This window comes from Pseudomonas sp. LBUM1649 (assembly GCF_059716155.1).
In genome coordinates this window covers 2,048,411-2,106,081 of the sequence record NZ_CP166807.1, presented here as the reverse complement: position 1 = coordinate 2,106,081, position 57,671 = coordinate 2,048,411, and the positions used below count along the sequence as shown (strand labels likewise).

The window sequence follows — 57,671 nt, the reverse complement described above, 5'->3', positions numbered from 1 at the left end:
TGGCAGATACCACGGGCTGGCTGCTACGTTTTTGGGATTGGCTTTTGCTGGAAACGTCAATGCCGAATTGGTCGCTGCTGATGATTATCGCGATTTTAATCAGCACTCTGTCCGTAGCGATTTACTACGCCCGCATCACTGATGGAGCTTACGGCGAGTTACACGAGATAGAGCGAAAAATTTACAAAAAGAACAACCCTCAGTTTCCACAACTGACAGATAACCAAACGTTACTGATGGAAGCTTTGGCCTATCATGCGAACTTCAGAAAAATTGCAAATTTGAACTCAGTTTGCAAGCTTGTCTCACTCAGCACGTTAGAAGTTGAAACCGGTCTGAAGCAGCTCCAAGCCAAACGTCTTGTGAAGCAAAAAGTGACAAGGGGTACGTTCGGCGCCACCACGTTTGAACTGACCTTGGCAGGTAAGGATTATGCGTTAGAGCGACTGGAGCTAACGTAGCACCTCTCTGACCATGTCAAAGAAGGTCGTCAGGATACGTCGGGAACTCTGCGCCCGGAGACAAACCAGGGTCTCGGTGAAGCGTTGCTGGCAATCGACGATCGGCAATCCGCGAAGCCGCGAATCCGCGCCGAGCTCGGCCGCCGAGACAACACCGACCCCCATGCCGATGGCTACGGCCTCACGCGCCGCTTCACGCCCCTCCACCTCAATGGCCTTGCGAATGCGCAAGCCTGCCGCAGCCATCTCCTCTTCCAGGGATAGCCGCGTAACCGAGCCCTGCTCGCGCAACACCAGGGGTGTGTTGTCCAGATCGGCGAGGCTGATGGATTTTCGTTGTGCCCAGGGATGGTCATGGGCAACGAAGGCGAGCATCGGGTCGCTGCGAAGATGCAGCTTGAGCAGTCGGTCATCTTCGATATTGCGCCCCAGCAGGGCAATGTCTGCCTGGTGACCGAACAACCGCTGCAGGACCTCATCGGTATTGGCCGAGGAACGCGCGCGCATCATCAAGATGTTCGAAGGCTCCCGCCCGCACTACCTGATCGACACGATCGTTGATTTGCCGGCGGTCATCGAAGACATCAATGCCCGTCTGGCACGTGGCGAAACCCCTCAGGGCTCTTGACCCTGTTGGGCTTGTGCAACTGAAAGTGGCCGTCGCAAGGACGGTCACAACCAAAAACAACAAGAGAACGCCACCATGAACTACGCCCACCCTGGCACTCCCGGTGCCATCGTTTCCTTCAAGTCCCGCTACGGTAATTACATCGGCGGCGAGTTCGTCGCGCCGGTCAAAGGTCAGTACTTCACCACGACCTCGCCCGTGAATGGCCAACCGATTGCCGAATTCCCGCGCTCCAGCGCCGAAGACATCGAAAAGGCCCTGGACGCTGCCCATGCCGCCGCCGACGCCTGGGGCGCCACGTCCGCCCAGGCGCGCTCGCTGGTGCTGCTGAAAATCGCCGACCGCATCGAACAGAACCTGGAACTGCTGGCAATCACCGAGTCCTGGGACAACGGCAAAGCCGTGCGCGAAACCCTCAACGCCGACATCCCGCTGGCCGCCGACCATTTCCGCTACTTCGCCGGCTGCATCCGCGCCCAGGAAGGCAGCGCTGCCGAAATCGACGGCAACACCGTGGCCTATCACATCCATGAGCCCCTGGGTGTGGTCGGGCAGATCATCCCGTGGAACTTCCCGATCCTGATGGCCGCGTGGAAACTCGCCCCGGCCCTGGCCGCCGGCAACTGCGTGGTGCTCAAGCCGGCCGAGCAAACCCCGCTGGGCATCACCGTACTGCTCGAACTGATCGGCGACCTGCTGCCACCCGGTGTGCTGAACATCGTACAAGGCTACGGCAAAGAAGCCGGCGAAGCCCTGGCCACCAGCAAGCGCATCGCCAAGATCGCCTTCACCGGCTCGACCCCGGTCGGCTCGCACATCATGAAATGCGCGGCCGAGAACATCATTCCGTCCACCGTGGAGCTGGGTGGCAAGTCGCCGAACATCTTCTTCGAAGACATCATGCAGGCCGAACCGTCCTTCATCGAAAAAGCCGCTGAAGGCCTGGTGCTGGCGTTCTTCAACCAGGGCGAAGTCTGCACCTGCCCTTCCCGTGCCCTGGTGCAAGAGTCGATCTACGACGAATTCATGCAAGTGGTGATGAAGAAGGTCCTGCAAATCAAACGTGGCGACCCGCTGGACACCGACACCATGGTCGGCGCCCAGGCGTCCGAGCAGCAATTCGACAAAATCCTTTCGTACCTGGAAATCGCCAAGGGCGAAGGCGCCGAGCTGCTGACCGGCGGCAAGATAGAAAAACTCGAGGGCAGCCTGGCGACGGGTTATTACATCCAGCCGACCCTGCTCAAGGGCACCAACAAAATGCGCGTGTTCCAGGAAGAAATCTTCGGCCCGGTGGTGAGCATCACCACCTTCAAGGATGAAGCCGAAGCCCTGGCCATCGCCAACGACACCGAGTTCGGCCTGGGCGCCGGCCTCTGGACCCGCGACATCAACCGCGCCTACCGCATGGGCCGCGCGATCAAGGCCGGTCGTGTCTGGACCAACTGCTACCACCTGTACCCGGCGCACGCCGCGTTCGGTGGCTACAAGAAGTCCGGCGTCGGCCGTGAAACCCACAAGATGATGCTCGACCACTATCAGCAGACCAAAAACCTGCTGGTGAGCTACGACATCAATCCGCTGGGCTTCTTCTAAAAACCGGGGCGATGCAGACAGGTCTGTGTCGCCCTTTCGCCAGTCATCGCGAGCAAGCTCGCTCCCACAGGGTTTTGCGTCGGCTCACTCACCACGAACCCCTGTGGGAGCGAGCTTGCTCGCGATGGGGTCCTAAATGACACAGCACACACGCCCTGGCAAGCCGGGACGCGTCGTGCAAGCAATCAGGCCTGCGCCTCGTCCGGGAACGCCGGCAGCCCGTACGTCAACGCAAGTTCCAAGGCCGGTTACAAGGGGTATAACTATCAGAACAAATGGCGGTCACCCGGAATAGGCCAGCGCCTGAGCCAGCGCCTGGACCAGGCGCCCCAGGCCTGATCGGCGCCTGCGGCGCGGAGCAATGTGATGAGTTCCAGAGCATGGCGATGGTCTCGCAAGAGCCTTCTTGGCTGCATCGAGCTGGCCTTGCTGGTCGCTCCACTGTGCGCCAGCGCCATGTTCAAGTGCCAAGCCAGGGACGGAGCCATCAGCTACACCAGCCAAGCCATCGCCAGCGCCCGCTGCACTCGCCTCAATGGCATGGCGGGCGCCGGTGTCGGCGCCAAGGCAATGGCCCTGCCACGGCTTGTGCGGGACGACGACTCAGGCGCGGTGCGGGTTCGGGTGTTCACCTTCGTCCACAGGGGTGTTCGTCAGTATGTGAGCCGGCGCCCTGTCGGGATCTCCGCACGGGTCGATGTCCTTGAGCTCTATTACATCAAGGGCTGCTATCTGTGCATGGCGCCGAAGGATTTCAAGGTCGCCTCACTGCGCCTGGACACCCATTCCTATCGGCGGGAGATCGAAGCCGCTTCGGGTCATTATGGTGTCGACAGGGCGCTGGTCCGCGCAGTGATACATGCCGAATCGGCGTTTCGCCCCAACGCCATTTCCGAAGCCGGCGCCCAGGGGCTGATGCAGTTGATGCCCGCCACCGCCGAGCGCTTCGCCGTGGACGATCCGTTCGACGCACGACAGAACATTCGTGGCGGCGTGCGCTACCTGGCCTGGCTGCTCAAGCGCTTCAACGGCAACCAGGTGCTGGCGTTGGCAGGTTACAACGCCGGCGAAGCGGCCGTGGTCGAGTATAACGGGGTGCCTCCCTACGCCGAGACGCAATCCTACGTCACCCGCGTGCAGTCCTTGACCGAACGCTATCGCAACAATCGCTAGTACCGTAGGGAGGTGTCAACTAAATCAGGGACGACTCAATCACTAATGCCCGGCGGCGGCTCAGGAAAATCGCGAGTCACTTAGTCTGATTCGATGGATAAAGACCGGCAAGCCGCGCTATCACAACACCAACGTAAAAGACGCCTGAGAACTCTTCGACCATCACAAGTGAGCGGGCGTGGTTGGTCAACGGGATAACATCACCGTAACCAGTGGTCGTGAGCGTCGTGAGGCTAAAATAGATCAGTTTGAAGAAAGTGCCGGGCTGGCCGAAGTCGAGGTGATCAGGGCCGAATGAGCCAGCGCTGGATATCTCGACCAGGGCATAGACGAAGGACCAAACGAAGGCCAGCATAATGTAACCCGCAAGCGCACCATGCAGCTTGTCGGCTGTAATTGGCCCGCGCTTGAGAATATAGCGAAGCACTCCGCTAAACGAGACTGCAAGAGACGCCGCATAAGATATCCCGGCAAGGTTAAGTATTGCGATACTCCCAGCCCACAACGCCGTCCATTGAAGGCCAACCCCAAGCAACGCCAGACCCAGTTTTAGGATGAACCCCCGCCGAGTCTGCCTGGTAGCGAAAGCGCCCACGAGCAGCACGATTGAAAACAGAATGCCGAGCAACGTGCGAGCAAATATACCTTCCTCAAGAAAGGGAAACAGGAGGATCAATCCTAGTAAGAGCAGCAATAGATAGGTGCAAGGCCCTCGCCCTATTACCATCTGAGCTAAATCCTGGTCAGATTCGGCTTTATCTTGCGGATTTGCCATACCGGTTTCCCAGAAATTGAAATAACGCTCGAGACCTGACGTTGTACGGTTGAAATCTGATCTGGCTTCAGAAGAGTCGGCAGTGAAATTCTAGTCGCGAATGCATGTGAGAGGATTCAGCCTGACAGACCGCTATATTGGGTCGATTGCTGCCTATTATAGAAGGGCTGCAATCGGCCTGCCGAGAGACCTGACTCAGGCGATAAAACCGAATCTGAAGCCAGCATTACCGGCACAAGACAGACGTTTTTTTACATACTGACTTCAGATCTGCGAAGGGTTCAAAACTGGCTTATGCAACAATCAAACCCATCCAGCCGTGAACCCCCACGTAGAGTCCGACCCCGATGATCAACACGCTGGACAGATAGGGCGCTCGACGCGCAACTGCACCAAGCCAAGGCCAGCGATTGGAAGCTTGTTTAGCGCCAATGGCCGCTGCCGCACCGACGGATACCAATGTAAGCGCCAAACCAAGGCTGAAGCACAAAACCAGAATGCCTCCCAAGGCGACTTCTTTGACCTGAAGGCAAAGCAGCAGAACGGTAATAGCCGCTGGGCAAGGAATCAGCCCCCCGGTCAACCCGAACATAATGATCTGGCCAGTGGTGACCTCACGATTGGTAAAGCGCTTGCGGATATCATTGGCATGGGCGCGTTCATGTGCATCCTGATACCCATCTATCGACAGTTCCAGGCCTTCCAGCTCGGAGTGCTCGTGACTGTGTCCGTGCTCCTGATAATCCAGATCGTAATCATGGGAATGGTCCGCATGCCCAAGAGTCAAGCGAGCACTAAACTCATGAGGCTCAGGAATGTCGACGGTCGATTCCAGGAAACCTTCGCGCTCAACGAACGAGAACGCTTGAATACTGCCATCTGAGCGGGTAGTCGTCAGTTGAACCTCTGCCGCTGACCAGGCATGTCCACTCAACGCCTTCATGCGCCAGTGTGGGCGCATTCCCTGTTCGAAAATCGCCAGTTCGATCCGCCCGTGACCCGTATCAATGTGCTGAGTCTCATCGTGATGAGCATGGTGGTGATCATCACCTTGCTCGAACTTGAACATCTGTTCGCCCCGCCAGGTACGCCACAGCATGCAGATCGCAATCAGAATGATCAGCGCGCAGGACGCGAGCTGGAAGTACGGCTCAGTCGTTCGGGCGTCCAGACCTTTGCCCAGATACATGCCACCGATGGCAACTAGCCACACCACGGCGGTGTGCGAGAGCGTTGCGGCCAAGCCCAGCAAAACGGCCTGTTTCACTGATCCACGGATGGCGACGATGAACGCCGCCATCATGGTCTTTGAATGGCCAGGCTCAAGCCCGTGCAACGCACCTAGCAGTATCGCGCTCGGGAAGTAGAGCCACGCGTGGGTGCCACCCTGTTGAAGCAGTTCTGCAAAAGTTGGCATGACATTGTCTACTTCGAGTAACGACGGATGGCTTCAAGCAACTCTTCGACACCTTTGGCGCGCTCTTCATCGCTCAATTCAGGGTTCGCGACATGAGCGTGCGCGTGAGCTTCGATAATTTCATCCATCAGGCCGTTCATTGCCCCGCGTGTGGCCGCCACAAGATGCAGCGTTTTGGCACAGTCCGCGTCCGACTCCAGCGCTCGCTCTATAGCCTGAACCTGACCGGCGATACGCCGAACACGCTTCAACAGGTCGTCTTTTTGCCCATGAACATGCGACATACCATACCCCCCTACCCTATAATGATGCGCATATTCACTCAGAAACCAGGCATGCGCAAGCCAGCATTCGAGTGGGTCACGGCCGCGGGTGAAGCTGACAAAACCGTAATCTTTAGCTCAGCCTTCTGAAAGGCTGCACCCATTACCATCTTCATCGAACTTGGCAGCACCTCCTGCTTGCTCTGTCATCCGACTGACTGGGAACAAAGCGTCATGCGACCTTCAACATCAAGACGAACCTTTGTGAAGGGGCTCGCCGCCACCGGGATTCTCGGCGGCCTCGGGCTATGGCGCACACCAGTCTGGGCGATTACCAGCCCCGGCGAGGCGAATGTCCTGGCCGGTACCGATTTTGACCTCTTCATCGGCGAAACCCCGGTCAACATCACCGGCAACCCGCGCACCGCTATGACCATCAATGGCGGCATACCCGGCCCCCTGCTGCGCTGGCGCGAAGGCGACACGGTTACGCTGCGTGTGAGGAACAAGCTCAATGCCGATACCTCCATTCACTGGCACGGCATTTTGTTGCCGGCCAACATGGACGGCGTACCGGGCCTGAGTTTTCACGGCATCGAACCGGGTGGGATGTATGTCTATCAATTCAAGGTCCGGCAGAACGGCACTTACTGGTATCACAGTCATTCGGGGCTTCAGGAACAGTCCGGTGTTTACGGTCCATTGGTGATCGATGCCAAGGAGCCGGAGCCGTTCCAGTACGACCGCGATTACGTGGTCATGCTGACCGACTGGACCGACGAAGACGCGGGCGGCCTGATGAAGACGTTGAAAAAACAGTCGGATTACTACAACTACAACAAGCGCACCGTGGGCGACTTCATCCACGACGTCAGCGAGAAAGGTTGGGGTTCCACCGTCGCAGATCGAAAGATGTGGGCCGAAATGAAGATGAATCCCACGGACCTTGCCGACGTCAGCGGCGCGACTTACACCTACTTGTTGAACGGCCAGGCGCCTGACATGAACTGGACCGGTGTATTCCGTCCCGGAGAGAAATTGCGCCTGCGCTTTATCAACGGCTCCGCCATGACCTACTTCGACGTACGCATTCCCGGTCTGAAAATGACGGTGGTCGCGGCGGACGGTCTGCACGTCAAACCGGTGAGCGTTGACGAGTTTCGCATCGCGGTGGCGGAGACATTCGATGTGATCGTCGAGCCGACCCAGGATGCCTACACCCTGTTTGCCCAGTCTATGGATCGTACTGGCTATGCCCGCGGCACGCTGGCGGCGAAGGTGGGCTTGTCCGCGCCGATACCACCCCTGGACCCGAGACCGCAGGTGACCATGGATGACATGGGTATGGGCGGTATGGATCACGGCAGTATGGGCGGCGACATGGCGGGTATGGATCACAGCCAGATGACGGGTATGGACCACAGCTCAATGCAAGGCATGGACAGCATGTCCGGCATGGATCACAGCGGTATGGCTGGAATGGGCGAAATGCAGTCCCACCCCGCGACGGAAAACAACAATCCGCTGGTGGACATGCAAGCTATGACCACCTCACCCAAGCTTGATGACCCTGGCCTCGGCCTGCGTGACAATGGTCGTCGCGTCCTGTCCTATTCCGACTTGCGCAGCACCTTCGCAGACCCGGACGGCCGCGACCCCAGCCGCACCATAGAACTGCACCTCACTGGCCACATGGAGAAGTTCGCCTGGTCGTTCAACGGCGTGAAGTTCTCCGACGCCGAACCGCTGCGCCTCAAGTACGGCGAGCGAATCCGCATCGTGCTGGTCAACGACACGATGATGACCCACCCCATCCACCTGCACGGTATGTGGAGCGACCTTGAAGACGAGAACGGCCAGTTCATGGTGCGTAAACACACCATCGACATGCCGCCAGGCTCACGGCGCAGTTATCGGGTGACCGCCGACGCGCTCGGCCGCTGGGCCTATCACTGCCACCTCCTGTACCACATGGAAATGGGCATGTTCCGTGAAGTTCGCGTGGAAGAATAAGGCGCTACCCATGATCAGGATCACCCCGATTTCTTTGGCGCTCGTGACCGCGAGCCTGACACTGTCTTCGGCAATGGCCGCCACGGACGACATGCAGAACATGGATCATAGCCAGATGCAGGGCATGGACCACAGCCAGATGCAAAGCATGGACGACGGGCAAATGCAGCCTGCCGCGCCTACCGAAAGCCGCACGCCGATCCCGACGTTGACCGATGCCGACCGCGCCGCCGTGTTCGTCAGCCCAAACGGCCATAACGTCCATGACTCCGCGCTCAACCATTACTTCCTTGCCGACAAGCTCGAATGGCAGGACGCTGATGATGGCAGCACCCTGGCCTGGGATATCTCAGGCTGGATCGGCGGCGATATCGACCGCTTGTGGCTGCGCTCCGAAGGCGAACGTACCAACGGCAAGACCGAAGATGCGCAAGTCCAGGCACTGTGGGGCCACGCCATCTCCCCGTGGTGGGACGTGGTGAGCGGCGTTCGGCAGGATTTCAAACCCGGCGACCCGCAAACCTGGGCGGCGTTCGGCGTGCAAGGCATGGCGCTGTACAACTTCGAAGCCGAGGCCACGGCGTTTATCGGTGAAGGTGGCCAAACCGCCGCGCGACTGGAAGGCGACTACGACATCCTGCTGACCAACAGACTCATTTTGCAGCCTACCGCCGAACTTGATTTTTACAGCAAAAACGACCCGCAACGAGGCATCGGTTCTGGCCTGTCTAACACTGAAGCGGGCCTGCGCCTGCGTTATGAAATCCGCCGGGAGTTTGCCCCTTACATCGGCGTGACCTGGAACCGCACCTACGGCAAAACAGCCGATTATGCCAAGGACGACGGCGAGGATCGCAGTGAAGCACGTCTGGTCCTTGGTGTTCGGCTGTGGTTCTAGAACGCGTCTACTTAACAATCATAAAAATTACCGCTTGAAGCGGTGAGAGGCCTTGTATGCGATTGATCAAAACCACCGCTGTTGCCATCGCACTTTCTAGCGCACTGCTTATGAGCACATTCGCTCAGGCGCACCCGAAATTGCTCTCCTCTACCCCGGAGGAAGGCGCGGTCGGCGCGGCCCCCGGCAAGATCGAACTGCACTTTTCCGAAAACCTCATGACCCAATTCTCTGGCGCGAAACTGGTCATGACCGAAATGCCCGGTATGGCCCACCCCCCGATGCCCATGAAGGCCAAAGTCTCAGGCGGCAGCGATCCGAAAACCATGGTTATCACGCCGCTCTCTCCATTGCCCGCTGGTAGCTATAAAGTCGAATGGCGCGCGGTGTCATCGGACACTCATCCGATCACAGGCAACGTTTCGTTCAAAGTGAAGTAACTGATGAGCGATTGGGGCAGCATTGCCCTGCGCTTCGGCTTGTACATGGATTTGATGCTGCTCTTTGGCGTGGCGCTTTTCGGGTTGTACAGCCTTAAAGGACGAGAGCGAGTGTCGGGAGCCGTGTTGCCGTTTCGGTCTATGTTGGCGGGGACGACGGCGCTGGGTGTACTGGTGTCTGTCGCCAGCATGGTAATGATGGCGAGCGCCATGAGTGGGGAGTCGGACTTCGCTGAGCTGCTTCCGCATATTGAAATGATGGTATTTGAGACGGACGTAGGGCTGGCCTGGGTCGTGCGAATCATCGCGTTAGTTGTTGGCGGTTTAGCGGTGATGCTCAACCAGCGTGCGCCTGGCGTTAGCTTGTTGGTCGCAGCTATTGCCGGCGGTATCGCCCTGGCTAGTATTGCCTGGAGCGGTCATGGGGCGATGGATGAAGGCAGTCGTCGTTATTGGCATTTTGCGATGGACATACTGCACCTACTGGCGGCAGGCGCCTGGTTTGGTGCATTAGTCGCTTTTGCCAGGATGGCAATGCTCGACACGCTGCAAACCGAAGAGAGCATCAGATTGCTGGCCCGGGCCGTCACCCGATTCGAATCGGTGGGCGCTTTGATCGTAGTCGTCATCACGGTCACAGGCGTCGTGAACTATCTGTTCATCGTGGGCACAAAACTCGATGCCGTGCTTCTAAGCACCTACGGGACTTTGCTGATCATCAAAGTGGTGTTGTTTGCCGGGATGCTGGTGCTGGCCGCATTGAACCGATTTCACCTTGGCCCGCTTTTGGAACGGTCGTTGCGGGAGGGGGAATATCGAGTGGCGGTTAATGCGTTAAGGCGCAGCGTGTTGGTCGAGTTATCGACAGCGGTTTTGATTGTGGGGCTAGTGGCTTGGTTGGGAACGTTAAGTCCCGATCTGGAGATAGCCTCCAACTAGTGTTGCCAAGGCTTGTTCATCATAGCTATTGCGAGTGAGCAGGAGAATGGCAGGCATGACGTCGATCAAAAACCTGCCCATCAATCTGTTCGGTTCAGTCATGGGCCTGGCCGACCTGATATTCGTGCCGCTGAGTAAACAACAGAGGATAATCGTGTCTTGGAGTCGTGGCGCTTGCGTGAACGTCTAATGCCTGTTCACGAAGTCAGCCATCCGACTGTCGAGATTCGACCTGCCTGGTTTCCAGGACAAGGGGTACATATCCGATGCACAGCACCTCCCATTTTTTGATCTCCAAAGGAGCCCGCCATGCCCTTGGGCAAACGTGAACTTGCACGGATCGAGCGCCGTTTGATAGCGACACTTACCGACGCATGCGAAACAGCAAAATCTGAAATCAAAGGCTTTACCTGGCTCACCCATACGGCTGATTTGAACGCGCTTGCCCAAACGCTGAAGGTGACCTGGGTATTCGAAACGCTGGCCGACAAAAAGCTCGCCCAGGCTAACGCGAAAGTGCGGATTCTTGAGCTGACGGCCATCGCGCTGAACGAGGCAAACATCGATCTGGAGCCTTCGGATCATACTGTCCGATTCGACTCTGAGGAGGAGTGCCAACGCACCCATGGTGGCGATTGGCAGAAACGCCTGGCGCCATCAGGCGTGACCAGGGGCCATTGACCCGCTCACTCACCCGCCCTGCGACGCGGCGGGCGAGTGAATGTGCTACCTCCCATTGAGCTACAACGTGTAGGAAATACCGACCTGAACCGTCCTCGGCGCACCAGGGTAGGCATAGACATTGCCAAAGGCGCCTTCTTCATAATCTCGGTCGAACACGTTCTTCACATCGAGATTCAGCCTGACCTTGTCGTTGATTTTGTAGAAACTGAGCAGATCGACGACGGTGTAACTGCCCATCGAAAACGCTGTGTTCGCCGTCTGGCCTGCACGTTCATCGACGTACTTGCCACCCACACCCAAACCCAACCCCTTTAGATTGCCATCCTGGAATTCGTAAACGTTGAGCAGGCTGAAGCTGTTCTTCGGAATATTCATCAACCGGGTGCCCGACTCGATCACGTTGTCCTTGGTGACCTCGGCATCGACATAGGCATAACCGCCAATCACTCTCCATTCTGGGGTTACATTGCCAGCCACGTTCAGATCAAAACCACGGCTGCGTACTTCGCCAGCCGCCACGCTGAAGGTCGAGTCCACGGGGTCGGTGGTCAGGACATTGCGTTTTTCAATCTGGTAGATCGCCGCGTCCACACTCAGCTGGCGATCCAGCGCTTCCCATTTGATACCCATCTCATAAGACTTGCCCTTTTCCGGGTCAAAGCCGCCACCCTCTCGGCTGGCCCCGCTATTGGGTTTGAAAGAGCGTGCGGTATTGGCAAAAACAGCCACAGTATCGGTCAGGTCATACAGCACGCCGAGACGTGGCGTCACCGCATTGTCGCTCGCTTCCCAGCTCCTGCCACCCGGCACAAAGGTTTCGTAGTCATGCTCGAAGCGCTCGAAACGGGCGCCCGCCAAGACTTTCAAGCGCTCAGTCAACGCCACCTGATCCTGAACGAAGGCGGCGTAGGTCTTGAGATTTTCCTTGTCGTTGGTCGGCGTGCGGGTCAGTGCAGGACGCGGCTGGCCATACACCGGGTTGAAGATATCGATCGGGTAGGCACTCACCGCACCGCTGGAGCGCTGAATGATGGACTTGTAGTCGTAATCCTCGTACTCGACTCCGGTCAGCAAGGTGTGATCGAAACCACCGGTGGAGAAATGCCCGGTGAGGTTCAGTTGGGTGTCCTTGTCTGTCCACTCCAGCTTGCGGTAGTTGAAGTTGCGCCCCAGCGTGCGCCCATCAGCGGCGACGCCATTCGCTTCGATTGCGTTGCCCTGCAAGGTGCCATCGAGCCACTGAAAACCACCGCCCAATGTCCAGTTGTCATTCAGGAAGTGCTCGAAACGCAGCTGGGCCATGTTGTTGTCGTTGTGCAACTTGCCAACGTCTTTTTCACCGAAAAACGTGTCACGCGACGCGGTGCCAATCTGATTCGGATAGCGTGTCACACCGCGATCCAGCGGGTGATTGTTGCGCATGAAATCGCCTTCGAAGATCACCTTGGTGTCGTCGTTGGCCTGCCACGAAATAACTGGCGTCACGCCATAGCGTTCGGTTTCAACATGATCGCGGAAAGTATCACCGCCCTCTCCCACCACATTCAGGCGATAGGCCAGGCGGCCCTCTTCGTCAAGCGGACCAGAGGCATCCAGCGTGCCACGCTTCATTCCCTGATCATTGAGTTGGCTGCCCAGCGTGACGGTGCGCTCGGCCAGCGGCTGCTTGGAGACCACGTTGAACGTGCCGCCAGGATCGCCTCGGCCGTAAAGAGTGGTCGCAGGGCCGCGCAATACTTCAAGCCGCTCAATGGTGTTCGCATCCGGCATGTTCGGATAACCACGGTTGATCGGGAACCCGTTGCGATAGAACTCACCGGTGGTAAAGCCACGCACGGTGAAGGTGGTCAGCCCCTGGCCGCCGAAATTGTTGGCCCGTCCCACCCCGCCGGCGTAATCGAGCGCGTCCTGCAACCGGGTTGCACTAATGTCCTCGACGACATCTTTGGTCACCACGCTGATGGACTGCGGGGTTTCGTGGATCGACGTGTCGGTACGCGTTGCACTGGCCGAACGGGTTGCGCGATAGCCGTCCACTGGCCCCGTGGCGGTTTCAAGGTCAGCGGTGCCAACAATGTCGGTCGCTTGCAACTCCAGACCGGTTTTATCGGTTGTCGCTTGCTCCGCCCAGGAGGAAACGGAAAACGCCTGAAGCACACAGATAGACAGCAGAGTACGACGCATCTAGGAAGCCTTGAGAGAAAAGCCAAATGGGACGGCATACATGCCAATAAATTCGCGGCGCATGGTATACCGCATCATCAGCTTTTGATAGGTATTCTCATTTGTATTTTCTTAGGCAATGGGCTGAAAAAAACGTGGGTCCCAGGGAATCGAGCAGCAGTAACAGCGGTCGAACGCGAGGCAGGACAACGGCGCGAGGCGCTCGAATGATCGCCTGCCGACCACCTTTGCCTCTGGGAGAGCCCATTGTCAGCCGTCTTTCTACGTCAAGTTTTGCGCTTGGCGATACCGCTCTTCTGCGTTGGCACTTCGTCTTCTGCTTTCGCCTGCCCGGAAGGTCAGTACCAGGTTTGTGTGGTCGCCTGTTTTTGTGCTCCTGGCTCCAAGGAGGACACCGGGGAGATCTTCGAAAACATGAACCAGATAGCGGCCGCTGGATTACAGAACTGGATCGTTCAATCGCGCAACACCGCGGCAACCGGCGATGTTCGAACAATCCCGCTGAATATCCGTGCCCAGCTCGAACCCTACTATGACATCCAGGTGCTCGATTCGGCCCGCTACAAGGTCGGCGATGATGCAGAGTTGAACGCCGCGCACACCATGCTGCAGAACCCCGATATAAACGCAGTCACACTTGTAGACATCATCGTCTTTCGCAGTCAGGACGATGCACTGAACAACGTCGCGCTATGGGCGCATGAGTTGAAGCACGTGCAGCAGTACCAGCAATGGGGCGTCAGCGAGTTTGCCACTCGCTACACCCGTGACTACACAGCCGTCGAGGCGCCCGCCTACGAGATTCAAACCCAGGTCGCCAAAGCGCTGAGAGCCAGCGCGGCCCAGCCAGGTCTTCCTCCAGATCCGTGAGTTCAAAGGGTTGAACGCCAATCTGCTGCATCGACCGATTGAATCCACAATCAAAGGCTGCCAGTGGATGGAGCGATGGAAAATGACAGCTAAGCTTCCCTCTACTGTTGGGCGATCTATTTAGAGTCAGCCCTTCACAACAGCCTCGGAGAGGAGCCAATGAAACGCTTCGTCATGCTCATCGCGATCTCTTTGCTTACCACTGCTTGCCAGAGCGATAACGGCGTCACCCGACTCGACAATTGTGTCTGCTATAAAACGGTCGAGGGACAAAAAACGCAGACATCACCCATGGCCTGGCAAGACCCCGAAACGTTGCAGGAACAATTCTCACATTGCATTTGCCGAGCCTTGGTCGACCTGAAGAAGGCCGATGATCCCAATCAGTTTTTCGTGCCCGGGACTCAAATAAGAACGGAAATAAAACCGCAAACAAAATAAGTGTCGTGGTCTGACACACTGCATGACGTCGGTACTGACTACGTGGATGACACTTTTGAAGTGAACCGCTGCAGCGCCTGCCTCGATAATCGATAGCTTACTGACGAACTGTCGAGGTCAAGCATGACGAGCACAACTACAGAACAAGTCAGCCCAAAAACACTCAGAAGAGTGATTGTGGCTGCTGGCATCGGCAACTTCGTCGAGTGGTTCGACTTCGCCGTCTATGGCTTTCTGGCCACGACCATCGCCCAGCAATTTTTCCCCAGCGGCGATGCCAGTGCCGCGCTGCTCAAGACCTTTGCGGTATTCGCCGTGGCTTTTGCGTTTCGGCCCCTTGGAGGGATTTTCTTCGGCATGCTGGGCGACAGGATCGGCCGCAAGCGCACCCTGGCGATGACGATTCTGCTGATGGCCGGTGCGACGACCTTGATCGGTCTGCTACCCACTTATGCAGCGATCGGGGTCACGGCGCCCATTCTTCTTTCCCTGATCCGTTGTGCCCAGGGTTTTTCCGCCGGGGGAGAATACGCAGGTGCCTGTGCCTATCTGATGGAGCATGCACCGAGTGATAAACGCGCCTGGTACGGCAGCTTCATTCCGGTGTCGACCTTTTCCGCCTTCGCCGCGGCAGCCGTGGTGGCCTACGCACTCGAGGCGTCCTTATCGGCCGAAGCCATGGGTAGCTGGGGCTGGCGCCTGCCGTTCCTGATTGCCGCGCCGCTGGGCCTGGTGGGTCTTTACCTGCGCTGGAAGCTCGATGAGACACCGGCATTCCAGGCGGTGACCCAGGAACATGCAGTGGCCCATTCCCCACTCAAGGAAACCTTGCGCAACCATGGTGCGGCCATCTGTTGCCTGGGCGCCTTTGTGTCGCTCACGGCGCTGTCGTTTTATATGTTCACCACCTACTTCGCGACCTACCTGCAAGTCGCCGGTGGCCTGAGTCGCGCAACAGCGTTGCTGGTGTCACTGATTGCCTTGCTGTTCGCAGCGGCGATCTGCCCGCTGGCCGGGCTGTATTCGGACCGGGTTGGGCGTCGAATGACGGTGATGACCGCGTGCGCACTGTTGATTGTGGCCGTGTATCCATCGTTCCTGATGGCCAGCTCCGGCTCGTTCGCAGCGTCCGTCGCTGGCGTTATGCTCCTGGCTGTTGGCGCGGTGTTGTGTGGAGTGGTCACGGCGGCCTTGCTCTCGGAAACCTTCCCTACCCGCACTCGATACACCGCCTCGGCTATCACCTACAACATGGCGTATACGATTTTCGGCGGCACTGCACCGCTGGTGGCGACGTGGCTGATCAGCACCACCGGCAGCAACCTGTCGCCGGCGTTCTATCTGATCGCGATTGCATTGCTGGCGCTGGCGGGTGGACTGGCATTGCCGGAGACGTCAAGGATTTCCCTGCATGACGTGCAGGCGCAGGCGCAGGGGAAAGGTGCAGGCGTGCGGGCTGTGGCCTGAAGCACTACTTGACTGGATGTAACCCCCTGTAGGAGCGAGTCCGCTCCGGTCGGCATTCCGACGAAAAATGTCCAGACAACGCGCTCATCCAGACAGGGCGCGTTATCGTTGACGTCCATCGCGAGCAAGCATCGCTCCTACAGGGAAACATGTTCGCTTGAAGTCAGGTCGGCTGTCAGGCCGCCTCGCTTTTGTTTTTGATCGCGAGCGCCCCGTTAACCACGATGGCCGAACGCAGGCATTGCGCAGTGGGTAAACCGGCAGGACGCCGGTTTAGCCGCGCTGGGCCAGGGACGGCCCATCGCGGCGACCCACGGAGCAATGCCGGAGAGAGGGCATGCCGAGCCCTAGCGAGGCACCGAGTGGTGGGGCAAAGCCTTTTGGTTCCTTTTTGCTGGGCCGGCACTCCGGCGTTTGAAAATCGGCATAGGAGGCGGCCATCTGGCCGCGCCCCTGCCACACCACCCGGCATGCGGGTCCGCACCGGGCGGTTCGAGAAGTTGAGGTCAGCAGAGTCGAGGTAGACCCAATCGGTCGAACCACGCCACCGTAAGCACTCCATGGATCAGACCGACACTGTTGTGCCAGAACCTGTGGCTGTTGCTGGCTATCGCCGCGGCCAAGTCAGGCCCTGCTCCAAGTTTGCGCAGTTCACGGTACGTTCTCCTTCCGGTTTTCCATTGTTTGAGCTGGATGGCCCTGAGTCGTCGGCGGATCCATTCATCGAACCGGTGCCAGAGGCGTGGGGTTTGCGATAAACCGAAATACGCTTTCCAACCCAGTAGGTACAGTCTCAGACCTTCCACCACTTGCGACAGGCTTCGGCCTCCATTACGAGACGTCAGCTGTCGGATGCGGCTTTTGAGCGTCTGTAGCGCCTTGCTTGCCACCCAGCGTTTGATCTCGCCTTGAGCTGACAGCCAAAAGCCGTAGCCCAGAAACTTGCGGCCAAACGCACTGGCAACCGCGCTCTTGCTCTCGTTCACTTGCAGCCTAAGTCGATCATAAAGGCGACGGAGCACTGCCATTACCCGCTGACCGGCCTTGAGGCTGTGGACGTAAACGTTCGCATCGTCCGCGTACCTGACGAAGCAGTGGCCTCGTCGCTCCAACTCCTTGTCCACCTCGTCCAGCAATACATTGGCCAGCAAGGGTGAAAGTGGGCCGCCTTGCGGCGTCCCTCGTTCACTGGCTAGCACTACGCCATCGATCAACGTCCCGCTGTTCAGATAGGCCCGGACCAGACGCAGAACGCCTCGGTCGGTTACCTTTCTGCTCAGTCGAGCGATCAACAGGTCATGATCAACGCGGTCGAAGAACTGCTCCAGATCGACGTCCACCACAATGTCCCGCCCCGAATGAATATATTGCTGCGCCGCCAGTACCGCTTGGTGAGCGCTGCGACCGGGACGAAACCCATAGCTATGATCACTGAATCCCGGGTCCAGCAGAGGCTGCAAAACCTGCAACAGCGCCTGTTGGATCAGTCTGTCCGTCACCGTCGGAATGCCCAGCTTGCGCTCGCCACCCTCCGGTTTGGGGATCAGAACCCTACGCACCGGGCTTGGCCGATACGTTCCCGCCAGCAACTGCGCCCGTATCACGGGCCAGGCCGTTTTCAGATGCTCGACCGTCTCATCGATCCCAAGACCGTCGACGCCCGCAGCACCTTTGTTGAACCGGACTCGCTTAAGCGCCAGTTGCAGGTTTTCTCTGGTCAGGGCTTCTTGCAGAAGCCCTGACCCCATGCGGTTCAGGTCATGACGCGGACAACCAGCTTCATCGCTGGACGCTTCGCGTCGGGTTTCACCCGTCGCAGCTCCGTCCCGCCCCGGTTTCCCGGGCATCTGATGCAAGGCCTGTTGTATCGCCATGGTGAACCTCACTCCTTCTCGTTCAGCCCTTCGCTGCAACGCAGCTACTACGGCCTCTGCTGACTTCTCGCTCCGGCTTGCGCCGTCGCCCTTTCAGGCATGAGGCGAGATCTCCCCAGGTAAGAACGCCATCCTTCACCGCACAACCGCCGCATTTACGTCCCCGGCACTTTGGCCACAAGAGCTTCGCAGAACCTTGGCTGCTCGCCCTGACCGGTGACGCCTCAGATGCGGTTCGTGTACCTCGGCTCGCGGTTTACGCTCCACGCTTCCTTCCCACACTCGGTCACCCTCATGCAGTTGCGCTTCGCTTCATTCGCTGTGGCCAGCTTAAGAGAGGACTTTCACCTCTAGGATGGCGCCCATGCTGGGCGCACAAGGGACTCGCCGTAAGGGCGAAACCATAAGCGGCCGTTACCGCAGAAATGGATATGTACCCCAAAAAATGGCCGGAGCAGCCGCACAAACGCTGCAAATCCAACAATAATAGACGCCAAACCACCAAGGCAGAGCCCCCCGATTGAGCATCGATAACCGAATCAAATTCCGTCATCTGCTATGTTTTCTCGAGGTAGCGCGCCAGGGCAGCCTGGCACGTGCCTGCGACAAGTTGGCAATCAGCCAGCCGGCGCTTTCCAAGACCCTGAAGGAACTGGAAACCCTGCTGGAGGCCAGGCTGTTTGAACGGGGTAAAAAGGGCTCGACGCTGACCGAGGCCGGCGTGGCCTTCCTGCGATACGCAGGGCCGAGCGTGCAATCGCTTCGCGACGGGGTCAACAGTTTGCGCTCGGGTGTCCATGAGCCCATAACCGTGCAGCTCGGCGTGCTGTCTACCGTCGAAAGCCTGTTGGTACCTGAAGTTGTCTGCCGTTTACACGACCGCCACCCGGCGTTGGTGGTCAGTGTCGTGACCGGCCCAAGTGCCTACTTGCTATCCCGACTGCGTGTCGGTGAGCTGGACCTGGTGGTGGGCCGGATGACCGATAGCCCACTGATTCTCGGGCTGGCGTTCGAACACCTGTACAGCGAATCCATGACCCTGGTGGTACGTAGCGGCCATCCGGTGCTCGCCGATCCGCAAGGGCATAAAAACCTCGAAGACTATCCGCTGATATTGCCGTCGGCGGGGACGACGATCCGCAAATTCGCCGACAGCCTGTTTGTGCAGCACGGGATAACGCCATCACGCCAACGCCTGGAAACCCTGTCGGTCGCCCTGAGTCGACGCTACGTCCAATGCAGCCAGGCAATCTGGGTCGCCCCTTTCGACGCTGTCAGGCAGGACTTGAGGCAGGGTGAGTTGGTCGAGCTGGATCTGGGCATGCGTGAGCCGGGTGGCTCCGTGGGGCTCTGCACGAATCCTGCGTTGCCGGTGACACCGGCGGCGCAGTGGTGCGTGGAGGCACTGCGTGAGGTCGGCCAGGAGTATCGCGAGGGCAAATATCCATAACCATCTGGATATGTATACGGTCGTTTTTTTCAATTTTGGGTTAGGTCGTACAAGAGGACACTGGGTTACCAGACGCTGCCAACGCAGTGCCTTCCTCCGTCCCACCAAAACAATAGGAAAATCGACATGTCTGATGCGCACGACAGCCGCTTCGTCATTCGTGACCGTAATTGGCATCCCAAGGGCCTGACGCCTGACTACAAGACTTCGATCCTGCGCTCCCCCCGCCAGGCTCTGGTGAGCATCCCCCAGTCTTTATCCGAAACCAGCGGCCCGGATTTTTCCCATCTGCAGATGGGTCGGCACGATAACGATCTGCTGTTGAATTTCAATCACGGCGGCCTGCCCATCGGCGAACGCATCATCGTGGCGGGCCGGGTTTGTGATCAGTACGGCAAGCCGATTCCCCACACCTTGGTGGAGATGTGGCAAGCCAATGCCGGTGGCCGTTACCGGCATAAGAAAGACAGTTACCTGGCCCCCCTCGACCCGAATTTCGGCGGCGTTGGTCGTGCGTTGACCGACCGCGATGGCAACTACAGCTTCCGCACCGTCAAACCCGGCCCCTACCCATGGCGCAACGGCCCCAACGATTGGCGCCCTGCGCATATCCATGTCTCCATCAGTGGCCCGTCGATTGCCACGCGCTTGATTACCCAGCTGTATTTCGAAGGTGATCCGCTGATCCCCATGTGCCCGATCGTCAAGTCGATCGCGAATCAGGACGCGGTGCAGAGTTTGATCGCCAGGCTGGATATGAGCATGGCCAATCCCATGGATTGCCTGGCTTATCGTTTTGATATCGTCCTGCGCGGTCAGCGCAAGACCCACTTCGAAAACTGCTGAGGAGGCCTGCGCATGCCCGTTCAACTTCTGCCTGAAACCCCGTCGCAAACCGCCGGCCCTTATGTCCATATCGGCCTGGCGCTGGAAGCTGCCGGCAACGCGCCGCGCGAGCAGGAAATCTGGAATGAGATGGCCAAACCTGGCGCGCCAGGTGAGCACATTTTATTGTTGGGCCACGTGTATGACGGTAATGGTCACTTGATTCGCGACGCGTTCCTGGAGTGCTGGCAGGCCAATCACGAAGGCGTCTACGACAGCGCTTTCGATCTGGAAAAACCCTTCAATTGTTTTGGCCGTACCGCGACGACCGATGTCGGTGAATGGACGATCAAAACCGTGAAGCCTGGCGTGGTGAAAAACGCCTCGGGCGTTCCCATGGCTGCGCATATCAACGTGGCGCTGTTTGCCCGGGGCATCAACATTCACTTGCAGACCCGGCTGTACTTCGACGACGAACCCGAGGCGAATGCCGTGGATCCCGTGTTGAATCTGATCGAACAGCCCCATCGTCGCGAATCGCTGATCGCCAGGCGCTGCACGGTGGATGGCAAGCTGGCGTACCGCTTCGATATTCATGTTCAAGGTGAAGCGGAAACCGTGTTCTTCGACTTCTGACGACGCGGTATGGGCCTGCCGTTCACTTGCATGACCAACGCACGCAAGATACGGTCTGGGTCATGACTCCACTGCGCATCAAATCGACCACGAACACCACGACCGCCACGGGCGGGTCGTGAACGTTTTCGTGAGCTGAAAAGACCGGAAACCCAAAGACCCGCCAGCAATGGACCGGGTCTTTTTTTTGCCCCACGGCGCTGGCTCAAACTTAGTCGACCCATCCTATCAAGGCAAAGGCATTGGAAGGTACCTGATGGCAAGCGCCACTCAATCAGCTCGACCCTTCCTGACGCTGATATTGCCGCGGACACACGCCAAACCGGGCGCGAAACTCGCGGGAGAAATGAGCACCGTCGGAGAAGCCACAATCCATGGCAATCTGCGTGATGCTGCTCTGGCTGTTCACCAGCAGCCAGCCGCCGTACTCGACCCGCAGCGAGCGTTGGAACTCCATCGGTGAAAGCCCCAGCGACTGCTGGAACGCACGCGTCAACTGGCGCCGCCCGAGCCCCACATAACGCGCAATGGCATCCAGGGTGGGCAGGCTGTCCATGCGTTGCTCGATATAGTGCGCAGCCTGGCGCACGCGCTCATCCTTGATGTCTGCCAGATTTGCGTAGAAGTGCGCCTGTGGCTGCCGTCCCTGACGAATCCCCTGCAGCATCATATGCCGCACAGCCTGCTGGGCTTTTTCCCGTCCGCAATGCCGGGCTACCAGGTACAAACCCAGGTCGATGGCTGCAGTCGAGCCGGCACAGGTGATCAGGTCGCCCTCATCGATGAACAGATGATCCACCGCTGCCGGGGTCTTGGGAAAACGTGCACGAAACGCATCCAGCACATTCCAGTGCACGCACACCGACCGATTGCCAACCACACCTGCCTGCGCCAGGGCGAAAGTGCCGGTGCAGATGCCCAGCAACCGCGTGCGGCTCTTCGCTATGCGCTGCAGCCAGTCGCGAAAATGGGCCGGCAGATGGGTGTTGAGATAGTCGTTGCCACCGCAGATGGCCACATAGTCGAACGCGTCCAGGTCTTGGGCCAGGCCTGCGGACACTTCCAGGGTGATCCCGGCGCTGGAGGTTCGCGGCAAGCCGTCGACGCTCATCACGCGCCACGCCGTATGGATCTGCCGGCTGCCGCCACCCAGGTCGGCGGACAAGCGCAACACATCAATAAAGCCGGAAAACGCAGCCAACGTGAATTGATCCAGAAGGACCAGCCCCACTGACAGCTGCGGGCGGTTTCCCGCCCCGGCTCCGAGGGAGTCAGGCAGATGGCAATCCTGGTTTATCTGAGTCATTTTTGGCATGACCTAACTATTCAACTTTAAGACCCCGAAGTGCAAGCGCTCGCATCAACGATACGAGCAAGATGCAGGCAAGGGGAACAAGTCCAACAACGCCCCAGAGGACACACGATGAAACTGAAGACAGGTAAGAAAATCACCGTCGCTCTTTTAGTTACCGGCTGCATATCCTCACAGGCCGCCCTGGCTGAACAGCAAAAGCTGACCGTTGCGTTGTATGGCGGCAACTGGGGTGAAGCCTTCCTCAAATGTGTTGCAGAACCTTTCACGCAAGCGACCGGGATCGCCGTTGCAGCGGAGGTCGGCACCTCGACCACCACCTTGGCCAAACTCCAGCAACAGAAGTCCAGCCCGACCATTGATGTTGCCTGGATGGACGGCGGCATCAGTGAAATGGCCTATGCCGCCGGCGTCGTCGCCGATCTTGATCCCGCGGCCATCGCGAACCTCAAGAACGTGCAGGAAAAAGCGGTATACGCGAAGGATGGCCATACCTTCGCCGTCAGCAGCGGCTTCTACTCCCTTGGCCTGACCTACAACACCAAGGAAATCAAAGAGGCGCCTGCCAGCTGGAAAGATTTGTGGAAACCGGAGTATGCCGGCGCCATCGCCCTGCCCTCGCCCGCCAACTCTTCCGGAGTGCCGTTCGTGTTTTTCATGGCCGATGTCTGGGGCATCGACCGGGCAAACCTGGAGCAGGTCTACACCAAGCTGGGCGCGCTGGACACCGCGCTGTTCTTCGACAGCTCGGGTGCCGCCACCAATGCCTTTCAGAGTGGCGAAGCAATCATCGGCGCGCACTTCAACGTGGGTGCCTGGGACCTGATCGACAAGGGCGCGCCCATCGGCTTCACCATTCCCAAGGAAGGTGCCTGGGCCACCGATGCGCGCCTGCACCTGATCAAGGGGGCGAAAAACAGCAAGGCCGGCGAGCAGTTCATCAACACCGCGCTAACCAAGGAAGCCGCGTCCTGCCTGGCCGGCAAGTTGTACCTGGGCCCGGCGGTGAAAGGTGTCGAAGTCGCTGAAGATGTGGCTCGCAAACTGCCATGGGGCGTGGGCGGTTCGATCGATAGCCTGCGCCTGTTTGACTGGAGCCAGATCAACGCGCAACGCGCCAGTGTCACCAACGACTGGAACCGCAAAGTCACCGCCAACTAGCTCAAGAGGTCTGCAATGTCAGTTTTGTTGAGCATCGACAGCGTCTGTAAAAACTTCGGGCCATTCCAGGCGCTGGACAACATCCACCTGGATATCGAACAGGGCGAATTCATCGTCCTGCTCGGCCCCAGCGGTTGTGGCAAAACCACCTTGCTGCGTTCGATCGCCGGCTTCATGCAGCCCGATTCCGGCACCATCGCCATCGACGGTCAGGATGTCAGTCGTCTGCCGCCTTACCGTCGTCCCCTCAACACCGTGTTCCAGAACTACGCGCTGTTTCCGCACATGACCGTACTGGAAAACGTTGCCTACGGACCGCGGCGCCAGGGTGTCAATCGCACCGAGGCACGGCTCAAGGCCCGGGAAGCATTGGCGATGGTTGGCCTTGAAGCCCTGGAAGACCGTTTCCCCCGCGGCATGTCCGGTGGACAGCAGCAGCGCGTGGCCCTGGCTCGCGCCATCGTCAACCAACCGAAACTGCTGCTGCTCGACGAGCCGCTCTCGGCGCTGGACATGAAACTGCGCAAGCGCATGCAGCTTGAGCTCAAGCATCTGCAAGCCAAGCTGGGTATCGCGTTCATCTTCGTCACCCACGACCAGGAAGAAGCGATGACCATCGCCGATCGCATCGTGGTGATGAATGCCGGACGCATCGAACAGGTCGGGACCAGCAGCGAAATTTACAGTAAACCCGCGTCGCGTTTTGTCGCGGACTTCATCGGCGAGGCCAACCTGATCGGCTATCAGGCCAGCGATAACGGCGAGATTCGCCTGGCGATCCGGCATGAGCCGATCTCACGCACTGAAAAAAACCTGCTGCCGCATGGGGTGGCCGTGTTGCGCCCCGAGCATGTGCAGGTGCTTGATGCGTCGACCCCGGAAACTGCCGGTCGTCATGAAATCCACGGCACAGTGACCGATGTCGTCAGTGTCGGCAGCCACACCCTGGTCCACTCCGTGATCGACGGGCAGCTCATCGTGGCGCGCACCATGGGCTTGCCTCGGGCCGACCTGATTGCCGGCAGCGCCGTGCGCCTGGGCTTCCATCCCGAGCATCTGCACCTGATCGGAGAGTCGGTATGAAACGCACGGCGCTCGCTCCGTCGCTGCTGCTGTTCGGTGCCTTGGCGTTTTTCACCGCGTTTTTCCTTGCGCCTTTCGCCGTGGTGATCTTCGCCAGTTTTACGCGCAATGCGGATCTGGCGTTCACCCTGGAGCACTACATCCGCGTGCTGGGCGACCAGTACCACTGGGGTGTGATTCTGGTGACGCTTGCATTGCCGCGCTGACCACCCTGATCTCGTTGCTGCTCGGTTATCCGCTGGCCTGGTATCTGGTGCGCGTCGTGAAATGGCGCGCCTGGCGCAGAGCCTGCGTCATCCTGTTGGTGGTGCCGATGTTCACCAGCAACATCGTCCGCTCGTTCGGCTGGATGGTCCTGCTGGGGCGCAAGGGCCTGGTCAACCAGAGCCTGCTGGAGACCGGCCTGATCGATACACCGGTACGTTTTCTAGGCACCGAACTCGGCATCCTGATCGGCATGGTGTACATCCTGCTGCCGTTCATTGTGCTCGCTGCCGGCAATGCCCTGGCCCAAGTCGACCCGGCCTTTGAGCAGGCGTCCGGGGACCTGGGTGCCAGCCCCCGCGCTACGTTTTTCCATGTGGTGCTGCCGCTGACCATGCCCGGCATCATTTCCGGCTCGATCATGGTGTTCACCTTGGCGGCAAGCGCCTACGTCACGCCGGCGCTGCTCTCCGGGGGACGGATCTCCGTGCTCTCGATGCTGATCTTCCAGCAATACAGTTCGGTCTTCGACTTCAACTACGGCGGAGCGCTGAGCGTCGTGCTGCTGATCTTTACCCTGGTAATGGTCGGGCTTGCCGGGCGTGTCGGGAATATCCGGGGGAGCAATCAATGATCACTCAAATACTGGTCAGGCTGGTGGCCTGGGCCGTGCTGGGCTACCTGCTGCTGCCATTGGTCGTCATTCTCGGCGTCTCCGTGACCGCCACATCATTCCTGGCCTTCCCGCCCCAGGGCTGGACGCTGGACTGGTACGCCAAGATGCTCAGCGATCCAAGCTATGTGGCGTCCTTTGCCACCAGCACCGTGCTGGCCCTGGTCGCCACTTTTGTCGCGGTGCTGCTCAGCGTTCCGGCGGCCCTGGCGATGGCCCGCTACGACTTCCCTGGCAAAGGCGCGATCCTCGCCGCCCTGACTTCACCGCTGGTGTTTCCGCACATCGTGCTCGGCGCGGCGCTCTTGCAGTTCGGGGGCTACTTCGGGTTGACCCGCAGCTTCCTGGCGTTGCTGATTGGCCACACCATCATCATCTCGCCCTTCATCCTGCGCTCAGTGCTGTCGATGCTGACGCCCGAGCAGCGCGCCCTGGAAGAAGCCTCGAGCGACCTGGGCGGTACACCTTGGGCCACATTCTTTCTGGTGGTGCTGCCACAGATCCGGCCGGGGCTCGTGACCGGGTCGATCTTTGCCTTCATCTCGTCATGGATCAACGTGGAGCTGTCGATCTTCAACACCACACCGGACCTCAACACCATCCCGGTCAAGCTCTTCAACTACGTGCAGTACACCGTCGACCCGACCATTGCCGCCGCCTCCGGGGCCACCATCATCGTCGTGGTTGTCGCCGTGATCATTCTGGACCTGTGCATCGGTCTCGACCTTTTGTCAGAACGCAAATAACCCTTTCTCATACATCCCGTAAGCCAGGAGTTTCGTCATGCGCATGCAAGACACGTTCGATGTCATCTATACCCATACCGAAGGCGAACCACTGTGCATCGTTCACAGCGGCATACCCTATCCTGCCGGTTCCAGCATTCTGGCCAAGCGTACGTTTCTCGAGCAGAACTATGACTGGTTGCGCAAGGCATTGATGCAGGAACCCCGTGGCCACAAGGACATGTTCGGGGTTTTTCTCACCCCGCCTTCGAGCAGCGAGTTCGACGCCGGGCTGATCTACATGGACGGCAGCGTGTATTCACACATGTGCGGCCACGGCACCATTGCCGTGAGCATGGCGATGGTCGCCCTGGGCCTGGTGCCACGCGGAGAAAACGGTATCACCAAAATCCGCTTTGAAACCACGGCCGGCCTGGTTGTCGCCGAAGTGGCATCGGAAGGTGACACCGTGCTGTGGACCCGCTTCGAAAACGTACCGGCCTACGTTGCCGCCCAAGACATTCCGATCCAGCTTCCCGGTTATGGCGACCTCAAGGCCGATCTGGTGTGGGGTGGCAACTACTTCGGCATCGTCGACCTGACCGACTGCGACTTGCGCATCAGCCCCGACAATGGCAGCGAACTCTCGAGGCTCGGGTTGCTGGCTCGTGAACAGATAAACAGGCAGCTGAAGATCCAGCACCCCACCGAGGCCCATATCAACGATCTCAACTTCATCACGTTCTGGCACCCAGCGACCATCGAAGGCGCCTTCTACAAAAATGTCCACGTTTTCAGCGCCGGGCAGCTCGACCGTTCCCCCGGCGGCACGGGCACCAGCGCGATGATGGCGATGTTCGAGGCCAGGGGAAAACTGGGCCTGAACCAACCCATATTGTCCGAAGGGCTGTTGGGCAGTGGCACTTTCGAAGGTTGCCTGCTGGGCGAAGTCGACCTCAACGGCACGCGCGCGGTGCGCCCGACCGTCAAGGGCACGGCCAGTATTTTGGGAACCTCGCGCTGGGTGATCGAGCGCAATGATCCGGTAGGGGCAGGCTTCGTCGTCAACTGACACGCTCAAGTGGAGTCTGGAAAATAAAACGCCCGGGCATCCCCCGGGCGTTTGGTTCAAATTAAACACCCGCGCAAGACGAGTGTTTAAGCGTCCTACTGCTTACGTCCTGAAAGCCACAAGACCTTGCGCCGTTGCCTACGGTTACGCCAGAATCCGCCGGCTTGTGCGCCTTGGGGCCACTAGGTAACTTGATTCGCGTCACTGCCCATCAGTGATCGGGTTTAGCAGCCCGTAGATAACCTAAGACGTGCGACGCTCCTATCAGTCAGGTTTTGTGCCTGCATTTGATGGTGGCTGTGCGCAGGGCGCCCTTGGGCGCGCCGGTTTCTTAGGTTCACCGGTCTGCTAACCTGCGTGCAGCTGCCTCCCTCTTCGTTTAGCAGCAGGAGGGTTGGCACATCATTAGGAACCTGAGACATGTCCAAGGTCACACCCGATCCCCCGCACACCGATCCAGCATCCCCATACGAACCCGATTCAAACAAACTCAACGCGGCCGCCGAACGCGCCCTCGACTTTCACTTCCCCTCAACTGCCGATATCAAGGCTACACCGCGCACACCCAGCACCCTGTTTACCGTCGACCCGCAGGCCACGACCGAAACCCTGGCGGTTTATCTGGTCGAGACGCTGGCCTCCGTCGACGTGATGGTTCATCACCTGGTGGATCATCTGGACGGCGGGTCGCGCAACGCCCTGCTGGGTATTTCCAACAGCATCATGCTGGCGGAAATCACGGCGAACCGGATGCTGGATCAGATCGATCCGCCCGCTTGAGGCTAACGAGTCAGCCATGCAGGCTGTGCAGCGGTCCCTTTATGTTGGGGACCGCATTTCCCGACAGGCGAAGCCGACGCGCCCCGCCGCGATCTGGTATCAGCTGCAAGTGCCAAACGAATACAGATGCGCTACTACAATACGCAGAACTCCGGGGTCCTCACAGGAAGCGAGCGAATGTGAATGAAACACAAACTCTGCGTCGTCAGGTTTATTCGGTTCGCATCCGCTTCGCTCGTCATGGTAGCCCCCGGTGCAGTCGCAGAGGATCTCGAACCCAGGTCCTACGCCAATACGCCGGTCGGTATCAATTTCCTGCTCGTGGGCTACAGCGATCTCGACGGCAGCGTGACGGTCAACCCGTCAATCCCGCTCGAAGATGCCAAGCTCAACATAAAGACTGTCGTGTTTGCCTTTGCCAGGTCCCTGGACGTCTGGGGCCGCTCCGGGAAGTTCGATATCGTCGTGCCTGAGGCAAGATTGACCGGCTCTGCTCTGCTCGCCGGTGAACCCAGGGAGCGAAATGTTTCCGGGTTGATCGATCCAAGATTGCGCTTCTCGGTCAACTTATATGGCGCCCCGGCGATGTCCCTGGCTGAGTTCCCCAACTATCAACAGGATGTGATTATCGGCACCAGCCTGGCGATCACGGCGCCGTTCGGCCAATACGACGCTGGCAGGCTGGTCAATCTGGGCAACAACCGCTGGTCATTCAAGCCTGAACTTGGGGTTTCCAAGCGTCTGGGGCAAGTGACCCTGGAATTGTCCGGCGCGGGAACCTTTTACACCGACAATGACGAGTTGCTTGGCGACCACGTACTTTCCCAAGACCCGATTTACCAGGTACAGGCGCATCTTATCTATGCCTTTAGCAACGGTGTCTGGACGTCGCTGGACACGACCTGGTTCGCTGGCGGGCGCACCTCGGTCGATGGGGTCAGAAACGACGATTTCCAGGAAAACACACGCTACGGCGGCACCCTCACGTTACCGTTGAACCGGAACCATTCGCTGAAGCTGCATGCGAGTAAGGGTGGGCATACCCGCACGGGAAGCGAATACGATGTCATTGGCATCGTCTGGCAGTATCGCTTCGGCGGAGGGCTTTGAAACACAGGCCAAATCGCATCGACCGCTTTCCTATCCACCGCCGGTATGGGCGAGTGCGAAATGCATGGGTGAGCTGTTGCAAGATCAGCGCGCGTAACGGTGACATACTCGGATCGGGCTTTTTATCCTGACTACGCCTTTTACCTGCTTCCATTACGTCCTCCTGAAAATAGATCAGAAGGTGTAAACCCTATTCACGAGAACGGTTGAGGATATCAACATCGACTTTTTCAACACAATCGACCAGAAGAAGTCATTCCAACGTTCATAATCAACCCCAACTACGCAGTCGCGGTGGCCAACAACACAGCTGAAAAACCACGGCTAGCAGGTCAACGGGATAGCGTTGAGATCCATAGTTGCACCATCGAAATTCAGTGAACGCGGACCGTATCAACCCTGCGACAGGGCCGATAGACACAGATGACCCGCAATTTTGAGATACAGGTTTTGCACAATCCCGAAGGCTAATTGCCCCGTCCAGCGCCGTTTGCTGGAACTGACCGATGGGATTTTCCAGACCCTGCATGAAAGCCAGACCGCCGGGACAATTCGACTCGGGCTTCAAGAAGATTTTGGGGAGCATTTCCTCAGCAAGATCCCTCGACGCGTCGTCCAGACCTACCCGATGGTGAGTCTGGAAGTGAGGATGCTGCGGGAATTCCCTGGCGAATCGCCCTGACCAACCCCAGCGTTGCTGGCATCTGACGCCACACCAGCCATCAGGCAACTCGCCACGTTGATCGAAACTGGCTTGCAAGAGCATTGAACTCCCGATCCCGGGCCTAGCTCCTAACTCTCAACACACTGCACATGACAATGATGTGGCGATGACCCACCAACAGTTGCATAGCCGCGAGCCCGGCGCGATATTCGAAACCAATCTTCCAGCACGCCTGGACCGCTTGCCGTGGGGCCGTTTTCACACCCTTCTAGTATTCGCGCTAGGCATCACCTGGTTGCTCGACGGCCTGGAAGTGACCCTTGCCGGCTCTGTGTCCGGCGCGCTGAAAAACAGCCCCGACCTGCGCATGAGCAACTTCGATATTGGCTTGGCCGGCGGCATCTACATTGCCGGCGCTGTAGTCGGTGCCTTGCTGTTCGGCTGGCTGACCGATCGCCTGGGGCGGCGCAAGCTGTTCTTCATTACGTTATGGCTCTATGTAGGCGCCACGGCGGCCACGGCGTTCTCCTTCAACCTGGAAAGCTTCCTGCTGTTGCGCTTCCTCACGGGTATGGGCATCGGTGGCGAATACACGGCGATCAATTCGACCATCCAGGAATTCACCCCGGTACGCTATCGCGGCTGGGTCGACCTGACCATCAACGGCACATTCTGGCTGGGCGCAGCGCTTGGCGCCGGCGGGGCCATCGTCCTGTTGGACCCGCACCTGGTCGGCGGCGACCTGGGCTGGCGCCTGTGCTTCGGTATCGGTGCAGCGCTGGGCCTGTTGATCCTGGTGATGCGCCTGTGGCTGCCGGAAAGCCCGCGCTGGCTGCTGATCCATGGTCGGCACGATGAGGCGCGACGCATCGTCGAAGGCATTGAAGCGCGTCTGCGCGAACAAGGCCATGAACTGCCGGCCGTGACCAGCAAGCCCCTTTGCCTGCACGCGCGGGACCATACGCCGCTGGCGGAGATATTCCATACCCTTTTCATCAGATTCCGCCGCAGGGCGCTGGTGGGGATGACCCTGCTGACCGCGCAGGCCTTCTTTTACAACGCGATCTTCTTCACCTATGCCCTGGTGCTCACCGATTTTTACCAGGTGCCCGCCGAGCATGTCGGTTGGTACGTATTGCCCTTGGCACTGGGCAATTTCTGCGGGCCGCTGCTGTTGGGGCGCCTGTTTGACGTGATCGGCCGACGCGTGATGATCAGCTTCACCTACGCAACGTCCGGCATATTGCTAGCGCTCAGTGGCTATGCCTTCCAGCAAAGCTGGATGGATGTCACACAGCAAACCGCGGCGTGGATGGTGATCTTCTTTTTCGCTTCGGCAGCGGCCAGCTCGGCCTACCTGACCGTGGCAGAAACCTTCCCACTGGAAATCCGTGCCTTGGCCATCGCCGTGTTTTACGCATTTGGCACTGGCCTGGGCGGCATCATCGGGCCGATGCTGTTTGGCCAACTCATCCAGACCCAACAGCGCAGCAGTCTGTTGATCGGTTATCTGATTGGCGCTGCGCTCATGTGTGTGGCGGCAGTGGTGCAAGCGGTTTGGGGAGTGGCTGCAGAGCGTCAAGCGTTGGAGCAGGTGGCCAGGCCTTTGTCGCAGGCTGGGGATTGAGGGGGACTACTAGCCAATGCCAAAGACTTGATCAGGCCGCTCGCTTCGTAGAAGCGGATGCGTGAAGGCGCCAATCCGCTGGTTTTCGCCAGTTCGCCTATTCTCATGGTCCACCCCAAAAACCATTGACCTTGAAGTTGACGTTAAACCTGAAGTGATTTGGCAACCAAGCGGCGCAGGTTTAATGCTTTTGGTCATGGCCTCCCTACCACACAGGAGATGCGAGCATGAGTCATGTCACTACGCAGGACGGTGTCGAGATTTTTTACAAAGACTGGGGTCCACGCGATGCCCAAGTGATCTTTTTTCATCACGGATGGCCGCTCAGTGCGGACGACTGGGATGCGCAGATGCTGTTTTTCCTGGCGAACGGCTACCGGGTCATTGCACACGATCGGCGCGGCCACGGGCGATCCAGTCAGGTGTGGGACGGGCACGACATGGATCACTATGCCGATGACGTCGCGGCCGTAGTCGACCATCTAGGTGTGCAGGGTGCTGTGCATGTGGGGCACTCCACCGGCGGTGGTGAAGTCATCCATTACATTGCTCGCCACGGCGAAGACCGAGTGTCGAAGGCCGTCATCATCAGCGCCGTGCCACCGTTGATGGTGCAGACCCCGAGCAATCCAGGCGGCTTGCCAAAGGCGGTTTTCGATGACTTGCAGGCACAGCTCAAAGCCAACCGCGCGCAGTTCTACCATGACGTTCCGGCTGGGCCTTTCTACGGTTATAACCGCCCTGGTGCGAAACCCTCCGAGGGCATCATCCGCAACTGGTGGCGGCAAGGCATGATGGGTTGTGCAAAGGCACATTATGACGGGATCGTAGCCTTTTCTCAGACCGACTTTACCGAAGATCTAAAGGGCATCACGATTCCCGTGCTGGTGATGCATGGAGATGATGACCAGATCGTGCCTTATGAAAACTCCGGGCCCTTGTCAGCCAAACTGTTGCAAAACAGCACGCTGAAAACCTATTCGGGCTACCCACACGGAATGCCTACAACGAATGCCGATACAATCAACGCCGATTTGCTCGCTTTCGTACGAGGTTAGAAAACCGGGGGCGGGTTCACCCTGCCCCTGTCTACTTTTCAAAATTACTAAAACGCTCCTGCAGAAGCCCGCTAATTGGCCCACCCGATCCCCTATCCCGCCGAGGTCGCCCTTGCAGCCTGCACAGGCTCACGGGATGTCACCAGGCCGATAAAGGAAATCGCCAACGCCAGGCCGATGGTCGTGCTCACTTCGGTACGGTGTTCGGGCGTGATCATCATTACCGCCAGCGCCGCACAGATGAACAGGATGACCAGCCAGGTGAGCCACGGAAACAACCACATGCGAAAGGTCAGCTCGACCTTCTGCCGGCGCAGCATGCGCCGCATGCGCAACTGCGACACGGCAATGGCCAGGTAAACCAGCAAGGCAATGGCGCCTGAACTGGCGAGCAGGAATTCGAACAGGCCGGCGGGCATGAAGTAGCTGAACACGGTGATTCCCGCGCCCAACACAGTACTGGCGATCACCGCCGCCCTTGGCACGCCTGCCGACGACGTCACCTTCAACGACTTCGGCGCATCGCCACGGCGCCCCAGCGAGTAGAGCATGCGCGAGGAAATGTAGATCGAGGAATTCATGCAGCTGGCCACGGCAATCAACACCACCACATCGACCAGGAACTTGGCGTGGGGAATGTTCATCAGTTCAAGTGCGCGCTGGTAGGAACCCACTGAAGCCAGCAGCGGATCGTTCCAGGGCACCACGGAAATCACCACAAAAATGGACAACAGGTAGAACACCCCGATGCGCCAGATCACCGAACGCGTGGCCTTGGCAATGTTTTGCGCGGGGTTACTTGATTCGGCAGCGGCGATGGTGACCGCTTCGGTGCCGATGAAGCTGAACATGATGGTGATGAAGGCGCCCACTACCGCCGACAGGCCGTTGGGGGCGAAGCCGCCGTGTTCCGCCATCAGGAGGCTGAGACCGCTGGCTTCGCGCTCGGGAATCCAGCCCATCAACACCGCGAAACCCAAGGCGATAAAACCGATGATCGCCACAACCTTGGCCATGGCAAACCAAAATTCGAACTCCCCGTACTTGGACACACTGAACAGATTGGTCACCACCAACGCAATGATCGAGGCCAGGGCGAACAGCCAGGCATCGATCTGGGGAAACCATTGGTGCAGCACATGGCCGGCAGCCAGCGCCTCGATGGGAATCACCAGGACCCAGAACCACCAGTAGAGCCAACCGATGGTAAAGCCGGCCCAGCGCCCGATGGCCTGGTCGGCCTAGGTAGAAAAAGACCCGGTATCGGGGTTGGCCACCGCCATTTCCCCGAGCATGCGCATGACCAGCACAACCAGCAGGCCGGAGAACAGATAGGCCAGCATGACGGCCGGGCCAGCCGCCGCGATGGCATGCCCCGACCCGACGAACAATCCGGCGCCGATGATGCCGGCGATGGAAAGCATGGTGACGTGACGAGGCTTGAAGCCCTGCGCCAATTGGCCGTTCGAATCCTTGGAACTGGGGCTTATCATTGTGGGCACCGCGACAAAAGATGCGCCACCTTACCCGGCTTTTCCGAAAAATCAGTTGCCTGATCACGCCACCTCCGTACCTGATCTCGACACAGACGAAGTGTTCGTTCGCAGCCAGAACTCATCAGTCACCAACAGGCACCTGCTGATGACAGAGCGAGTTGTCGACATCGTTATCCCTTTGAAAAAGGGTGTGCCCCGGACGGGGCACCCCATCAAGTCTCAGAACTGCCCTGCATCCAACAGGAACAGCGATTCGCTACCGGCCTTCACCGACGCGCTCAACGAGTGAATACGCGGCAGCAAGCGGGCGAAATAGAAGCGTGCGGTGCCCAGTTTGCTGGCGTAGAAATCGTCCTGCGCTTCCTTGCCGAAAGCCGCCTTGGCCATCAACGCCCACATGTAGGCATAGGCTACGTAGCCAAAGGCTTGCAGGTACTCGACCGACGCCGCACCGATTTCATTCGGGTTGTTTTTCGACCGGTCCAGCAGCCATGCGGTCAGTTCGTCAAGCGTGGTCACCGCATCGTTGAGCGGCTTGGTGAACTCCGCCAGGTCAGCGCTGGCCGTGGCGGTGAAGTGACGAATCTCGTCGGCGAACAGGCTGTAGAAGGCCCCGCCAGTGCCAACGATCTTGCGTCCTGCCAGGTCCAGCGCCTGGATGCCGTTGGTGCCTTCGTAGATCTGGGTGATACGCACGTCGCGCACCAGTTGCTCCTGGCCCCACTCACGGATGTAACCGTGGCCGCCGAACACCTGTTGGCCGTGAACCGTGGTTTCCAGGCCGAGGTCAGTGAGGAATGCCTTGGCCACCGGAGTCAGCAGCGCCACCAGGTCTTCCGCACGCTTGCGGGTGGTGGCGTCTTCGCTGAACTTGGCGGTGTCCAGTTGCATGGCCACGTAGGTCGAGAAGGCGCGGCCGCCTTCGTTCGAGGCTTTCATGGTCAGCAACATGCGACGCACGTCTGGATGCACGATGATCGGGTCAGCGACTTTGTCCTTGTTCTGCGCGCCGGTCGGCGAACGGCTCTGCAGACGATCGCGGGCGTACTCGACGGCATTCTGGTAAGAGCGCTCACCGGTGGCCAGGCCCTGGATACCGACACCCAGACGCTCGTAGTTCATCATGGTGAACATCGCCGCCAGGCCTTTGTTCGGCTCGCCGACCAGGTAACCCACGGCTTCGTCGAAGTTCATCACGCAGGTCGCAGAGGCCTGGATGCCCATCTTGTGCTCGATCGAGCCGCAGTTTGCCGGGTTGCGCGCGCCCAGGCTGCCGTCGGCATTGACCATGAACTTGGGCACCAGGAACAGCGAAATCCCTTTAGGACCGGCCGGTGCATCCGGCAGTTTGGCCAGCACCAGGTGAATGATGTTTTCGGTCAGGTCGTGTTCGCCACCGGTGATGAAGATCTTGGTGCCGCTGACCTTGTAGGAACCGTCGGCCTGAGGTTCGGCCTTGGTGCGGATGATCCCCAGGTCGGTACCGGCATGCGGCTCGGTCAGGCACATGGAACCGGCCCAGACCCCGGCGTACATGTTCGGCAGGTAGGCAGCCTTCAGTTCTTCACTGGCGTGGGCGTTGATCGACAGGCAAGCACCGGCGGTCAACATCGGGTACAGACCGAACGCCAGGCTGGCCGAGTTGACCATTTCTTCGACCTGGGCCGAAACGGCCTTGGGCATGCCCATGCCACCGTAAGCCGGGTCACCACCGACACCGACCCAACCGCCTTCAGCGTAGGTCTGATAAGCCTGTGGGAAACCAGCCGGCGTGGTGACGGCGCCGTCCGCCCAGTGGCAACCCTCTTCGTCAGCTGCACGGCTCAGGGGCGCGATGCTTTTGCTGGTGACCTTGCCGGCTTCTTCGAGAATGGCTTCTACAGTTTCCGCATCAACAGTCTCAGCCAGAGCTGGCAGCTCGGCCCAGAGTTTGGCGACCTCGAAAACTTCATTGAGGACGAAGCGCATATCGCGCAGGGGGGCTTTGTAATCACTCATGATGGAACTCTCGAATTAGCGTGACTCGATGCCACCGCTGTGGTCTTGAACCTGGACACCGCATGTCCGGGATTGCGAAGCAGGAAATGCGACAGCGCCGGTATTAATACCAGTGCACCGATCATGTTCCAGATGAACATGAAGGTCAGCAGGATGCCCATGTCGGCCTGGAACTTGATCGGCGACCAGGCCCAGGTGATGACGCCCGCTGCCAGGGTGATGCCCACCAGCGCCACGACCTTGCCGGTAAACGCGACGGAGTTTTTGTAGGCCTCGGTCAAGGACAGCCCCGCACGTTGCTGGGTCAGCTGGACACTGAGCAGGTACAGCGCGTAGTCGACGCCGATGCCCACGCCGAGCGCGATCACGGGCAGCGTCGCGACTTTCACGCCCATGCCCAGCCAGACCATCAGTGCCTCGCACAGGATCGAGGTCAGCATCAACGGCACCACGGCCACCACCACCGCGCGCCAACTGCGGAAAGTGATGAAACACAGCACAATCACTGCGCCATACACATAGAACAACATGGTGCGGTTGGCTTCGCGCACCACGATGTTGGTCGCCGCCTCGATCCCCGCGCTGCCGGCGGCGAGCATGAATTGACGATCATCATTGCTGTGTTCGCGGGCGAAGGCATCAGCGACCTTGACCACGTTGTCGAGGGTTTCGGCCTTGTGATCGGCCAGATAGGCCACCACCGGCATCATCGAACAATCGTTGTTGAACAGCTCGGGGTTGTTCACAGAGGCTTGTTGCGCGCCGTAGTTGAGCACGTCCTGATTACGCGCGATGCTCAGCATTTTCGGGTTGCCCTCGTAGGAGCCCGCCGTGATTTGCCGCACCGCGTTAACCAACGATACCGTGGTCTGCACGCCCGGCTGTTGTTGCAGCAACCAACCGAGGCGGTCGGCCTCAACCAGGGTTTCGTATTTCAGACAGCCCTCGCTGGCGGTCTTGATCATCACGGCGAACTGATCGCTTGACAACGAATAATTAGCGGTGATGTAGGCGTTGTCGCGGTTATAGCGCGAGTCTGAACGCAGCTCGGGCGCACCGGGGTCGAGATCGCCGATCTTCAAGTGCGTGCTGACCATGAAGCCGCCCACCGCCAACAGGCCCGCCACCACCACTGCACCGGTTGCCCAGCGCCGTTCGGTAAAGCGGTCAAGAAAGCTCCACAGATTTCCCAGCCCCCTGCCCCGCGATGCCTTGTCGTCCTGGCGCAGGGTTCGCGCGGCCGCCTTGCGACTGACACCCCAATAAGACAGCAGCACCGGCAGCAGCACCAGATTGGTGAAGATCAACACCGCGACGCCGATGCTGGCGGTGACGGCCAGGTCCTGGATCACCGGAATGTCGATCAGCATCAGCACCGCGAAGCCCACGGCATCGGCCAGCAGCGCGGTAAGACCGGCGAGGAACAGGCGGCGGAAGGTGTAGCGCGCCGCGACCAGCAGATGCGTGCCGCGCCCGACGTCCTGCATGATGCCGTTCATCTTCTGCGCACCATGGGAGACGCCGATGGCAAAGACCAGGAACGGCACGAGGATCGAGAACGGATCGAGCGCATAGCCAAACAGGGCAACCAGGCCAAGTTGCCAGGCCACGGCGATCACCGAACACATGATCACCAGCGCGGTGCTGCGCACGCAACGGGTGAAGAAAAAGATGATGGCCGTGGCGATCAACGCCGCCGCACCGAAGAACATCATCACCTGCATCAAGCCATCGAGCAGGTCGCCGACCAGTTTGGCAAAACCGATCACGCGGATCTTGATCGGCCCTTTGCCCTCCTCGCCGGCACTGTGCGCTTTATCATGGCCGGCGAACTCGTATTGATTGCGCAGCTGTTCTTCGAGCATGCGCGAAAAGGCGTGGTAGTCGATGGCTTTACCGGTGACAGGGTCCTTTTCCAGCAACGGCACGAAGATCATGCTCGACTTGAAATTATTGCCGATCAGGCTGCCGACGATGCCCGAGCGGGCGATATTTTGACGCAGCTGCTCGGCGCCCTGGGCCGAGCCGTCATAGGCGTCGGGCATCACCGGCCCACCGCGGAAGCCCTCCTCGGTCACTTCGGTCCAGCGCACGGCAGGTGTCCACAACGACTTCATCCAGGCCCGGTCGACGCCTGGGGTAATGAACAAGGTGTCGTTGATCTGCTTGAGCACCTCAAGGTACTTCGGGTCGTAGATGTCGCCTTCGCTGCTCTCGACGACCACCCGCACCGCGTTGCCCAAGCCACGCAAGGACTGGCGGTTGTCCAGATAGTTTTTGATGAACGGCTGGCTCTGCGGCAGCATCTTCTCGAAGCTGGCATTGAGCGTCAGTCGGGTGGCCGCGAAGTAACCGAGCACGACGGTCACGACCAGGCAGGTCAGCACTACCAGCAGGCGGTTATTGAAGATCAGGCGTTCGAGCAGGTTACCGGAGCGGGCATCGAAGCCCTTGAGTTCGCGGATCACCGGCATCGTATCGAGTTCGTGATTACCCATAACGTTTCTTGTCTCTTTTGTTATACGACAGTGGGCTTATTCGAGGGGTAGCTGACGCAGGCCACGAACACCGGCGAGCACCAGCGCACCGGAACTCGATACCTGGGCTCCAGCCACCGGCGCCAGGCCGCTTTGTGGCTGCAGTTTGAAACTGGCGCCGTCGTCGACGCTGACCAGCACATGGCCGGCCTGGCTCAGCAGGATGATTCGCCCATCGGCTGTCACCGTACTGGCGGTGATGCTCAAGGGCAGGCCGAGCTCGACCTTGCTCCAGCTGACACCGTTATCGACACTGCGATACGCATTGCCGCGCAGGCCGAAGACCAGCACCGCACCGGGTTTGCCGGTGATGCCGAAGAAGGTGCCGTTGTACGGTGTGGGGATGGCGTGGAAGCGTTCAGCCGCCGGGTCGAGTTTGAGCACCAGCCCTTGTTCACCGACAATGAACAGCTGATTGCCCACCGGACGCAGCGCGTACAGGTTCAGCGCGGAAGGGTTCTCTGTGCGATCGAGCCAGGGGGTCCAGCTTTGACCACCGTCGTCGGTGCGGAAAATCAGGTTGAACGCGCCGACGATGTAGCCGACGCGCTCGTTCTCGAACCAGACATCGAGGAACGGCTTGTCGGCGCCCTCCTCGACCATGCGTTGGGCCTCGGACACGCGCATTTGCAATTCGCTGTCCTCGGGCTGCGCGGCGCCCAGCCGCTGGTAGAACGCAAGCATGACCGGACCGACCTGACGCCCATCAAACTGGCGACTCCAGGTTTGGCCGGCGTCGCCGCTGTGCAGGACTACGCCATCGTGCCCCACAGCCCAGCCTTGTTGCGGACTCGGAAAATGCACGGCAACCAGGTCGGAACTGACCGGTACCTGAGCCTGGTGCCACCGCTGACCATCATCGTCCGAATAAAAAATGTGCCCGCGCTGGCCCACCGCGACCAGTCGTTTTCCAGCACTGGCCAGCCCCGTAAACGCGCCCTGGATCGCCTTTTCACTCTGAACGGCCGGACTGTCCAGGGAATCGGCGAACTGCGCCGCCACCACGGGTCGGGTGAACGGCAGCGCCAGCGCCGCGGCCAGTGCGGCAAACGCCATCCACTTGAAGTTATTCATAGCTGTTTCCCGGATAAAAAAGCCACCGGCAAGCTCTACCGCTTCCCGGTGGAAAGTGACGCTATGGAGTTCGGTTAACGGATACCCGCGCCGGCCAGCGACTCCGGTGCCCACTGGGCTTTGGAGAGCGGCTCGATGTACTTGATGCCGCCGTAAGGACCGTAAACACCGGAGATGGCGTAACTGCCCGCAACGAAGTCGTAGGTCATGAAGTTGTCCGCATTCGGTGCCTGCACGTCGTAGCTGTAAGCCATGTGAGCGAAGGAGCCGCGGTACAGCTTGCCGTTGGCGTCATATTCATCGGACGCCAGGGCGATCCAGCTGTCCTCGTCGAGGTAGAAGGTGCGTTTGCTGTAGATGTGGCGTTTGCCCGGTTTCAGCGTCGCCTCGACGACCCAGACACGGTGCAGCTCCCAGCGCACCAGGTCGGGGTTGATATGGTTCGGCGTGGTGATATCCGCCGCTTTCTCGTGGTAGTTGAGCTTGTAGGTGTTGTACGGAACGATCATTTCCTTCTTGCCGACCAGCTTGAAGTCGTAACGGTCCAGCGCACCATTGAACACCCAGCTGTCGTCATACGTGGAGCTGCCGGCCGTACCCGGGTTCGGCGTGTCGTAGGCCAGATCGGGTGCCAACTTGACGCGGCGTTGCCCTGGCAAGTATTGCCAGCCACGGCGCGGTTGCTTGAGCGGGTTTACCGCATCGTTGAGCAAAACCGCCTCACCGGCACGACGCGCCGGCCCCTGGTAATAGAACTTGGTCTTGAAGAACACATCGCTTTCTTTGGCCGGCGTGGTTCGCGCCGGGTCATACAATGGGTACTCAGTAAAGCCGTTGCTGGTGGTAGCCAGGGTTGCGCGACCGGAAGCATCGACGTTCCAGTTGTCGTACTTGATATTCAGGGCATGCCCCTGATAGCGCAGCAGGTGGTTCCACATGGCTTCATAGCCATCGGCGGGGATTGGAAAGGGTATGCCTGGCAGGGCGTTCTCCAGGGCTACACCCCCCTCGACTGACTTGGTCTGCACAGCATTCTTGGCAGTGTTGTCCAGCAATCGTTGGGGCAGCCCCACGGTACGATGGGTTGGGAACACATCGACGCGAAAGGACGGGTAACGCTTGAGCAGCTCCTGGGTCGTTGCCGTCAGCTTGCCAGAGAATTGAGCGGCATTCTGGCCGTTGATAACTGTCTTTGGCTTTTCGCCCTCAAACGGGTCGGGGCGCAAGGAGCTACCTTTTTCATAGCTGGCTGGCGCTGTAGTCAGACCACCGCTGTAGGCCGGGATGCTACCGTCGGCGTTGCCGGCCTTTTCGGCACCGACACCTGTCAAAGTGGTGCCTAGCTTGGCTGCCTGGTCTGGGGAAACAGCGGCATGTGCGCCGCCTGCGACGGCCAGCGCCAAGGTGGTGGCCAGTACTGATTTGACGAATTTCATGGATATCTCCTGTTGCTGAGCAACGGTTCGATCAGATAGTCGTTTTGAAGGTTAAAGTGACCATGCCGCGATCCTTGAGCTGGGATGGGGTACCGCCGAAAGCGGTGGTTTGGCCGGGCACGCAGTTGTATTGGCCGTTGGCGCCCGGTGCCGCGCCATCTCCTTGATTGCCAGCGCTGCCAGCGGAGTTGCAGGTATCGAATGGACCGAAGTTGTCCACGTATTTCAGGTCGTATCGATACTGGTTGTGCACGTCCATGCCGACGCCAACCGAATAGCTGCCGGCATCCTCGTTACCGCCCAATTGCACGGCGGAGTTGCCATTGAGGCCGACGTTGTAGGTCATCGGCATGTACATATCGATGCCCGGGAAGACCTGGTACCAGGTCGGGTTGAAGTTGACCCCAATGATGTAGTTGTCCTTGGTGACCTTGTCGGTGCCGTGGTACCAGTCCTCACCCTTGAACAGTTGCTTGTTGTCGGTCACGTCCAGCCAGCGGCTGTAGCCGAGTTCGACCAGCAACGAGGAAGCGTCCCAGAGTGGCGTGTCGCCAAAGGTGGTCAGGCCGTTGAGCACTGCGTGCACGGTGTTGCCACGGGCCACGCCGTCTTCGCCATCGAAACCGCCGATGAAACCTGGCAACCCGCGGGCGGCCGCAGCCGGATTCACGGTGCCAGCCACGCTGGCCAGCGGCATGTTTTCGCGATAGTTCAGATCGAAACCGACGCTGACCCCGGCGATGCTTTTCGACAGGCTGATGCCGTAGATATCGATGTCATCGACGTAGAACTGGTTGTAGCTGCCGATGTTGCCGGAGATCAGTTGTGCAGGGCCGACGGCGGTCGGCTGCAGCACCAGGTTGGGCAGGATGTCGGACGTGTTGCGGTAGTACACACCGAGGGTACCGTCGAGCCATTCCGGGCTCCACTTGGCCATCAGGCCGAAGTCGCCGCGCTTGTCCGGGGTGAAGGTATGGCCATTACTCAGGCGCAGGAACTGATTGGCACCGATCGGACCAGGAGCACCAAAAAACGGATTCTGCCCACCGATCAGCGACAGGTTATGCCCGCCATTCTGAATGCCGTCGTTGAAGCCCAGGTAAGTTCCGGACTCCGGTAAACGCGCGGCGTCCCAGTCGAGGAAGTACTGCGCGCCGAGGGTCAGTTCCGGGTTGACCGTGAAGCTGGCGGACAACTGGTTACGCGGGATGAACAGTTCCTTGGCTTCAGTGCCCGGTACCGCCAGTGCCTTGGAAATATCCAGGCCGGACTGGCCGTAGCTGTTGCCGTGGGCAAAGGCCAGGATGCTTTCGCCCCAGTACTGGGTGTGCTTGCCGAGCTTGGCGCTGAGCATCGATTCTTCGCCGATTTCCAGGCTGCCGAAAACGAATGCATCGAGGATCTCGGCCGACGGGCCGTTGTAGTAGCGATCGGCGTAACCGCTGATATGGCGTGAATCCGGCACCCCGTGGTTGAGCTGGTTGGTCGCCGCATTGTCGCTACCGACATTGTCGTAGGCATGGTCATACCAGGTGTTGGCGCTGACGCGAAAACCCGCCTTTTGCTTGTAGACCACATCCAGTTCCGAGAGCACGTCCAGGCGCTGGGACACCGCACTGCCCGAGGAAAAGTTGCGGTTGCCGTCGTTGTTATTCCACGAGTTCGCCAGCTTGCTGTTGGGGCTTTCGACCCGCTGGGCATAGTTGAATTTGAAGGTGTTGTCGAAACGCACCGCCAGGTCTTCGTTCCCGGTAGCGATTTCCAGGGCTTGAACGGGCAAGATGCCCAGCCCGGTCAGTATTGCTGAAGCCAGAAGCCCTCGACGCAGATTTACCTGGCAGATCTTATTGTTATTGTTCATCTCACCTTCTCTGTGGTTCATGGAAATGCGTTGAAACGGCCTGCGCTGCTGTCCTTACGTTCGCTGCAGGATGGTTACCGATACCGCGCGCCCCAGGGCCGCGCTGTGTTGAAGTGCAGTCCGTGCACCCGTGTGCTGTCCACTGGCGGCAGTGCCGCGCAGTTGCCAGACCAGTTCAGCGATTTGCGCCAGCCCCGTTGCGCCGGGGGCATGGCCGCGACCGAGCAGGCCACCGGAGGCACAGACGGCGATGCGCGCGCCCCGGGCGTTGCGGCGTTCGCGCACGAATCTGTCGATCTGGTCTTCCTCGCAAAAACCCAGGGCGGCGCTGCAGACCATGAAGTCGCCGACACTCTGGTCGTGCAGCTCGACCACTTCGATCTCGTCGGGACCGAGCCCGGCGTGCTCGTAAGCTTGTTGGGCAACACGGCGAGTCGCCGCGCGCCCCAGTACATCAAGCACATTGCCGGACTCCTGTTCGCAGGCGGTGTCACTGCCACGAACACTGGACAGCACCGCCACACCACCCCGGGCGCCATATCGGGTGAGGAATGCCGGACTGCAAAGCAGCACCGCCGCGGCCCCGCAAGCGGGTGGGCATAGATAGGGCGCCAGCCAGCCATCGAGCGCGGCGCCATGATTCAGCACGGCCAAAGGGTTGCTACTGGCGTGTGCCCTGGCTCGGCTGAGTACGTCTTCGAAGCTGGCCTGAGCCACGCTCATGCGGGTCAACAACCAACTGGTCTGGGCAGCAAACAACGCGGCCGGATGCTGGCGGCGGGCCAGAAAGGCCAGGGAGGCGTCGACCTGCTCGAGGCCGTTCCACGCTTGCGGGGTCAAATCGTCCAGGCCAAAGAACGCCCGATTGGACACGTTCGCCGGCATGCTTTCGAAGCCCAGCACCAACGCGCATTCGGCCTCGCCGCACAACACGCTGTGACGCGCCAACTGAAAAGCGCTGGAGGCCGCGGCGCAGCCATCGCGGACCGTGAACACGGGGATGCCGGTAAGACCGGTCTCAGCCAGCGCTCGCTCGCTGCAACCGACCGCACCGGTGACGCAAGCGGCGAACACTTGATCAACCAGGTCGTAGTCAATGCGCGCATCGTCAAGCGCCTGGCGAATCGCCCTTCCCGCCAGCGCCGCGGTGCTTTCGCCAGCGCCCAGCGGGACAAATGGAGTCATTCCCACTCCCGCAATCAGCACTCTTTGACTCATGGAATTTCCCTCGATAGCCGACACGCGACAGCACGTCGCTTATCGATCAGGTGCCATGACCCAGTGCCATGTGCCGCCGAGCATTCGATCTGCACTGCAATCGCAACGTGGAATTCACCCTATCGGGTTTGCGAAAACCCACCCTACTCTCGATGGGTAGGGTGCTATTCGCAGGGGATTGTTTAATGGAGCGGCAGGACCAGCCCTGCATTCGCAAAGAACCTGCAAGGAGCGTTTGCAGGCTTGGTCGAAGACTTCAAACGTCAGGCAGGGATGGGATTGGGCGAGCGTTACCACGGGAAACCATGTCCCGATGGGGACAGCAAATGTCCCAAACGGTCATCCGTAGGCAGGACTCATCTATCAGTATGAAGACACTACGCACCACGCTTTACCCAAAAAATAACAAGCTCGGCACCGCCAGAGCCGCCAACCTCCCAGAGGTAACAAAATGAGCAAGACCGTGGTCATCACTGGCGTTTCCACCGGTATCGGCTTTGCCACTGCACAAGCGCTGATCGCGCGCGGTTATCGCGTGTTCGGCAGCGTGCGCAAGGAAGCCGATGGTGTGCGTGTTCGCAATCAATTGGGCGAGGCCTTCACGCCGTTGCTGTTTGACGTCACCGACACCGCGGCCTTGCCGGCAGCGGTGGCCCAAGTGCAGGCGGCTGTGGGTGAGAAGGGTTTGGCCGGGCTGATCAACAATGCCGGTGTCGCCCCGATGGGCCCGTTGATGCATACCTCGTTAGCAGAAGTCCGGCAGGCCTTCGAGACCAATGTTTTTGGCATGCTCGCCGTCACCCAGGCCTTTCTGCCACTGCTAGGTGCGCGTGCCGGAGCCCGGCACGCACCGGGTCGTGTGGTCAATCTGAGCTCGATCAGCGGAGGCGTGGCATTGCCACTGGTTGCGCTCTATGCGATGACCAAGCATGCCGTCGAAGCCCTTTGCGATGGCATGCGTCGCGAGTTGTCGATCTATGGCATCTCGGTCAGTGCACTCGAGCCCGGACCGATCAAGACACCGATCTGGGACAAGATCGCGCCGCAACAGGCCGACGGCCGCTACACCGACACCGATTACGCCATCGCCATGGCTGCCCTACCCGCATTCGCCGCCAACGAACTCAAGAGCGCCAAGCCAATGCACGTAGTGACCGATGCAATCTGCCACGCACTGGAAGCGTCGAAACCTAAACCGCGTTATCCGCTGGTGGGTCTGTGGTACGTGCGCAACTTTATTCCCGACCGCTTGCTTGATCGCCTGACGATCCGACTGGCCGGGCTCAAGCCGGTGCGCTGACACGCATGGGCGTTTTGTCACGGCAGGACCGCGTCACGCAATGTCCTGCAAAGAGTACTTAGCATGAATCTATTTACATCCCCGTACGCGGCCGGCGAAGCATGGGTAGCCGACGTGCGTCGCAACTGGCCCGGCATTCTGCTGAGCATCGTCGTCGCCATCGCCGCGACCTTCATCGCGGATGCCCGTGGCGGTCCGGCGCTGTTGTACGCTTTGCTGTTGGGCATGGCGTTGAACTCGGTTGCTATCCAGGGCAGCGCCAAACCCGGCATCGACTTCGCGGCGCGGCGCATTTTGCGTCTCGGCGTGGCCCTGCTGGGTGCCCGGATCACCCTGGAGCAGCTTGGCGGTCTGGGTTGGTTCAACGGTGGCCTGATCGTCGCCGGGGTATTGCTGACCATCGGCTTTGGCGTGGTGATGAGTCGTGTATTCGGTCTGGACCGGCGCTTGGGCATCCTGACCGGCGGCGCCACGGCAATCTGCGGTGCCTCGGCGGCCATCGCCATTGCAGCGGTGCTGCCACGGGACGAAAAATCGGAACGCGAACTCATCTTCACGATTGCCGGCGTCACGGTGCTGTCGACACTGGCGATGATTATCTACCCGCTGATCGTCAAGGCACTCGGCCTGCCGGCGGACGCGGCGGGCATCTTTCTCGGCGGCACCATCCATGACGTGGCGCAGGTGGTTGGAGCCGGCTACAGCATTTCCCATGAGGTCGGCGACTATGCCGTGCTGACCAAGATGCTGCGCGTGGCGTTGCTGTTGCCGGTGGTGATGGTCATCACCATTGCCGTGCGACGCCGCAACAAGAGCGTCGAGAACCGCAGCAAGGATCCGCTGTTGCCACCCTTCCTGATCGCTTTCGTCGCCCTGGTCGCAATCGGTAGCCTGGGCTGGATTCCAGCGTCCCTGGGCACCGCGATCAATGAAGTCTCGCGCGCCTGCCTGGTGATCGCCATTGCGGCGGTGGGCCTGAAAACCTCACTGCTGGACATACGCAAAGTCGGCCCGCGCGCCGCCCTTCTGCTTGGCACTGAAGCACTGTTCCTGGTCGGGTTCGTGTTGCTGGTGCAGAAGTTCCATTAACGCTGGAGAACAATAAAAATGAAGATGGAAACGAGTACCCTCACCGGTGGTACGACAGTGGCGATACCCGGTCGCTACTACATGCTGGGTTTGTTGTGGCTGACTTATACTTTCAGCGTCCTGGACCGTTATGTAATGGGCATTCTGGTTGAGCCGATCAAGCGTGACCTGGGCGTCTCGGACACCATGATGGGCTTTCTGTCCGGTACGGTGTTCGGGCTGTTCTATGCCACGCTGGCGATTCCGGTGGCGATGCTGGCCGACCGTTCCAATCGGCGCAATGTGGTCGCAGCTTCGCTGTTTATCTGGTCTGTGTGCACCGTGCTCTGTGGCATGGCCACCAACGCCGTGCAACTGGCGTTGGCGCGGATTTTCGTCGGGGTCGGCGAAGCAGGCTCGACGCCGCCGGCGCAATCGTTGATCGCCGATCTGTTTCCGCCGAGCGAACGCGGCAAAGCGGTCGGGTTGTTCGCCAGCGGCGGCAGTCTCGGCATGGTCCTGGCTTTTACCTTGAGTGGGTTGATTGCCGGCCAATGGGGTTGGCGCTGGGCCTTCATATTGCTGGGCGCTCCGGGAATCATTCTGGCAGCGATCATGTACTTCACCACCCGCGAGCCGGCGCGTGGCCAGACCGATCCGGCCAGCCTCTTGCAAAGCAAGGAAGCCGCACCACCGTTTTTCGACGTGGTGCGCTTTGTCCTGGGCAACCGCGGCCTGCTGCATCTCATCGCGGCCGTCACCCTGGTGGTGACCAGTACGACCGTTCTGGCCCTGTGGATGCCGGCCTATCTGATCCGCAATTTTCAGGTCAGCGAAACACAACTGGGCCCGGCCCTGGGACTGGTCATTGGCGTCGCGGGAATGTTTGGGACCATTAGCGTGGGTTGGTTATCCGATCGTGTATCGCGGGACAAACCCTCTCGCCGTGTGTTGCTTGGCGCGCTGATCCAGCTGTTGGCCTGGCCTTGCATGGTCGGGATATTGCTCGCTGGCGACTATGTCCTGGCGCTATGGTCGATGGTGATACCGGGCTTTTTTTGCTATGCCCCGGTGGCATTGAGCTGGGTCGTCCTGCAAAACCTCGCCCCGCCACGCATGCGTGCGACCCTCGTCGGCATTGGCGTACTCGTCGCCAATATCGGGGGCCTGGTGATCGGCCCACAACTGGTCGGCCTGGCCAGCGATCTGCTGGCTGACGGCAATAGCACGACGGGCCTGAGGAACGCCTTGCTGCTCGCCAGCCTGCTCTATCCATTGGCTGCGTTCCACTACGTGCGGGCCACGTCCTTGCTCAAGCACTCGTAGACGACCGTCCCCCAAAGCACACTCAGGCGAGCCGACACATCGCAACGACCGTCGGCCTCGCCGGGTGCTGTTCCGGGAGGAATACCTGGGTGTAATGTGGTCAGCAATCTGCCCCTTGTATCAAACTGGCTCACCACCTGGAGTCTCCAATATGCACGGCCTGGTACGTAGTGCGAGCTTCAGCGGCTATGAACTCATCGCCAGCTCAGTCGGACTTGATCCGCTGAAGATGCTTCGGGCCGCGCACGTCAATCCCGCCGCGCTTGCCGATGCTGACATCATGGTCAATGCCGACGCGCTGTATTGGCTGCTTCAGGAATCAGCCCGCTTGTCGGGCTGTGAAGACTTCGGCCTGAGGCTGGCGGAAAGCCGGCAACTGTCCTCCCTTGGCCCCTTGGCTCTGGTTTTGCGCGAAGAGCCCACGCTTCGTCAGGCGCTCTGCTCGATCAACCGCTACATGCGACTGCACAACGAAGAAACCCAGTTCCGAATGGAAGAGCATGGTGATCTGGTGTTGCTGCACATCGGCGCAACAGCTGGCCGTCATGACCCGCGGCAGCCGATTGAAATGTTTGCCGGTCTGCTGCTGCGCATGCTTCGAGCGCTCACTGACGGGGCGCTTCGTGCCGACAGTGTATGTTTCACTCATGGGCCGCCAGCAAGCCTGGCGACCCATCACCGCGTGTTCGGCCCCGCCGTTCGGTTTGCACAGGAATGCAACGCGATCGTCTTGCGCACCCGCGATCTCGAGATGCCCATCCCGAGGGCCGATCCGGAGATCGGTCGTCATATCAAACGACGGCTCGATTACGAGTTGAACGGCGATGCGGATACGCCTGATAAACGGGTACGCAAGATTGTTCGCATGCTGCTACCGACAGGTTTGTGTACCGTTGGGCGCGTGGCCCAGCATCTGGGCGTGGACCGACGGACCCTGCATCGGCACTTGTCACCCGCGGGCGAAACCGTCGGCACGGTGATCAATTCGGTGCGCGTCGAACTGGCCTGCGAGTATCTGGCCACCAGCCAGCGTTCGCTCGCGCAAATTGCCGATCTGCTTGGGTTCTCGGCGGCGAGCGCCTTCTCACGTTGGTTCGCCCGCGAATTCAACCAGTCTCCCTCGACATGGCGCACGCGCACCCGGAGCCAGCAGAAGACTGGCGCCTTGTCGCCCCAATCGGTTGACGCCGATGCCGAGCCATCTCGACAGGGGTGATCCATCCCTGTGTCCCAAAATGTCAACGGAATGTCCCCCCTCGTCACTCGCATCTCTACCTGGCTGCCGATACTGCTTTCGCGTCGATGCGTATCCCCGTCGACCCCAGACAGAAACAGGAGATCGTGATGACAGACTCTCAAGTAACCCGCCCCGTGCCAGGTGCTCCGGCCATCGTCAGGCCCTCGGCACTCAATAATTCCCTCAAGGTCGAGTGCCTGTCGACAGCCCTGGGGGCCGAGATCGGCAACGTCAGTCTGGTCGATGCCGGGCAGGACCCCGAGTTATTCGCCGAAATCAAAGCGCTCTGGCTCAAACACAAACTCCTGGTTTTCCGGGACCAGGATATTTCACCCTTTGAGCAGCAGGTCTTTGCCGAGCGCTTCGGCGAACTCGATGTCCACAGGGTCTACGCCGGCATGCCAGATGCGCCGAAAATTCTCGCGATCGATGAGGCCGGCAGAAGCAAGATCCCCGGCTACGACAAACCCCGAAGTTTCGAGAACAACTGGCATTCGGACACCATGAACCAGCCCGAACCGCTCAAGGGTGCAGTCTTGCGCTGCGTCCATTGTCCCGAGCTCGGTGGCGACACGCTGTGGGCCAACATGGCGCTCGCCTACGAGACGCTGCCGGTACACGTGAAACTGCAAATCGAAGGTCTGTATGCCCGCAGCAGCATCGAGACTGCCTTCTGCGGTGGCATGCCGATTGAAAAACGCCATGAAATGGCAGGGATGAACCCGTCCCCCGAGCATCCGGTGGTGCGCACCCACCCCGAGACGGGCGAAAAAATACTCTATGTGTGCATGAACTATGTCACCCACTTTACCAACTGGAACAACGGCAAACGGGTGCAGTACGGTCAGGACATGCACGAGGGAAACCATCTGCTGAGTTACCTGGCCGCGCGGGCAACGATCCCCGAGTTCCAGGTTCGCCTGCGCTGGCGGGCCAACACCGTCGCCGTCTGGGATAACCGCTCGACCCAGCACTACGCGACATTCGATTACCACCCGCAACCTCGGCTGATGTTGCGCGCCGGCATCAAGGGCGACCGCCCCGTCTGACGACAGCATTATCACAGGGACATCAGCGCAGCTCGTCTTGCGACGAACCGTCGTGTCCCAACCTGTCAAGTGAATGTCCCAACCCGTCAACCCGACCGTGCCCGGCATGCGGATACTGCTTTGCATCCGAACGATCGAAGGAGGCCATGATGAACCTGCCACTGATACCTGCCACGCCCACGCCCGTCTGCGATTCACTGCGCGAGACCGACAACTGGAACCCTGCCTGGGAGCCTTTTGCCGCACTCGATCCAGCATGGACCGAAATTCATGGCGATGGCCATGACGCCCATGGTGTCGGGCGCGCTCGACGCGAAGACGATCGAATTCATCTGCATCGCGGTCGATGCGTCGTGCACTCATATGTATGCACCGGGCGTGCGCCGCCACATCCGCAAAGCGCTCGAACTGGGCGCCACCGGGGAAGAAATCAGCGCCGTGCTGCAGTGCGTGAGCGTGCTGGGAATTCACACGATGAGCCTGGGCGCACCGATTCTGCTCGAGGAGCTGGCCGCGCACCGCGCATCTGGCGACTGAACCACAAAAACAAAAACAAGGGCTGCCACCGGGGTGGCCCGAACACGGAGACACGTCCATGACGCCCCCTCGTGCACCCGCCATCGTCCGCGCAGGCTCCCTGCCTGATTCAATCAAGGTCGAGCCGCTCACCTGCTCCATCGGCGCGCAAATCAGCAACATCAATATCGGCATCGCCTCAGCTGACCCGGCGATGATGGCCGAAATCCGCAAGTTGATGCTGCAATACCGTGTGTTGTTTTTCCGCGACCAGGACATCACCCGCGCCGAGCATGTGGCCTTCGCACGCTACTTCGGCGAGCTTGACGTGCACCCCTACGCGCCGAGCGATCCCGAGCACCCAGGGCTGCAGACCATCTATAAAACGCCCGAGAAGCCCGACGGTGTCGGACGCTATGAAAACGGCTGGCACTCCGATGCCACCTGGCGCGCAAAGCCCCCCTTCGGTGCTGTATTGCGCTGCATCGAATGCCCGACCACGGGCGGCGACACCATGTGGGCCAACATGGTGATGGCTTATGAAGGCTTGCCCGAACACATCAAGACCCAGATTGCCGGCTTGCGTGCCAGTCACAGCCTGCAGTCTTCATTCGGCGCGGCGCATCCACTGGAAAAACGCCAGGCGTTGCACGCCCTGTTCCCCGATTCCGAACACCCCGTGGTACGCATCCACCCGGAGACCGGAGAAAAGGTCCTGTTCGTCAGCGGATACGCCACGCACTTCACCAACTATCACACCCCCGACAACGTGCGCTTCGGGTTGGACTACGCACCGGGCAGCGCGCAGCTGCTGCAGTACCTGATCAGTCGAGCGTGCATTCCCGAGTACCAGGTGCGCTTCCGTTGGCAGCCGAACAGCGTCGCCCTGTGGGACAACCGCAGCACCCAGCACCTGGCCGTGATGGATTACCCACCCTGCAACCGAAAGATGGAACGTGCCGAGATCATCGGCGACGTCCCGTTCTGATACGCCCTACCCGAGGACACACCATGATCGAGCCAACCATTCTCATCGTGCCGGGCTTGCGTGACGACGTGCCGCAGCACTGGCAGACGCTGTTGGCGGCACGCTTGCCACGTGTTCGCAGCGTTGCGCGGATGGGGCGCGATGACCTGGATTGCGCCGCCCGTATCGCGACCATCGAGCATGAGGCGCAAGCCATCGACGGGCCACTGGTGATCGTCGCCCACAGCGCCGGCTGCATCATGGTGGCGCACTGGGCGCTGCAGACCAAGCGCCCAGTACTGGGGGCGCTCCTGGCAACGCCTGCTGATCTTGAATCATCCTTGCCTGAGGGCAATCCCACGATCGAAGCGCTGCACGCTGGCGGCTGGCTACCCGTGCCGCGCGTCAGGCTGCCCTTTCGCAGCATCGTGGGCGCCAGTCGCAACGACCCCTTGGGACACTTCGAGCACATCGCCGCACTGGCGCTCGACTGGGGCGCCGAGCTCGCCGACCTGGGCCAGGTCGGCCACCTCAATCCGGCGTCGGGCCACGGTGATTGGCCCCAGGCCGATGCGTTCATAGCAAGACTTTGCGCCACGCACTGATCCGGTATTCACACTCGGAGCCCTAGAGGCTCCGCTTGACAACAAAAAGGACACATCATGCAATTTTTCGACGATTCACTCTTGCCCGAAAACCAGCAGAAGCTCGTTATCCAGGTCGCTCCGTACGGGCCGGAATGGGTTCCCGGTGATTCCGACGACATCCCGGTGACCATGGACGACCAAGTCCAGAAAGCTGTCGATTGCTGGAACGCCGGCGCCACCGTGCTACACGTGCACGTGCGTGAGGAAGACGGCAAGGGCAGCAAGCGGCTGTCGAAATTCAACGAGTTGCTGGCCCGCCTGCGTGAGGCCGTGCCGGAAATGATCCTGCAGGTCGGCGGCTCGATTTCCTTCGCGCCAGAGACCGAAGGTGAAGCGGCGAAGTGGTTGAGCGACGACACACGCCACATGCTGGCCGAACTCACCCCGCGCCCGGATCAGGTCACGGTCGTGATCAACACCACGCAGTTCAATGCACTGGATCTGTTCACCGAAGAGGACGTCGCAGGCACCTCGCTGGCGGGCGCCGAATTGCAGGAGGCCTATCGCAACATGGTCGTGCCTTCCAACCCGTCGTGGCATGTCGAGCACCTGCGCCGCCTGACGGCCGCGGGTATCCAGCCGCATTTCATGCTCGGCAGCGTGGCCACGCTGGACTCGGTGGAGCGCCTGGTGCGGCGCGGTCTCTACAACGGCCCGCTGGTTCTCAACTATGCGGCGGTAGGCGGTGGTTCGTCCGCTGCCCATCCGGCCGACCTGCTGGAATTCGTGCGTCGCACGCCCGATGGCGCGGTGCTCACCATCGAATGCCTGGGCCGCAGCGTATTCCCGATGAACGCGATGGCGATCGCACTCGGCCTGCATGTGCGTGTCGGCAACGAAGACACCCTTCGCGGCCCGACAGGCGAGCGCATGACGTCAGTGCAGCAGATCGAGTCGATGGTGCGTATCGCCCGCGAACTCAATCGCGACGTCGCCAATGGCGAGGAAGCTCGCCGCATTTACAAGCTCGGCGAGAGCTACCGCGACGCTAATGAAACGCTGGCCAAACTCGGCTGGGCGCCGAACCGCCGCCCTGGCGAACGTGGCTTCCCGATGCGCTAAGCCCCCCGCTTGGAGGGCCGGCAGTCGCTGTGCGGCCCTGAAGTTTTCCATCGTGTTCAACTGCAAAGGAATTTCCGGATGCTGGGTTTGATGCAAGACCAACCATTGTTGATCTCGTCGTTGATTGAGTTCGCGGCGTGTCACCACGGTGATGCCGAAATCGTCTCGCGACGGGTCGAGGGCGACGTTCATCGCAGCACCTGGCGCGAAGTGGCCTCGCGTTCGCGCCAGGTGGCCAATGCGCTGGACCGCGAACAGTTGCTCTTCAGTGACCGCGTCGCCACGTTGGCCTGGAACGGCTATCGACACCTGGAACTCTACTACGGTGTGAGCGGTACTGGCCGCGTTCTGCACACCATCAATCCGCGGTTGCACCCCGATCAGATTGCCTGGATCGCCAATCACGCCGAAGATCGGATCCTCTGCTTCGATCTCAGCTTCCTGCCGATCGTGCAGGCGATCCACAAGCAATGCCCCACGATCAAGAAATGGATCGCACTGTGCGATGAAGACATTCTTCCCATCGACACTGGCGTGCCCGGACTGGTGAGCTATGAGACGTGGATAGGTCAGCGCAAATCAACCTACGAGTGGCCCAGCTTCGATGAAAACTCGGCGTCGAGCCTGTGCTACACCAGCGGCACGACCGGTAACCCGAAAGGTGCGCTTTACAGCCACCGCTCCACCCTGCTGCATGCCTATGCCGCCGCCCTGCCGGATGTGATGGCAATTTCGGCGCGCGACTCGGTGCTGCCGGTGGTGCCGATGTTCCACGTCAATGCCTGGGGTATCCCCTACTCTGCCGCACTGGTCGGCGCCAAGCTGGTCTTTCCCGGCCCCGCACTGGACGGTAAATCGGTCTACGAGATGATCGAATCGGAGAACGTGACACTGGCCGCCGGCGTGCCGACAGTCTGGCAAATGATGCAGGGGCATATCGAGGCCAACGGTCTTGAATTTTCGACACTCAAGCGCACCGTTATCGGCGGGTCTGCGTGCCCGGCAACCATGATCAAGGCGTTCCAGCAACAATACGGTGTCGAGGTGCTGCATGTCTGGGGCATGACCGAGATTTCGCCGCTGGGCACCGTGTGCACCCTGAAGAACAAGCACCTCGCGCAAACGCCGGATCAGCAAATGGCCATTCGTTTGAAACAGGGTCGCGGTGTCTTCGGCGTCGACATGAAAATCATCGATGCCCAGGGCGAGACACTGCCGTGGGACGGCAAGACCTCAGGCGACCTCCTGGTGAAGGGACCGTGGGTGGTCAAGGCGTATTTCGCAAACGAAGGCGGTGATCCGCTGGTGAACGATGAGCAAGGACGCGGCTGGTTTCCCACCGGGGATGTCGCCACCATCGATGTCGATGGCTATCTGCAGATCACCGATCGCAGCAAGGACGTGATCAAGTCCGGCGGTGAGTGGATCAGCTCCATCGATGTCGAGAATATCGCGGTCGCGCACCCGGCGGTCGCGATGGCCGCCTGCATCGGCGTAGCGCATCCGAAGTGGGACGAACGCCCGATCGTCGTGGTGGTCAGGAAGCCCGGCGGGGATGTTTCTCGCGAGGAGCTGCTGGCGTTCTACGAGGGCAAGACAGCCAAGTGGCAGATTCCGGATGACGTGGTGTTCGCGGAGGCGATTCCTATCGGAGCGACCGGGAAAATCCTCAAAGCTCAATTGCGCGAGCAGCTGAGCGACTACAGATTACCGGGGGCTTGAGATGCAAGCGACCGGGGCCGAATCACAGTTGTCGATACCGAGGAAACCATGAACGTGTTGATTGTACATGCCCATCCCGAACCCAAGTCCTTCACCGCTGCGCTGCGCGACCAGGCGGTTGAGACACTCCAAGCGCAGGGACATCAGGTCCAGGTTTCGGACCTATACGCAATGAACTGGAACCCTGTGGCCAGTACCGGGGATTTCTGCGCCCGCGAGAATTCGCAGTACCTGGTCTACGCGCTCGAGCAGCGCCTGGGCGTCAAGAACCAGAGCCTCGCGGCTGATATTCAGCAGGAACTCGATAAGCTGTTGTGGGCCGATCTGTTGATACTCAACTTCCCTGTCTACTGGTTTTCGGTGCCGGCTATGCTTAAAGGCTGGATCGACCGCGTGCTGGTCTCGGGACTTTGCTACGGTGGCAAGCGCTTCTACGATCAAGGCGGCCTGAGCGGCAAGAAAGCGTTGGTGACGCTGACGCTGGGCGGGCGTGAACACATGTTCGGCGAGGGCGCCATTCATGGTCCGCTGGAGGATATGTTGCGCCCGCTCCTGCGCGGAACGCTGGCCTATGTCGGGCTGGAGGTCCTGCCGCCGTTCGTTGCCTGGCATGTGCCGTACATCAGTACCCAGGCCCGGGAGGACTTTCTGATAGCCTATCGACAGAGGCTGGAAAATCTCGGCCAGGACCGGCCCCTCGAGTTCCCGAGGTTGAGTCAGTTCGATGAAGGACTTTACCCACTGGCCCCGTCTATTCGTTAATGTTGATTTCCCCGTTTGAAGCACGCACTGAAACGGGGAAGCTACTCGCACTGTAGAGGGGCATCGTCACATGTGTCGCGTAGAACCGGAACTGGTCCTCAAGACCACGCCGCCCCGAAGCCAGAAAACAGCCCATTTTCGGCAACGACTCAGCATCGACTCAGCGGCGCTGGCGAACAAGGTGGCGATTGCTGTCCATGGCCCGGCTGGCTTTGGCAAAACAACATTGCTGGCGCAATGGCGTCGTGAGTTCCTCTCGCGTGGAGCGGTGGTTGCCTGGCTGATGCTGGATGGTCATGACGATGCAATCCGTTTTACCCAGGGGCTGGCGGCGGCCATGGCCATTGGCAGTGGCCGGCAGACGTTTGCCGACATGCTTGGCCGAATGCCGGATTATGGCCGCGACGAACTGGAAGGGTTGACCTTCTGGCTGGCGGAGGTCGCCGACCTGGGCAGCGAGACCGTGTTGATTCTCGATGAAGCCGATGCATTGCCCGAGGCGACTGTTCGTCATTCACTGACGTACCTGCTGCACAACGCACCGACCAACCTGCGCATCGTCATGGCCTCGCGCAAGCGTTTGAACCTGCAGGTAGCCGACCTGTCGGCGCGCGGGCTATACGCCAGAGTGGCGAGCGATGAGTTGCGTTTTTGCGTCGAAGAAACCGTGGCGATACTCAGCAGCCGTTTCGGGGCACGCATCGACACGGACCTTTGTGTGCGCCTCAATGAAATCACCGAGGGGTGGCCCCTGGGGCTGCAACTGGCGATGACTGCCATCGAGAAAAGCGCCAACCTGAGCGCGGCCATCGATGGGTTGTCGACCTGTTCCGGCGATATCCAGCGTTACTTCGTCGATAGCCTGGTGTCCCGCCTGCCTGCCGAACAGCTCGATTTCCTCATTTGCATTGCCTTGCTGGACACGGTTCATCCCTCGCTCTGCGTTGCAATCACGGGCAATGAGCAGGCAGGTGAATTGCTGCGGGGGCTGTGTATTTCGACACCTATCTTCGTCGAAGGGATCGACAGCGACTGGGTACGCCTTCACCCCTTGGCCCGGGAGTTTCTCCAAGGGCTTTTTATCAGCCTGCCATTGGCCCAACGACAAGCCTTCCATGAACGGGCTGCGATCTGGCTCGAAGAGCACACCTTTTTCGAGGAGGCTGCGCGGAAATATCTGTTGGCCGCGCGCGCCACGAAAGCCTACGAAATGATCGAACAATGCCTGTACGAGGTCATGCTGCGCGGGCAATTCAGTCGGGTGCTCGAATGGATCGCCGAACTGCCCCACGCGGAGGTCGAGTCCCGTCCGCGCATGTGCCTGGCGGCGGCCTGGTCGCTGGCGATGAGCGAACGGCACGTTGAAGCGGCCAGGCTGATTGCCCGTATTCAGCAAGACCCGACTGCCAATGAAGAGATGCGTGGCGAAGCGGCATTGATCACCGCTAATGCCGCTTTTTTTGCCGATCGGCCGGACGAGTCGCTCGCCATTATCGCCCCTTGGGTGGAGGCAGGGACTGCCCTGTCGATCAAGCTACAAGCCATCCTTGCCATTCAAGTTGCTCGTTTGACGCTGTTTCAGGGTCAGCCGGAAAAGGCCCGGCGTATTTTGCAGCGCGCGCCCCACTATGAATGGAGCTCGGGGCTGGATGCGATCCGCGGGAGCAGTGGGTGGGGAATGGGCCTGACCTACCTGTGCGAGGGGCGCATGTTGCCGGCCGAGGCCACTTTGCGCGACAGTCTGTTACGTGCCGAACAGGATATCGGCCGACGCAGTTCAGTGGCGGTGAGGCTGGCCTGCGGACTGGCCGCGACGCTGTATGAACGTGATGAGATCCAGGAAGCCGCGACGGTGCTCGCCAATCGTCTGGATGTGGTCGAGCATCTGTCCT

The 57,671-nt window shown here is 59.7% G+C and carries 48 protein-coding genes and 7 pseudogenes (2 of these 55 running past the window's edge); 40 read left to right on the top strand and 15 right to left on the bottom strand.

Annotated elements, in window-relative coordinates:
- Positions 1–461, top strand: partial view of a hypothetical protein gene (locus tag ACA058_RS09675; protein WP_497638868.1) — the 3' portion only. The gene continues 121 nt to the left of window position 1, outside the view; the window shows 461 of its 582 coding nt (coding positions 122–582); its start codon lies beyond the left edge, outside the window; the stop codon is at positions 459–461.
- Here ACA058_RS09675 and ACA058_RS09670 read toward each other — a convergent pair.
- Positions 453–953: pseudogene (locus ACA058_RS09670) on the bottom strand (LysR family transcriptional regulator substrate-binding protein); the annotation flags it as partial. The gene ACA058_RS09675 and the pseudogene ACA058_RS09670 overlap by 9 nt on opposite strands.
- On the opposite strand from ACA058_RS09670, the pseudogene ACA058_RS09665 reads away from it, so the two are divergent.
- The 3 genes and pseudogenes from ACA058_RS09665 to ACA058_RS09655 form a co-directional block, all read left to right on the top strand.
- Positions 946–1,089: pseudogene (locus ACA058_RS09665) on the top strand (phosphonoacetaldehyde hydrolase); the annotation flags it as partial. The pseudogenes ACA058_RS09670 and ACA058_RS09665 overlap by 8 nt on opposite strands.
- A gap of 75 nt (positions 1,090–1,164) precedes the next feature.
- Entirely contained in the window at positions 1,165–2,685 is a 1,521-nt protein-coding gene (exaC, locus tag ACA058_RS09660) for an acetaldehyde dehydrogenase ExaC (protein WP_497638867.1), read from the top strand.
- Positions 2,686–3,051: 366 nt separating this feature from the next.
- Entirely contained in the window at positions 3,052–3,858 is an 807-nt protein-coding gene (locus ACA058_RS09655) for a lytic transglycosylase domain-containing protein (RefSeq protein ID WP_497638866.1), read from the top strand.
- A gap of 76 nt (positions 3,859–3,934) precedes the next feature.
- Here the strand turns inward: ACA058_RS09655 and ACA058_RS09650 are convergent, their stop codons facing one another.
- The 3 genes from ACA058_RS09650 to ACA058_RS09640 all read right to left on the bottom strand — a co-directional run bounded on the left by ACA058_RS09650 (position 3,935) and on the right by ACA058_RS09640 (position 6,334).
- Complete coding sequence (locus tag ACA058_RS09650; protein WP_497638865.1) at positions 3,935–4,633, bottom strand: ion channel; 699 nt, start codon at positions 4,631–4,633, stop codon at positions 3,935–3,937.
- 292 nt (positions 4,634–4,925) lie between these two features.
- A complete protein-coding gene (locus ACA058_RS09645; protein WP_497638864.1) occupies positions 4,926–6,050 on the bottom strand; it encodes a nickel/cobalt efflux protein RcnA in 1,125 nt (374 codons plus the stop codon).
- A gap of 8 nt (positions 6,051–6,058) precedes the next feature.
- Positions 6,059–6,334, bottom strand: coding sequence for a metal/formaldehyde-sensitive transcriptional repressor (locus ACA058_RS09640; RefSeq protein WP_461981654.1), 276 nt, complete (start codon positions 6,332–6,334; stop codon positions 6,059–6,061).
- A 213-nt stretch (positions 6,335–6,547) separates the two neighbouring features.
- On the opposite strand from ACA058_RS09640, the gene ACA058_RS09635 reads away from it, so the two are divergent.
- From ACA058_RS09635 to ACA058_RS09610, 6 genes are all read left to right on the top strand, one after another.
- Positions 6,548–8,326: a copper resistance system multicopper oxidase gene (locus ACA058_RS09635; RefSeq protein WP_497638863.1), complete on the top strand. Its 1,779-nt coding sequence runs from the start codon at positions 6,548–6,550 to the stop codon at positions 8,324–8,326.
- A gap of 10 nt (positions 8,327–8,336) precedes the next feature.
- Positions 8,337–9,224: a copper resistance protein B gene (locus ACA058_RS09630; RefSeq protein WP_497638862.1), complete on the top strand. Its 888-nt coding sequence runs from the start codon at positions 8,337–8,339 to the stop codon at positions 9,222–9,224.
- A 56-nt stretch (positions 9,225–9,280) separates the two neighbouring features.
- Complete coding sequence (gene copC, locus ACA058_RS09625; protein ID WP_497638861.1) at positions 9,281–9,664, top strand: copper homeostasis periplasmic binding protein CopC; 384 nt, start codon at positions 9,281–9,283, stop codon at positions 9,662–9,664.
- 3 nt (positions 9,665–9,667) lie between these two features.
- Entirely contained in the window at positions 9,668–10,603 is a 936-nt protein-coding gene (gene copD / locus ACA058_RS09620; protein ID WP_497638860.1) for a copper homeostasis membrane protein CopD, read from the top strand.
- Between the two features lie 55 nt (positions 10,604–10,658).
- Positions 10,659–10,793, top strand: a complete 135-nt coding sequence (locus tag ACA058_RS09615) for a hypothetical protein (protein WP_497638859.1) — start codon at positions 10,659–10,661, stop codon at positions 10,791–10,793.
- A gap of 119 nt (positions 10,794–10,912) precedes the next feature.
- On the top strand, positions 10,913–11,284 hold the full coding sequence (locus ACA058_RS09610; protein ID WP_497638858.1) for a hypothetical protein: 372 nt from the start codon (positions 10,913–10,915) through the stop codon (positions 11,282–11,284).
- A 60-nt stretch (positions 11,285–11,344) separates the two neighbouring features.
- Here ACA058_RS09610 and ACA058_RS09605 read toward each other — a convergent pair whose 3' ends face one another.
- The gene (locus tag ACA058_RS09605) at positions 11,345–13,471 is read right to left on the bottom strand and encodes a TonB-dependent siderophore receptor (RefSeq protein WP_497638857.1); all 2,127 of its coding nucleotides are present in this window, start codon (positions 13,469–13,471) and stop codon (positions 11,345–11,347) included.
- Positions 13,472–13,885: 414 nt separating this feature from the next.
- Between ACA058_RS09605 and ACA058_RS09600 the strand changes: the two genes are divergently transcribed.
- The 3 genes from ACA058_RS09600 to ACA058_RS09590 all read left to right on the top strand — a co-directional run bounded on the left by ACA058_RS09600 (position 13,886) and on the right by ACA058_RS09590 (position 16,249).
- Entirely contained in the window at positions 13,886–14,341 is a 456-nt protein-coding gene (locus ACA058_RS09600; protein ID WP_497638856.1) for an eCIS core domain-containing protein, read from the top strand.
- A gap of 159 nt (positions 14,342–14,500) precedes the next feature.
- A complete protein-coding gene (locus tag ACA058_RS09595) occupies positions 14,501–14,782 on the top strand; it encodes a hypothetical protein (protein WP_497638855.1) in 282 nt (93 codons plus the stop codon).
- 123 nt (positions 14,783–14,905) lie between these two features.
- On the top strand, positions 14,906–16,249 hold the full coding sequence (locus ACA058_RS09590) for an MFS transporter (protein WP_497638854.1): 1,344 nt from the start codon (positions 14,906–14,908) through the stop codon (positions 16,247–16,249).
- A 506-nt stretch (positions 16,250–16,755) separates the two neighbouring features.
- Here ACA058_RS09590 and ltrA read toward each other — a convergent pair.
- Positions 16,756–18,123, bottom strand: coding sequence for a group II intron reverse transcriptase/maturase (gene ltrA / locus ACA058_RS09585; protein ID WP_497638853.1), 1,368 nt, complete (start codon positions 18,121–18,123; stop codon positions 16,756–16,758).
- Between the two features lie 520 nt (positions 18,124–18,643).
- Here ltrA and pcaQ point away from each other — a divergent pair.
- From pcaQ to ACA058_RS09565, 4 genes and pseudogenes are all read left to right on the top strand, one after another.
- Positions 18,644–19,573 carry a pca operon transcription factor PcaQ gene (gene pcaQ / locus ACA058_RS09580; protein ID WP_497638852.1) on the top strand — a complete coding sequence of 310 codons (930 nt, stop codon included), beginning with the start codon at positions 18,644–18,646 and terminating at the stop codon, positions 19,571–19,573.
- A 126-nt stretch (positions 19,574–19,699) separates the two neighbouring features.
- Complete coding sequence (gene pcaH / locus ACA058_RS09575; RefSeq protein WP_497638851.1) at positions 19,700–20,419, top strand: protocatechuate 3,4-dioxygenase subunit beta; 720 nt, start codon at positions 19,700–19,702, stop codon at positions 20,417–20,419.
- A gap of 12 nt (positions 20,420–20,431) precedes the next feature.
- The gene (gene pcaG, locus ACA058_RS09570) at positions 20,432–21,034 is read left to right on the top strand and encodes a protocatechuate 3,4-dioxygenase subunit alpha (protein WP_497638850.1); all 603 of its coding nucleotides are present in this window, start codon (positions 20,432–20,434) and stop codon (positions 21,032–21,034) included.
- Positions 21,035–21,203: 169 nt separating this feature from the next.
- Positions 21,204–21,284: pseudogene (locus ACA058_RS09565) on the top strand (GNAT family N-acetyltransferase); the annotation flags it as partial.
- Positions 21,285–21,308: 24 nt separating this feature from the next.
- Here the strand turns inward: ACA058_RS09565 and ACA058_RS09560 are convergent.
- The gene (locus ACA058_RS09560) at positions 21,309–22,340 is read right to left on the bottom strand and encodes a GlxA family transcriptional regulator (RefSeq protein ID WP_497638849.1); all 1,032 of its coding nucleotides are present in this window, start codon (positions 22,338–22,340) and stop codon (positions 21,309–21,311) included.
- Positions 22,341–22,457: 117 nt separating this feature from the next.
- On the opposite strand from ACA058_RS09560, the gene ACA058_RS09555 reads away from it, so the two are divergent.
- From ACA058_RS09555 to ACA058_RS09510, 10 genes and pseudogenes are all read left to right on the top strand, one after another.
- On the top strand, positions 22,458–23,507 hold the full coding sequence (locus ACA058_RS09555; protein ID WP_497638848.1) for an ABC transporter substrate-binding protein: 1,050 nt from the start codon (positions 22,458–22,460) through the stop codon (positions 23,505–23,507).
- 15 nt (positions 23,508–23,522) lie between these two features.
- Positions 23,523–24,590 (top strand): ABC transporter ATP-binding protein, encoded by a 1,068-nt coding sequence (locus ACA058_RS09550; RefSeq protein ID WP_497638847.1) that lies wholly within the window; start codon positions 23,523–23,525, stop codon positions 24,588–24,590.
- Positions 24,587–24,796 carry a hypothetical protein gene (locus tag ACA058_RS09545; RefSeq protein ID WP_497638846.1) on the top strand — a complete coding sequence of 70 codons (210 nt, stop codon included), beginning with the start codon at positions 24,587–24,589 and terminating at the stop codon, positions 24,794–24,796. Before ACA058_RS09550 ends, ACA058_RS09545 begins: the two co-directional genes overlap by 4 nt.
- 14 nt (positions 24,797–24,810) lie before the next feature.
- The gene (locus ACA058_RS09540; protein ID WP_497638845.1) at positions 24,811–25,428 is read left to right on the top strand and encodes an ABC transporter permease; all 618 of its coding nucleotides are present in this window, start codon (positions 24,811–24,813) and stop codon (positions 25,426–25,428) included.
- Positions 25,425–26,213 (top strand): ABC transporter permease, encoded by a 789-nt coding sequence (locus ACA058_RS09535; RefSeq protein WP_497638844.1) that lies wholly within the window; start codon positions 25,425–25,427, stop codon positions 26,211–26,213. Before ACA058_RS09540 ends, ACA058_RS09535 begins: the two co-directional genes overlap by 4 nt.
- A 37-nt stretch (positions 26,214–26,250) precedes the next feature.
- The gene (locus ACA058_RS09530; RefSeq protein ID WP_497638843.1) at positions 26,251–27,264 is read left to right on the top strand and encodes a proline racemase family protein; all 1,014 of its coding nucleotides are present in this window, start codon (positions 26,251–26,253) and stop codon (positions 27,262–27,264) included.
- Between the two features lie 420 nt (positions 27,265–27,684).
- A complete protein-coding gene (locus ACA058_RS09525) occupies positions 27,685–28,044 on the top strand; it encodes a DUF6124 family protein (protein ID WP_497638842.1) in 360 nt (119 codons plus the stop codon).
- Between the two features lie 183 nt (positions 28,045–28,227).
- Positions 28,228–29,154: a transporter gene (locus ACA058_RS09520; protein ID WP_497638841.1), complete on the top strand. Its 927-nt coding sequence runs from the start codon at positions 28,228–28,230 to the stop codon at positions 29,152–29,154.
- A 484-nt stretch (positions 29,155–29,638) separates the two neighbouring features.
- A pseudogene (locus ACA058_RS09515) lies at positions 29,639–29,812 on the top strand (LysR family transcriptional regulator); the annotation flags it as partial.
- Between the two features lie 172 nt (positions 29,813–29,984).
- Complete coding sequence (locus tag ACA058_RS09510) at positions 29,985–31,445, top strand: MFS transporter (protein ID WP_497638840.1); 1,461 nt, start codon at positions 29,985–29,987, stop codon at positions 31,443–31,445.
- 23 nt (positions 31,446–31,468) lie between these two features.
- Here ACA058_RS09510 and ACA058_RS09505 read toward each other — a convergent pair.
- Positions 31,469–31,552 (bottom strand): annotated as a pseudogene (locus ACA058_RS09505) (MerR family DNA-binding transcriptional regulator); the annotation flags it as partial.
- Between the two features lie 108 nt (positions 31,553–31,660).
- Here ACA058_RS09505 and ACA058_RS09500 point away from each other — a divergent pair.
- Positions 31,661–32,503, top strand: a pseudogene (locus ACA058_RS09500) (alpha/beta fold hydrolase); the annotation flags it as partial.
- A gap of 92 nt (positions 32,504–32,595) precedes the next feature.
- On the opposite strand, the pseudogene gabP reads toward ACA058_RS09500, so the two are convergent.
- From gabP to ACA058_RS09465, 7 genes and pseudogenes are all read right to left on the bottom strand, one after another.
- Positions 32,596–33,996: pseudogene (gabP, locus tag ACA058_RS09495) on the bottom strand (GABA permease).
- A 222-nt stretch (positions 33,997–34,218) separates the two neighbouring features.
- Positions 34,219–35,997: an acyl-CoA dehydrogenase C-terminal domain-containing protein gene (locus tag ACA058_RS09490; protein ID WP_497638839.1), complete on the bottom strand. Its 1,779-nt coding sequence runs from the start codon at positions 35,995–35,997 to the stop codon at positions 34,219–34,221.
- The gene (locus ACA058_RS09485; RefSeq protein ID WP_497638838.1) at positions 35,994–38,495 is read right to left on the bottom strand and encodes an efflux RND transporter permease subunit; all 2,502 of its coding nucleotides are present in this window, start codon (positions 38,493–38,495) and stop codon (positions 35,994–35,996) included. The genes ACA058_RS09490 and ACA058_RS09485 overlap by 4 nt, the downstream gene beginning before the upstream one ends.
- Before the next feature lie 36 nt (positions 38,496–38,531).
- Complete coding sequence (locus ACA058_RS09480) at positions 38,532–39,608, bottom strand: WD40/YVTN/BNR-like repeat-containing protein (RefSeq protein ID WP_497638837.1); 1,077 nt, start codon at positions 39,606–39,608, stop codon at positions 38,532–38,534.
- Between the two features lie 74 nt (positions 39,609–39,682).
- Positions 39,683–41,044, bottom strand: a complete 1,362-nt coding sequence (locus ACA058_RS09475; protein WP_497638836.1) for a DUF1329 domain-containing protein — start codon at positions 41,042–41,044, stop codon at positions 39,683–39,685.
- 31 nt (positions 41,045–41,075) lie between these two features.
- Positions 41,076–42,905 carry a DUF1302 domain-containing protein gene (locus tag ACA058_RS09470; RefSeq protein WP_497638835.1) on the bottom strand — a complete coding sequence of 610 codons (1,830 nt, stop codon included), beginning with the start codon at positions 42,903–42,905 and terminating at the stop codon, positions 41,076–41,078.
- A gap of 54 nt (positions 42,906–42,959) precedes the next feature.
- A complete protein-coding gene (locus ACA058_RS09465) occupies positions 42,960–44,123 on the bottom strand; it encodes a thiolase C-terminal domain-containing protein (RefSeq protein WP_497638834.1) in 1,164 nt (387 codons plus the stop codon).
- A 451-nt stretch (positions 44,124–44,574) separates the two neighbouring features.
- Here ACA058_RS09465 and ACA058_RS09460 point away from each other — a divergent pair, with 451 nt between their 5' ends.
- From ACA058_RS09460 to ACA058_RS09405, 12 genes are all read left to right on the top strand, one after another.
- The gene (locus tag ACA058_RS09460) at positions 44,575–45,423 is read left to right on the top strand and encodes an SDR family NAD(P)-dependent oxidoreductase (RefSeq protein ID WP_497638833.1); all 849 of its coding nucleotides are present in this window, start codon (positions 44,575–44,577) and stop codon (positions 45,421–45,423) included.
- 63 nt (positions 45,424–45,486) lie between these two features.
- A complete protein-coding gene (locus ACA058_RS09455) occupies positions 45,487–46,512 on the top strand; it encodes a YeiH family protein (protein ID WP_497638832.1) in 1,026 nt (341 codons plus the stop codon).
- An 18-nt stretch (positions 46,513–46,530) separates the two neighbouring features.
- Positions 46,531–47,817 carry a spinster family MFS transporter gene (locus ACA058_RS09450; RefSeq protein ID WP_497638831.1) on the top strand — a complete coding sequence of 429 codons (1,287 nt, stop codon included), beginning with the start codon at positions 46,531–46,533 and terminating at the stop codon, positions 47,815–47,817.
- 151 nt (positions 47,818–47,968) lie between these two features.
- A complete protein-coding gene (locus ACA058_RS09445; RefSeq protein ID WP_497638830.1) occupies positions 47,969–49,033 on the top strand; it encodes an AraC family transcriptional regulator in 1,065 nt (354 codons plus the stop codon).
- A 128-nt stretch (positions 49,034–49,161) separates the two neighbouring features.
- Positions 49,162–50,103, top strand: a complete 942-nt coding sequence (locus ACA058_RS09440) for a TauD/TfdA dioxygenase family protein (protein ID WP_497638829.1) — start codon at positions 49,162–49,164, stop codon at positions 50,101–50,103.
- A gap of 270 nt (positions 50,104–50,373) precedes the next feature.
- On the top strand, positions 50,374–50,640 hold the full coding sequence (locus ACA058_RS09435; RefSeq protein WP_497638828.1) for a carboxymuconolactone decarboxylase family protein: 267 nt from the start codon (positions 50,374–50,376) through the stop codon (positions 50,638–50,640).
- 112 nt (positions 50,641–50,752) lie between these two features.
- Positions 50,753–51,607 carry a TauD/TfdA dioxygenase family protein gene (locus ACA058_RS09430; protein WP_497639896.1) on the top strand — a complete coding sequence of 285 codons (855 nt, stop codon included), beginning with the start codon at positions 50,753–50,755 and terminating at the stop codon, positions 51,605–51,607.
- 23 nt (positions 51,608–51,630) lie between these two features.
- Positions 51,631–52,191 (top strand): RBBP9/YdeN family alpha/beta hydrolase, encoded by a 561-nt coding sequence (locus ACA058_RS09425; protein WP_497638827.1) that lies wholly within the window; start codon positions 51,631–51,633, stop codon positions 52,189–52,191.
- Positions 52,192–52,248: 57 nt separating this feature from the next.
- The gene (locus ACA058_RS09420) at positions 52,249–53,295 is read left to right on the top strand and encodes a beta-keto acid cleavage family enzyme (RefSeq protein WP_497638826.1); all 1,047 of its coding nucleotides are present in this window, start codon (positions 52,249–52,251) and stop codon (positions 53,293–53,295) included.
- 78 nt (positions 53,296–53,373) lie between these two features.
- Positions 53,374–55,017 carry a 3-(methylthio)propionyl-CoA ligase gene (locus ACA058_RS09415; RefSeq protein ID WP_497638825.1) on the top strand — a complete coding sequence of 548 codons (1,644 nt, stop codon included), beginning with the start codon at positions 53,374–53,376 and terminating at the stop codon, positions 55,015–55,017.
- 48 nt (positions 55,018–55,065) lie between these two features.
- Positions 55,066–55,779 carry an NAD(P)H-dependent oxidoreductase gene (locus ACA058_RS09410; protein WP_497638824.1) on the top strand — a complete coding sequence of 238 codons (714 nt, stop codon included), beginning with the start codon at positions 55,066–55,068 and terminating at the stop codon, positions 55,777–55,779.
- A 70-nt stretch (positions 55,780–55,849) separates the two neighbouring features.
- A protein-coding gene (locus tag ACA058_RS09405; protein WP_497638823.1) for a helix-turn-helix transcriptional regulator crosses the window boundary here: on the top strand, positions 55,850–57,671 show its 5' portion. 845 nt of this gene lie beyond the right edge of the window; the window shows 1,822 of its 2,667 coding nt (coding positions 1–1,822); it begins with the start codon at positions 55,850–55,852; the stop codon falls past the right edge of the window.

What these genes read in the sequence shown, in the direction of transcription:
- copD (WP_497638860.1), top strand. Translation starts at nt 9,668, where the DNA reads ATGAGCGATTGGGGCAGCATTGCCCTGCGCTTCGGCTTGTACATGGAT.
- ACA058_RS09645 (WP_497638864.1), bottom strand. Translation starts at nt 6,050, where the DNA reads ATGCCAACTTTTGCAGAACTGCTTCAACAGGGTGGCACCCACGCGTGG.
- ACA058_RS09475 (WP_497638836.1), bottom strand. Translation starts at nt 41,044, where the DNA reads ATGAAATTCGTCAAATCAGTACTGGCCACCACCTTGGCGCTGGCCGTC.
- ACA058_RS09480 (WP_497638837.1), bottom strand. Translation starts at nt 39,608, where the DNA reads ATGAATAACTTCAAGTGGATGGCGTTTGCCGCACTGGCCGCGGCGCTG.
- ACA058_RS09635 (WP_497638863.1), top strand. Translation starts at nt 6,548, where the DNA reads ATGCGACCTTCAACATCAAGACGAACCTTTGTGAAGGGGCTCGCCGCC.
- ACA058_RS09535 (WP_497638844.1), top strand. Translation starts at nt 25,425, where the DNA reads ATGATCACTCAAATACTGGTCAGGCTGGTGGCCTGGGCCGTGCTGGGC.
- ACA058_RS09445 (WP_497638830.1), top strand. Translation starts at nt 47,969, where the DNA reads ATGCACGGCCTGGTACGTAGTGCGAGCTTCAGCGGCTATGAACTCATC.
- ACA058_RS09655 (WP_497638866.1), top strand. Translation starts at nt 3,052, where the DNA reads ATGAGTTCCAGAGCATGGCGATGGTCTCGCAAGAGCCTTCTTGGCTGC.
- ACA058_RS09435 (WP_497638828.1), top strand. Translation starts at nt 50,374, where the DNA reads ATGGCGATGGCCATGACGCCCATGGTGTCGGGCGCGCTCGACGCGAAG.
- ACA058_RS09640 (WP_461981654.1), bottom strand. Translation starts at nt 6,334, where the DNA reads ATGTCGCATGTTCATGGGCAAAAAGACGACCTGTTGAAGCGTGTTCGG.
- ACA058_RS09510 (WP_497638840.1), top strand. Translation starts at nt 29,985, where the DNA reads ATGACCCACCAACAGTTGCATAGCCGCGAGCCCGGCGCGATATTCGAA.
- ACA058_RS09420 (WP_497638826.1), top strand. Translation starts at nt 52,249, where the DNA reads ATGCAATTTTTCGACGATTCACTCTTGCCCGAAAACCAGCAGAAGCTC.
- ACA058_RS09545 (WP_497638846.1), top strand. Translation starts at nt 24,587, where the DNA reads ATGAAACGCACGGCGCTCGCTCCGTCGCTGCTGCTGTTCGGTGCCTTG.
- ACA058_RS09595 (WP_497638855.1), top strand. Translation starts at nt 14,501, where the DNA reads ATGAAACGCTTCGTCATGCTCATCGCGATCTCTTTGCTTACCACTGCT.
- ACA058_RS09465 (WP_497638834.1), bottom strand. Translation starts at nt 44,123, where the DNA reads ATGAGTCAAAGAGTGCTGATTGCGGGAGTGGGAATGACTCCATTTGTC.
- ACA058_RS09550 (WP_497638847.1), top strand. Translation starts at nt 23,523, where the DNA reads ATGTCAGTTTTGTTGAGCATCGACAGCGTCTGTAAAAACTTCGGGCCA.
- ACA058_RS09630 (WP_497638862.1), top strand. Translation starts at nt 8,337, where the DNA reads ATGATCAGGATCACCCCGATTTCTTTGGCGCTCGTGACCGCGAGCCTG.
- ACA058_RS09605 (WP_497638857.1), bottom strand. Translation starts at nt 13,471, where the DNA reads ATGCGTCGTACTCTGCTGTCTATCTGTGTGCTTCAGGCGTTTTCCGTT.
- ACA058_RS09615 (WP_497638859.1), top strand. Translation starts at nt 10,659, where the DNA reads ATGACGTCGATCAAAAACCTGCCCATCAATCTGTTCGGTTCAGTCATG.
- ACA058_RS09410 (WP_497638824.1), top strand. Translation starts at nt 55,066, where the DNA reads ATGAACGTGTTGATTGTACATGCCCATCCCGAACCCAAGTCCTTCACC.
- ACA058_RS09455 (WP_497638832.1), top strand. Translation starts at nt 45,487, where the DNA reads ATGAATCTATTTACATCCCCGTACGCGGCCGGCGAAGCATGGGTAGCC.
- ltrA (WP_497638853.1), bottom strand. Translation starts at nt 18,123, where the DNA reads ATGGCGATACAACAGGCCTTGCATCAGATGCCCGGGAAACCGGGGCGG.
- ACA058_RS09415 (WP_497638825.1), top strand. Translation starts at nt 53,374, where the DNA reads ATGCTGGGTTTGATGCAAGACCAACCATTGTTGATCTCGTCGTTGATT.
- copC (WP_497638861.1), top strand. Translation starts at nt 9,281, where the DNA reads ATGCGATTGATCAAAACCACCGCTGTTGCCATCGCACTTTCTAGCGCA.
- ACA058_RS09555 (WP_497638848.1), top strand. Translation starts at nt 22,458, where the DNA reads ATGAAACTGAAGACAGGTAAGAAAATCACCGTCGCTCTTTTAGTTACC.
- ACA058_RS09485 (WP_497638838.1), bottom strand. Translation starts at nt 38,495, where the DNA reads ATGGGTAATCACGAACTCGATACGATGCCGGTGATCCGCGAACTCAAG.
- ACA058_RS09490 (WP_497638839.1), bottom strand. Translation starts at nt 35,997, where the DNA reads ATGAGTGATTACAAAGCCCCCCTGCGCGATATGCGCTTCGTCCTCAAT.
- ACA058_RS09590 (WP_497638854.1), top strand. Translation starts at nt 14,906, where the DNA reads ATGACGAGCACAACTACAGAACAAGTCAGCCCAAAAACACTCAGAAGA.
- ACA058_RS09560 (WP_497638849.1), bottom strand. Translation starts at nt 22,340, where the DNA reads ATGACTCAGATAAACCAGGATTGCCATCTGCCTGACTCCCTCGGAGCC.
- ACA058_RS09600 (WP_497638856.1), top strand. Translation starts at nt 13,886, where the DNA reads ATGAACCAGATAGCGGCCGCTGGATTACAGAACTGGATCGTTCAATCG.
- ACA058_RS09610 (WP_497638858.1), top strand. Translation starts at nt 10,913, where the DNA reads ATGCCCTTGGGCAAACGTGAACTTGCACGGATCGAGCGCCGTTTGATA.
- exaC (WP_497638867.1), top strand. Translation starts at nt 1,165, where the DNA reads ATGAACTACGCCCACCCTGGCACTCCCGGTGCCATCGTTTCCTTCAAG.
- ACA058_RS09460 (WP_497638833.1), top strand. Translation starts at nt 44,575, where the DNA reads ATGAGCAAGACCGTGGTCATCACTGGCGTTTCCACCGGTATCGGCTTT.
- pcaH (WP_497638851.1), top strand. Translation starts at nt 19,700, where the DNA reads ATGTCTGATGCGCACGACAGCCGCTTCGTCATTCGTGACCGTAATTGG.
- ACA058_RS09650 (WP_497638865.1), bottom strand. Translation starts at nt 4,633, where the DNA reads ATGGCAAATCCGCAAGATAAAGCCGAATCTGACCAGGATTTAGCTCAG.
- ACA058_RS09470 (WP_497638835.1), bottom strand. Translation starts at nt 42,905, where the DNA reads ATGAACAATAACAATAAGATCTGCCAGGTAAATCTGCGTCGAGGGCTT.
- ACA058_RS09450 (WP_497638831.1), top strand. Translation starts at nt 46,531, where the DNA reads ATGAAGATGGAAACGAGTACCCTCACCGGTGGTACGACAGTGGCGATA.
- ACA058_RS09440 (WP_497638829.1), top strand. Translation starts at nt 49,162, where the DNA reads ATGACAGACTCTCAAGTAACCCGCCCCGTGCCAGGTGCTCCGGCCATC.
- ACA058_RS09525 (WP_497638842.1), top strand. Translation starts at nt 27,685, where the DNA reads ATGTCCAAGGTCACACCCGATCCCCCGCACACCGATCCAGCATCCCCA.
- ACA058_RS09530 (WP_497638843.1), top strand. Translation starts at nt 26,251, where the DNA reads ATGCGCATGCAAGACACGTTCGATGTCATCTATACCCATACCGAAGGC.
- ACA058_RS09520 (WP_497638841.1), top strand. Translation starts at nt 28,228, where the DNA reads ATGAAACACAAACTCTGCGTCGTCAGGTTTATTCGGTTCGCATCCGCT.
- ACA058_RS09425 (WP_497638827.1), top strand. Translation starts at nt 51,631, where the DNA reads ATGATCGAGCCAACCATTCTCATCGTGCCGGGCTTGCGTGACGACGTG.
- pcaG (WP_497638850.1), top strand. Translation starts at nt 20,432, where the DNA reads ATGCCCGTTCAACTTCTGCCTGAAACCCCGTCGCAAACCGCCGGCCCT.